At 42.1% G+C, this 57671-nt stretch carries 58 protein-coding genes and 2 pseudogenes (1 of these 60 running past the window's edge); 42 read left to right on the forward strand and 18 right to left on the reverse strand.

Annotated features, from left to right (window positions below):
- Positions 1-149 precede the first annotated feature (149 nt).
- The gene (locus L3V42_RS14880) at positions 150-842 is read right to left on the reverse strand and encodes a Crp/Fnr family transcriptional regulator (RefSeq protein ID WP_238472326.1); all 693 of its coding nucleotides are present in this window, start codon (positions 840-842) and stop codon (positions 150-152) included.
- A 199-nt stretch (positions 843-1041) separates the two neighbouring features.
- Between L3V42_RS14880 and L3V42_RS14885 the strand changes: the two genes are divergently transcribed.
- The 3 genes from L3V42_RS14885 to cyoE all read left to right on the forward strand — a co-directional run bounded on the left by L3V42_RS14885 (position 1042) and on the right by cyoE (position 3756).
- Positions 1042-1284, forward strand: a complete 243-nt coding sequence (locus tag L3V42_RS14885) for a DUF2249 domain-containing protein (RefSeq protein WP_235763466.1) — start codon at positions 1042-1044, stop codon at positions 1282-1284.
- Between the two features lie 294 nt (positions 1285-1578).
- The gene (locus tag L3V42_RS14890) at positions 1579-2853 is read left to right on the forward strand and encodes a molybdopterin molybdotransferase MoeA (protein WP_238472327.1); all 1275 of its coding nucleotides are present in this window, start codon (positions 1579-1581) and stop codon (positions 2851-2853) included.
- A 3-nt stretch (positions 2854-2856) separates the two neighbouring features.
- Positions 2857-3756, forward strand: coding sequence for a heme o synthase (gene cyoE, locus L3V42_RS14895; RefSeq protein ID WP_255771076.1), 900 nt, complete (start codon positions 2857-2859; stop codon positions 3754-3756).
- A gap of 472 nt (positions 3757-4228) precedes the next feature.
- Here cyoE and L3V42_RS14900 read toward each other — a convergent pair whose 3' ends face one another.
- Genes L3V42_RS14900 through L3V42_RS14910 form a run of 3 tightly spaced genes read right to left on the reverse strand, consistent with a single transcriptional unit; the run spans position 4229 to position 5273 of the window.
- Entirely contained in the window at positions 4229-4570 is a 342-nt protein-coding gene (locus L3V42_RS14900; RefSeq protein WP_238472328.1) for a hypothetical protein, read from the reverse strand.
- On the reverse strand, positions 4567-4779 hold the full coding sequence (locus tag L3V42_RS14905) for a hypothetical protein (protein WP_235763462.1): 213 nt from the start codon (positions 4777-4779) through the stop codon (positions 4567-4569). The genes L3V42_RS14900 and L3V42_RS14905 overlap by 4 nt, the downstream gene beginning before the upstream one ends.
- Positions 4779-5273 carry an SCO family protein gene (locus L3V42_RS14910; RefSeq protein WP_238472329.1) on the reverse strand — a complete coding sequence of 165 codons (495 nt, stop codon included), beginning with the start codon at positions 5271-5273 and terminating at the stop codon, positions 4779-4781. Before L3V42_RS14910 ends, L3V42_RS14905 begins: the two co-directional genes overlap by 1 nt.
- 355 nt (positions 5274-5628) lie before the next feature.
- Between L3V42_RS14910 and L3V42_RS14915 the strand changes: the two genes are divergently transcribed.
- The 8 genes and pseudogenes from L3V42_RS14915 (at position 5629) to L3V42_RS14950 (ending at position 11259) form a co-directional block, all read left to right on the forward strand.
- Positions 5629-6180, forward strand: a complete 552-nt coding sequence (locus L3V42_RS14915; protein WP_238472330.1) for a DUF1648 domain-containing protein — start codon at positions 5629-5631, stop codon at positions 6178-6180.
- A gap of 77 nt (positions 6181-6257) precedes the next feature.
- Positions 6258-6683, forward strand: a complete 426-nt coding sequence (locus L3V42_RS14920; RefSeq protein ID WP_235763458.1) for a MarR family winged helix-turn-helix transcriptional regulator — start codon at positions 6258-6260, stop codon at positions 6681-6683.
- On the forward strand, positions 6680-7873 hold the full coding sequence (locus L3V42_RS14925; RefSeq protein WP_238472331.1) for an MFS transporter: 1194 nt from the start codon (positions 6680-6682) through the stop codon (positions 7871-7873). The genes L3V42_RS14920 and L3V42_RS14925 overlap by 4 nt, the downstream gene beginning before the upstream one ends.
- 83 nt (positions 7874-7956) lie before the next feature.
- A complete protein-coding gene (gene htpX / locus L3V42_RS14930) occupies positions 7957-8835 on the forward strand; it encodes a protease HtpX (protein ID WP_235763456.1) in 879 nt (292 codons plus the stop codon).
- Between the two features lie 261 nt (positions 8836-9096).
- Entirely contained in the window at positions 9097-9408 is a 312-nt protein-coding gene (locus tag L3V42_RS14935) for a PadR family transcriptional regulator (protein WP_238472332.1), read from the forward strand.
- Positions 9405-9632, forward strand: coding sequence for a DUF1700 domain-containing protein (locus L3V42_RS14940; protein WP_238472333.1), 228 nt, complete (start codon positions 9405-9407; stop codon positions 9630-9632). The genes L3V42_RS14935 and L3V42_RS14940 overlap by 4 nt, the downstream gene beginning before the upstream one ends.
- A gap of 86 nt (positions 9633-9718) precedes the next feature.
- A pseudogene (locus tag L3V42_RS14945) lies at positions 9719-10510 on the forward strand (ABC transporter ATP-binding protein); the annotation flags it as partial.
- 266 nt (positions 10511-10776) lie between these two features.
- Positions 10777-11259, forward strand: a complete 483-nt coding sequence (locus tag L3V42_RS14950; protein WP_235763455.1) for a competence protein ComK — start codon at positions 10777-10779, stop codon at positions 11257-11259.
- A 94-nt stretch (positions 11260-11353) separates the two neighbouring features.
- Here L3V42_RS14950 and L3V42_RS14955 read toward each other — a convergent pair whose 3' ends face one another.
- Entirely contained in the window at positions 11354-12430 is a 1077-nt protein-coding gene (locus L3V42_RS14955; protein WP_235763454.1) for an NAD(P)H-dependent flavin oxidoreductase, read from the reverse strand.
- 306 nt (positions 12431-12736) lie between these two features.
- Between L3V42_RS14955 and L3V42_RS18365 the strand changes: the two genes are divergently transcribed.
- Positions 12737-12868: a hypothetical protein gene (locus L3V42_RS18365; RefSeq protein WP_255771075.1), complete on the forward strand. Its 132-nt coding sequence runs from the start codon at positions 12737-12739 to the stop codon at positions 12866-12868.
- 63 nt (positions 12869-12931) lie between these two features.
- Complete coding sequence (locus tag L3V42_RS14960) at positions 12932-14425, forward strand: peptide MFS transporter (RefSeq protein ID WP_235763453.1); 1494 nt, start codon at positions 12932-12934, stop codon at positions 14423-14425.
- Positions 14426-14471: 46 nt separating this feature from the next.
- Here the strand turns inward: L3V42_RS14960 and L3V42_RS14965 are convergent, their stop codons facing one another.
- Entirely contained in the window at positions 14472-14822 is a 351-nt protein-coding gene (locus L3V42_RS14965) for a DMT family transporter (RefSeq protein WP_235763472.1), read from the reverse strand.
- 185 nt (positions 14823-15007) lie between these two features.
- On the reverse strand, positions 15008-15319 hold the full coding sequence (locus L3V42_RS14970; RefSeq protein ID WP_235763452.1) for a DMT family transporter: 312 nt from the start codon (positions 15317-15319) through the stop codon (positions 15008-15010).
- A 114-nt stretch (positions 15320-15433) separates the two neighbouring features.
- Between L3V42_RS14970 and L3V42_RS14975 the strand changes: the two genes are divergently transcribed.
- From L3V42_RS14975 to L3V42_RS15000, 6 genes are all read left to right on the forward strand, one after another.
- Positions 15434-16147: an ABC transporter ATP-binding protein gene (locus L3V42_RS14975; RefSeq protein WP_238472335.1), complete on the forward strand. Its 714-nt coding sequence runs from the start codon at positions 15434-15436 to the stop codon at positions 16145-16147.
- A complete protein-coding gene (locus L3V42_RS14980; protein ID WP_235763450.1) occupies positions 16125-17267 on the forward strand; it encodes an ABC transporter permease in 1143 nt (380 codons plus the stop codon). The genes L3V42_RS14975 and L3V42_RS14980 overlap by 23 nt, the downstream gene beginning before the upstream one ends.
- Positions 17268-17281: 14 nt before the next feature.
- The gene (locus tag L3V42_RS14985; protein ID WP_235763449.1) at positions 17282-17428 is read left to right on the forward strand and encodes a hypothetical protein; all 147 of its coding nucleotides are present in this window, start codon (positions 17282-17284) and stop codon (positions 17426-17428) included.
- Between the two features lie 14 nt (positions 17429-17442).
- Entirely contained in the window at positions 17443-18111 is a 669-nt protein-coding gene (locus tag L3V42_RS14990) for a uracil-DNA glycosylase (RefSeq protein WP_238472336.1), read from the forward strand.
- Positions 18112-18248: 137 nt separating this feature from the next.
- Positions 18249-19358, forward strand: coding sequence for a 3-phosphoserine/phosphohydroxythreonine transaminase (serC, locus tag L3V42_RS14995; RefSeq protein WP_238472337.1), 1110 nt, complete (start codon positions 18249-18251; stop codon positions 19356-19358).
- Between the two features lie 2 nt (positions 19359-19360).
- Positions 19361-19966 carry a class I SAM-dependent methyltransferase gene (locus L3V42_RS15000; protein WP_235763446.1) on the forward strand — a complete coding sequence of 202 codons (606 nt, stop codon included), beginning with the start codon at positions 19361-19363 and terminating at the stop codon, positions 19964-19966.
- A gap of 169 nt (positions 19967-20135) precedes the next feature.
- Here L3V42_RS15000 and L3V42_RS15005 read toward each other — a convergent pair whose 3' ends face one another.
- Together L3V42_RS15005 and pulA are read right to left on the reverse strand one after the other, a co-directional pair.
- Positions 20136-21122: a diaminopimelate dehydrogenase gene (locus tag L3V42_RS15005; RefSeq protein ID WP_238472338.1), complete on the reverse strand. Its 987-nt coding sequence runs from the start codon at positions 21120-21122 to the stop codon at positions 20136-20138.
- Between the two features lie 247 nt (positions 21123-21369).
- A complete protein-coding gene (gene pulA / locus L3V42_RS15010) occupies positions 21370-23466 on the reverse strand; it encodes a type I pullulanase (RefSeq protein WP_238472339.1) in 2097 nt (698 codons plus the stop codon).
- Between the two features lie 411 nt (positions 23467-23877).
- Between pulA and glgB the strand changes: the two genes are divergently transcribed.
- The 6 genes from glgB (at position 23878) to brnQ (ending at position 33601) form a co-directional block, all read left to right on the forward strand.
- Positions 23878-25779 carry a 1,4-alpha-glucan branching protein GlgB gene (glgB, locus tag L3V42_RS15015; RefSeq protein WP_235763443.1) on the forward strand — a complete coding sequence of 634 codons (1902 nt, stop codon included), beginning with the start codon at positions 23878-23880 and terminating at the stop codon, positions 25777-25779.
- Complete coding sequence (locus L3V42_RS15020) at positions 25776-26942, forward strand: glucose-1-phosphate adenylyltransferase (protein ID WP_255783479.1); 1167 nt, start codon at positions 25776-25778, stop codon at positions 26940-26942. The genes glgB and L3V42_RS15020 overlap by 4 nt, the downstream gene beginning before the upstream one ends.
- Positions 26942-28045, forward strand: a complete 1104-nt coding sequence (gene glgD, locus L3V42_RS15025; RefSeq protein ID WP_238472340.1) for a glucose-1-phosphate adenylyltransferase subunit GlgD — start codon at positions 26942-26944, stop codon at positions 28043-28045. The genes L3V42_RS15020 and glgD overlap by 1 nt, the downstream gene beginning before the upstream one ends.
- An 81-nt stretch (positions 28046-28126) precedes the next feature.
- The gene (gene glgA, locus L3V42_RS15030; protein WP_238472341.1) at positions 28127-29575 is read left to right on the forward strand and encodes a glycogen synthase GlgA; all 1449 of its coding nucleotides are present in this window, start codon (positions 28127-28129) and stop codon (positions 29573-29575) included.
- Complete coding sequence (locus L3V42_RS15035; RefSeq protein ID WP_439651897.1) at positions 29556-32003, forward strand: glycogen/starch/alpha-glucan phosphorylase; 2448 nt, start codon at positions 29556-29558, stop codon at positions 32001-32003. The genes glgA and L3V42_RS15035 overlap by 20 nt, the downstream gene beginning before the upstream one ends.
- Positions 32004-32239: 236 nt before the next feature.
- The gene (brnQ, locus tag L3V42_RS15040) at positions 32240-33601 is read left to right on the forward strand and encodes a branched-chain amino acid transport system II carrier protein (protein ID WP_238472342.1); all 1362 of its coding nucleotides are present in this window, start codon (positions 32240-32242) and stop codon (positions 33599-33601) included.
- Between the two features lie 102 nt (positions 33602-33703).
- Here brnQ and L3V42_RS15045 read toward each other — a convergent pair whose 3' ends face one another.
- Positions 33704-34366, reverse strand: coding sequence for a GntR family transcriptional regulator (locus tag L3V42_RS15045; protein WP_238472343.1), 663 nt, complete (start codon positions 34364-34366; stop codon positions 33704-33706).
- A gap of 862 nt (positions 34367-35228) precedes the next feature.
- Between L3V42_RS15045 and L3V42_RS15050 the strand changes: the two genes are divergently transcribed.
- The 11 genes from L3V42_RS15050 to L3V42_RS15100 all read left to right on the forward strand — a co-directional run bounded on the left by L3V42_RS15050 (position 35229) and on the right by L3V42_RS15100 (position 45342).
- Positions 35229-35531: an urease subunit gamma gene (locus L3V42_RS15050; RefSeq protein ID WP_235763438.1), complete on the forward strand. Its 303-nt coding sequence runs from the start codon at positions 35229-35231 to the stop codon at positions 35529-35531.
- A 39-nt stretch (positions 35532-35570) separates the two neighbouring features.
- Positions 35571-35894, forward strand: coding sequence for an urease subunit beta (locus L3V42_RS15055; RefSeq protein ID WP_235763437.1), 324 nt, complete (start codon positions 35571-35573; stop codon positions 35892-35894).
- Positions 35891-37609, forward strand: a complete 1719-nt coding sequence (gene ureC, locus L3V42_RS15060; protein ID WP_238472344.1) for an urease subunit alpha — start codon at positions 35891-35893, stop codon at positions 37607-37609. The genes L3V42_RS15055 and ureC overlap by 4 nt, the downstream gene beginning before the upstream one ends.
- A gap of 11 nt (positions 37610-37620) precedes the next feature.
- Positions 37621-38076 (forward strand): urease accessory protein UreE, encoded by a 456-nt coding sequence (gene ureE, locus L3V42_RS15065; RefSeq protein ID WP_235763435.1) that lies wholly within the window; start codon positions 37621-37623, stop codon positions 38074-38076.
- Positions 38069-38755, forward strand: coding sequence for an urease accessory protein UreF (locus L3V42_RS15070; protein ID WP_235763434.1), 687 nt, complete (start codon positions 38069-38071; stop codon positions 38753-38755). Before ureE ends, L3V42_RS15070 begins: the two co-directional genes overlap by 8 nt.
- Before the next feature lie 186 nt (positions 38756-38941).
- Complete coding sequence (ureG, locus tag L3V42_RS15075) at positions 38942-39562, forward strand: urease accessory protein UreG (protein WP_235763433.1); 621 nt, start codon at positions 38942-38944, stop codon at positions 39560-39562.
- On the forward strand, positions 39555-40379 hold the full coding sequence (locus tag L3V42_RS15080) for an urease accessory protein UreD (RefSeq protein ID WP_238472345.1): 825 nt from the start codon (positions 39555-39557) through the stop codon (positions 40377-40379). Before ureG ends, L3V42_RS15080 begins: the two co-directional genes overlap by 8 nt.
- Positions 40380-40441: 62 nt before the next feature.
- The gene (locus L3V42_RS15085; protein WP_238472346.1) at positions 40442-42043 is read left to right on the forward strand and encodes an ABC transporter substrate-binding protein; all 1602 of its coding nucleotides are present in this window, start codon (positions 40442-40444) and stop codon (positions 42041-42043) included.
- 5 nt (positions 42044-42048) lie between these two features.
- Positions 42049-43038 (forward strand): ABC transporter permease, encoded by a 990-nt coding sequence (locus L3V42_RS15090; RefSeq protein WP_238472347.1) that lies wholly within the window; start codon positions 42049-42051, stop codon positions 43036-43038.
- Complete coding sequence (locus tag L3V42_RS15095; RefSeq protein WP_238472348.1) at positions 43039-43896, forward strand: ABC transporter permease; 858 nt, start codon at positions 43039-43041, stop codon at positions 43894-43896.
- A 12-nt stretch (positions 43897-43908) separates the two neighbouring features.
- On the forward strand, positions 43909-45342 hold the full coding sequence (locus L3V42_RS15100) for an ABC transporter ATP-binding protein (protein WP_238472349.1): 1434 nt from the start codon (positions 43909-43911) through the stop codon (positions 45340-45342).
- A 390-nt stretch (positions 45343-45732) separates the two neighbouring features.
- Here the strand turns inward: L3V42_RS15100 and L3V42_RS15105 are convergent, their stop codons facing one another.
- The gene (locus tag L3V42_RS15105) at positions 45733-46101 is read right to left on the reverse strand and encodes a hypothetical protein (protein WP_238472350.1); all 369 of its coding nucleotides are present in this window, start codon (positions 46099-46101) and stop codon (positions 45733-45735) included.
- A 227-nt stretch (positions 46102-46328) separates the two neighbouring features.
- Here L3V42_RS15105 and L3V42_RS15110 point away from each other — a divergent pair, with 227 nt between their 5' ends.
- The 6 genes and pseudogenes from L3V42_RS15110 (at position 46329) to L3V42_RS15135 (ending at position 51651) form a co-directional block, all read left to right on the forward strand.
- Positions 46329-46751 (forward strand): HicA family toxin-antitoxin system, encoded by a 423-nt coding sequence (locus L3V42_RS15110; protein WP_238472351.1) that lies wholly within the window; start codon positions 46329-46331, stop codon positions 46749-46751.
- 724 nt (positions 46752-47475) lie between these two features.
- Positions 47476-48240, forward strand: a complete 765-nt coding sequence (gene aroD, locus L3V42_RS15115; protein WP_238472352.1) for a type I 3-dehydroquinate dehydratase — start codon at positions 47476-47478, stop codon at positions 48238-48240.
- An 83-nt stretch (positions 48241-48323) separates the two neighbouring features.
- Positions 48324-49427, forward strand: a complete 1104-nt coding sequence (locus L3V42_RS15120) for a mechanosensitive ion channel family protein (protein WP_235763424.1) — start codon at positions 48324-48326, stop codon at positions 49425-49427.
- 127 nt (positions 49428-49554) lie between these two features.
- Positions 49555-49791: pseudogene (locus tag L3V42_RS15125) on the forward strand (zinc-binding dehydrogenase); the annotation flags it as partial.
- Positions 49792-50053: 262 nt separating this feature from the next.
- Positions 50054-50647 carry a lysophospholipid acyltransferase family protein gene (locus L3V42_RS15130; protein ID WP_238472353.1) on the forward strand — a complete coding sequence of 198 codons (594 nt, stop codon included), beginning with the start codon at positions 50054-50056 and terminating at the stop codon, positions 50645-50647.
- Between the two features lie 143 nt (positions 50648-50790).
- On the forward strand, positions 50791-51651 hold the full coding sequence (locus L3V42_RS15135) for a VOC family protein (RefSeq protein WP_235763422.1): 861 nt from the start codon (positions 50791-50793) through the stop codon (positions 51649-51651).
- Positions 51652-52403: 752 nt separating this feature from the next.
- Here L3V42_RS15135 and L3V42_RS15140 read toward each other — a convergent pair.
- The 7 genes from L3V42_RS15140 to L3V42_RS15170 form a co-directional block, all read right to left on the reverse strand.
- On the reverse strand, positions 52404-53000 hold the full coding sequence (locus L3V42_RS15140; protein ID WP_238472354.1) for an alpha/beta hydrolase: 597 nt from the start codon (positions 52998-53000) through the stop codon (positions 52404-52406).
- Between the two features lie 18 nt (positions 53001-53018).
- Positions 53019-53627: a flavin reductase family protein gene (locus L3V42_RS15145; RefSeq protein ID WP_235763420.1), complete on the reverse strand. Its 609-nt coding sequence runs from the start codon at positions 53625-53627 to the stop codon at positions 53019-53021.
- A 43-nt stretch (positions 53628-53670) separates the two neighbouring features.
- A complete protein-coding gene (locus L3V42_RS15150) occupies positions 53671-54102 on the reverse strand; it encodes a MarR family winged helix-turn-helix transcriptional regulator (protein ID WP_235763419.1) in 432 nt (143 codons plus the stop codon).
- Between the two features lie 122 nt (positions 54103-54224).
- The gene (locus L3V42_RS15155) at positions 54225-54995 is read right to left on the reverse strand and encodes an ABC transporter permease (RefSeq protein ID WP_238472355.1); all 771 of its coding nucleotides are present in this window, start codon (positions 54993-54995) and stop codon (positions 54225-54227) included.
- Positions 54992-55717, reverse strand: coding sequence for an ABC transporter ATP-binding protein (locus L3V42_RS15160; protein WP_238472356.1), 726 nt, complete (start codon positions 55715-55717; stop codon positions 54992-54994). Before L3V42_RS15160 ends, L3V42_RS15155 begins: the two co-directional genes overlap by 4 nt.
- Before the next feature lie 601 nt (positions 55718-56318).
- A complete protein-coding gene (locus tag L3V42_RS15165) occupies positions 56319-57134 on the reverse strand; it encodes a glycoside hydrolase domain-containing protein (RefSeq protein WP_235763416.1) in 816 nt (271 codons plus the stop codon).
- Between the two features lie 77 nt (positions 57135-57211).
- A protein-coding gene (locus L3V42_RS15170) for a Vga family ABC-F type ribosomal protection protein (protein ID WP_238472357.1) crosses the window boundary here: on the reverse strand, positions 57212-57671 show its 3' portion. 1112 nt of this gene lie beyond the right edge of the window; only the last 460 of its 1572 coding nucleotides appear in the window; its start codon lies beyond the right edge, outside the window — the gene reads right to left on this strand; the stop codon is at positions 57212-57214.

Raw genomic sequence — 57671 nt, forward strand, 5'->3', positions numbered from 1 at the left:
TATGGAATTTTATAATGAAGAACGATACCAAACGAAATTAAACAGCCTAACACCGTTAGAATATCGGTACCAGGCTGCGGCATAGATTTTTATTTTTTTACTGTCCACTTGACAGGGCGCAGTTCACTGACCCCCGTGTCTCACTTCGTTTAAAATAATTCTTCTTCGAGTTTAGTGCGGTTGACGATGATGTTGTTTTTTTTGTTTGTTTCGATTAGGTTGTTCTTTTTGAGTAGTGTTAGTGTTCTGCTGACGGTTTCCCGGCTCGTGCCGATCATATTTGCCAATTCTTTATTCGTGAATTGAGTTGTGATTTTGTATTGTTCTTCACTCAGTTGTTTTCCGTGGCTGTTTGTTAGGTGGATTAACAATAGGATGATTTGTTCATAGGTGTTGTGGAGAATTTGTTCTTCTAAACGGTTCTGCAGGTCCACGATAATATCTCCAAGCACACGAAATACTTTGACACTTACCCGTGGATTGGCAATAAGAAATTCTTCAAACTGATGAATTGGAATATAGACGAGAGTCGCTTCTTCTAATACTTCAGCATGGGCCGGATAATTATCGTTCCGGAAAAATCCTTGATGCGGAAACATTTGGTTTTCACCAAGCACGTTAATGATTTGTTCTTTTCCTTGCAAATCAGTCCGATATATTTTAATTTTTCCATCCAGGATAAAGTAAACATTCGTTAAAGGCTCTCCCTGCATGAAAAGGTGACACCCTTGCCGGTATAAGCGATTCCGCGCAATATCAAGCACTGGTTCCATTTCCGAATCTGTTAAATTTTTAAATAAAGGAAAGCGCTGTAATAATTTTTTTGCGGAATTTAGATTCATGTTATTCCCTCTCTAAAAGTAGATGTATTGTTCTAGTCCATTCTTTTTCACAATCTTTATTCTATCATACCCTTAATTGAATGATGTGAGCAAAATCACAGAAAAATGTGTTTATGATCACTACTTAACAATGAGTATTAATATATGATGAATATAGTAAAACAAGAACATACATTTAAAAATATCGGAGGTATTCAAGATGAATAAAATAAGCTGTAGTGTGAAAGTTCATGCTCCTGATATCCCCCCAAAAAGTCGTCATATTCGTATATTCTGGGCATTTGATAAACTTGAAGCTGGTGAGTGTATGCAACTTACGAATGACCATGATCCGAAACCATTATATTATCAATTTTTGATCGAACGTGAAGGAGAATTCACCTGGAAATACATGGAGGAAGGGCCCGATCTTTGGCGAGTTATCATCGGTAAAAAAGAATAAACGGCAAGAGGCACTCTTTTGAATAAATTGGAACTTCAATCAGTTGGTTTTTTTCTTCATCCCACTGATTGTTAGTTGAACAAACTTTAGGTGGTAGCTCACGTTTCTTCACACCCAAACTTTTCTTGAAGACCCTAAATTTTAGGTGGGAGTTTACGGACGGTTACCCTAGGATATACCGTTCGATGGATGGAGTGCTTTTTGTATGCGTGGATATCGCAGGGTTTTCGCTAGATTAGCTTGGAGGAAGTCTCGTTATGTATGCTATAATTATAGGAAACAGGGGGTGTCGGAATGTTTGAAAGAAAGTCGATCCAATTAGAGGAAGCGATTACACGTTTAATGAAATTTGCGCATCCGGGTGAGATGGAGCACCTTTCCCTGCTTGATGCATTGGGTTTTTATTTGGCGGAGGACTTAGTTGCCGATTATCCAATTCCACCATTTGACCGCTCGCCCTATGATGGGTTTGCCGTATGTTCAATCGATACCGTCAAAGCCACAACACATTCCCCGAGCATATTGAAGGTTGTCGGAGAAATTGCTGCGGGTCAAGTGTTTTCTGGAACCGTCAGGAAAAATGAAGCAGTCCGGATTATGACCGGCGCAGCAATTCCGGAAGGCTGTGACGCCGTTGTTATGATTGAAGCGGTAAAAGAAGTAAGGATAGGTGATGAGCCTCATATCCAGGTTCGGAGACCATTGCGGACGAATCAGAACATTTCCATTAGGGGAGAAGATGTGCGGCAAGGTAAGGTGATTGCCGAAGCGGGGAAATATATTAACCCAGGTTTTATTGCATTGCTTGCAACATTTGGTTACGAACAAGTTCCAGTCAGAAAGAAGCCGGTGGCAGGCATTATTGTTACAGGAAGTGAACTGCTGGATCCGGGCGAACCGCTCGAACAAGGGAAAATCAGAAATAGTAACGGCTACATGATTCATGCCCAAGCACTCCGAGTAGGAGCGGAAGCAGTATATCACGGGAAATTAAGTGATGATCTGGAAGTTAATTTTAAAAGTATTGCAACGAATTTGGAAAAAAGCGATATCCTGATTACGACAGGTGGAGTCTCTGTCGGTGATTATGATCATATGCCAGAGATTTTCAAACGACTTGGTGCGAATGTGCTCTTTAATAAGATCGGCATGCGCCCGGGGAGTGTAACGACAGTGGCGGAAAAGGACGGGAAGCTCATCTTCGCTTTGTCAGGGAATCCATCTGCCTGTTACGTCGGTTTTGAACTTCTTGCACGACCATTCATCCGAGCCATTTCAGGTGCGAGTCACCCATTTTCCCCGCGAGTAACAGCTATTCTTGGTAAGGACTTTTTAAAAAAGAATCCATTTGATCGTTTCGTTCGTGGCAAGCTCGACTGGAAGGATGGTATGCTCTTTGCAACACCACTTGGATTGGATAAATCAGGTGTTGTTTCTTCTCTTGGTGATGCGGATTGTTTGATCGTTTTCTTGAAGGGGAAGAAAGAATCGGAAAAAGGGGAGCAGGTGGAAGTTATTTTGTTAGATTACGAAGAAAGTGTTTCAGTGGGGGAATTTTCAAGCGGGTAGAGGATGTTGGATGTGACAGAAAAACTACAAGCGAATAAAAAACAAACATTCCTCACCGATATCAAATTACTTATTAAATTTAAAGTCATGATTGCGAACGTCTTACCGGTAATCGCCGGCCTTTGGCTCGTAATGCAGTTCGAAGATATTCCGCTATCTGGAAATTGGGGAGTTGTATTACTGACGATAAGCGGCAGTACGTTAGTCATTATCGGGGCATTAGTCATTAATAATTGGTATGACACAGATATTGATACAGTAATGGACCGGACAAAATCAAGGCCAACTGTAACGGGGAATATCCCTCTCACGACTGTATTATTTATCGGTTGGGGAGTATCGACACTCGGCTTTATTCTATTATTTTTCACAAATTGGGAAGTTATGATTTACTCCATTCTCGGTTGGTTTATCTATGTTTTTCCCTATACGATGTGGACGAAGAGGAAATTTACGTGGAATACAATAATTGGCAGTATCTCAGGGGCTGTAACGCCGCTAATCGGATGGACGGTTTTCGCTACAGGCTGGCATATTGTCCCAATCACCTATGCTCTCATTCTATTTTTCTGGCAAATGCCACATACATATGTTATTGCAATTAGGAAGTTTAAGGAATACAAAGCAGCGGGGGTAGCAATGCTTCCAGTGGTGAAGGGAATGCAAGTGACGAAGCGAATGATGCTCATCTATTGCCTCTGTCTTTTGCCGCTTCCATTCATGCTCCACTCCCTAGGTTCGTTCTATGTAGCCGTTGTTACCATCTTAACTATCATCTGGGTCATCTTAATCATTCGCGGTTTTTTTGTGAAAGATGACTTAAAATGGGCCCAACAAAACTTCCTATTCTCCGTTAACTACCTGTTGATTGTTTTTCTGTTAGCGATGATTGTAACGGTATAAAAAATAACACAACTCTCAGGGATAATTGCTTTCATTCAGCGTAATTGTTTGCTCATTAGTTTGAAAGACTCTCTAATCGCCGTTCAGTTGCCCGGTGGACGGATGCGCATCCTTAGGCACTGCTAGAGCTCCTCGGGCTGAGCACTAAGGGGTCTCCAGGCTCGTGCTTTTCCCGCAGGAGTCACCGTCCACCGGGCAACTGAACTGGTAGTGATGATTATTTTAAATACAAATTATTCCTGCATGATAACGATTATACCTTTTCAGTACATTAAATAGTGATCCCAATATGGTCATTCCTGGTAGCAGTCCAGACACTCGAGACTCCTGCGGGAGGATAGGCCTGGCGAGACCCCGCGGCGCGATAGCGCGAGGAGGCTTGCCGGCCGCTCAGCAGGTGCGAGAGGTGTCTGGACTGCGGACTTCCAAGAGAAAGTTTCGGACACTTACGCTGTATGGAAGTGACAAGTGGTTACTCTTCCGTTTCTTTATAAAATATGGTTTGGATGAAGTAGAAGAAGATGCCGCCTGCGAGGAAGACGAATCCCCAGCCAAGTGTTTTTTGTTCTACAATGAGGTAGTTGTTACATAATTGAGTAGGCGCAGCAATATATAGAACAGCCATCGCCGCGAAAATAGCACTAATAATAATATAAACTGCATTTTTCACGCGGACACTAACTTTAACCCAGCTATCCCTTAATGGAACACCAGCTAAAAACGGCAAACTAATAAACTTAAAAATTTCCACCGCTGGGATCGTTAAAGCTTCGTCCATCGTACGGGGAATCATCCAATAGATAGCAATAATCATATTAAGATTCCTGGAATACCATTCCCATTCCATTTCTCAAAAAAGTGAGGAAACTTCTTTTGGAAGAAAGGTGTCATGAGTACACCCGCAATGAGGAAGAAAGGCATTTGCATATGCATATGGATTGCCATAATAGACTCCGCGAGGGTTACAACCGGTGGCAAAATAAGAAAGATGAATAGTGCTAAACCATAAATGGGCTGTCTCATTATAAATCACTCGCTTCCTCTTTTAAAATAGATAATAAATTATCACTCGCTGTACCAATCTCGATATAATCCATCACTTCAATCAGAATTCCATTCGGGTCGACGAGATAGAATGCTGAATTATGTTGGAAATGTCCATATCCGTCGGGAATGACGATGACACCGAAATCATCGAGCAGGGCGTTTAGTTCCATTTCATCGGTAATTCTTGCCATTCGCCACGTTTCCCCGTCGCTGCCAAAGTAGGCACGGTATTTCTCCAATGTGTCAGGATCGAAACTAATGCTCATAAATACGATGTCTTCACCGACGTATTCTTCCGAGATGGAGTTATAAACTTGTGCTAGGTTCATTTCGAGTTCTGGATAGACATCGGTACATGCAGTGTAAATGAAGGTAAGCATTACGTATTTTCCTGCGAATTCAGAAAAAGGATAGACGCGTTCTTTACTGTCCTCGAGTGTCACTTCAGGGAATACAGGTTGTTCTTCCATGACTCTTTAGGAACTCGTGCGCTAACTAGAGTTCATTCTGCATTTTCTTTCGTTCTAGCCAGCTTTTTATTGGTCGCTAAAATGACATGTAGATTATCACTTGGTTTTCATAGAACTTTTGGCGTTACCTGTTATTTCTTATCTCTAGTGTACAGCGAAGATTCTGCTGCCTGTGTGATGTAAATCACTTGTAAGCTGTGACTTCGAACACGAATAAGAGGTCTTTGTGACAAAATGATGACGTCAGAAGAAAAAGTGGTTGAAATAATCGTGTAAGCAGTTCTTCTTGGATGAATCTCATTGAGACTTCATTTCGTAGTATAATAGAAGTTATACATAAGGAAAGGTTGATTCCATGTGGAGAAATATTCAGAAGTACTATCCGCCTGCACTTGATCTGCTAACATTCAGTATGATGTTCGGCATGATTATTTACGTCTTCTTTTCTTTCGGCAAGCTGCCGCCGGAGATTCCAATTCATTTTAATATTGCAGGACAAGCGGATGGTTGGGGGCATAAGGGGGCTTTATTCGGCTTGATATTGCTTAACTTCCATACAGTCTTGCTTTGCTTCGTGTTGAATTATTTTTTAATCATTCGTTCCGAAAATAAGGCAGACAGTCTGCAATTCATGAATATTCCCTTTTTGAAAAAGGAAGAATTAACAGAGGGTGAGATTCATACTGTAAAGCAACATACTGCGAGAATGCTGGCAGTTTCTAATTTAGTTATCAATCTGATGTTTGCAAGTATTTACTACGATATTATTCAAAATGCACTAGGGAAAGAAAATGGACTTGGTTTCGGTGTAGAAATCATGATCATTCTTATCTTCGTTCCTTTTGTCTACTATTTCTGGAAAATTTATCACGATTTAAAAATAGGACCATTTAGGAAGCGCAACTGAATGGTTCGTTCTATTGACAAAAACCAAGTAAACATATGTAGTTAACTAGGTAACTAATTTCAGAAGAGGAGGATTTCGTGAAGGTAAATTTCTTTCATCAGCAGCTTCAGTTCAGCAGGGCATTTAAGAAAGCATTGAATAAGCAACTTTCAGAAGCCGGGCTATTTCATTCGCAATGGCTCGTTTTATATTGCATTAAAAAGCAACAACCAGTGCCCCTTGTTGAAATCAGCAATTATCTCGATGTCGAAAAACCGACTATTAGCCGTACAATCAAAAGGCTGGAAGAACAAAAGTTAGTCGAAGCCGTTCCGGGCGCAGATAAAAGAGAGCGTCGCATTTGTTTAACAGAGACAGGTGAAAACAGCTATGAAAAAGGTCAGGAAATTGTCTTTCAATTTGAGAAGAAACTAGCAGCAGAAATCTCGGAAGCTGATATGGAAACAACGTTAAACACAATTCTATCTTTGAAAAATAAACTTAAAAAGGAGGAGATAAATTGACAAAGCGTGAAAAATTATGGACAAAAGACTTTATTATGGTATCCACAACCAACTTTCTTCTATTTGTTTCCTTCTATATTTTAATGGTGACCCTAGCCATGTACTCCATTGAACAATTTAATGTTTCGGGAAGTATTGCAGGTCTGGCATCAAGTATTTTCGTACTTGGTGCTGTTTTAGTTCGTCCGGTGGCAGGGAACTTGATTGCAACAGTCGGGCGGAAGAAGTTACTAATATTCGGGCTAGCGCTGTTTCTTGTCATGGCACTTGTTTATTTCCCGGTTAATACAATCGCCTGGATGCTCTTAATCCGGTTTGTTCACGGGTTTGCATTCGGTATTACAACAACTGCAACGGGAACAATTGCGGTCGATGTCATTCCGCCGAGCAGACGCGGGGAAGGACTGGGGTACTTTGCGACAAGTAATAACCTTGCGATGGCAATTGGCCCGTTTGTTGGTTTAATAACCTTGCAATATTTAAGTCAGGATATGATTTTTGTTATCACAACTGGGATGTCAATTATCGCACTAGTAACTGCGCTATTTATGAATGTTCCGGAAATCGAAAGTAAATATCTTGAAAAAGAGAAACGGCAGAAAAGATTTAAACTTAGTGATTACTTTGAGGGGAGCGCACTCCCGATTTCTATTTTTATGCTCATCGTTGGGGTCGCCAACTCAAGTATTCTATCCTTTATCAGTACGTATGCGGTAGAAATTAATCTTGTCGACGCGGCAAGCTTTTTCTTTGTCATGTATGCCGTGTTTCTCCTTCTGTCACGCCCTGTGACGGGGAGAATGTATGATGAAAAAGGTGAAAATAGTGTCATGTATCCATCGATTGCTTTGTTTGGGATTGGATTAGTCATTCTTAGTCAGGCGAGTAATGGCATCTTCTTGCTTATCGCTGGAGCAATCATTGGGGTCGGCTTTGGAACTTTACAATCAAGTGCTCAAACGATTGCAGTGAGTACAGTACCACACCAACGGGTTGGACTTGCAACTGCAACCTTCTTCACGTTTTATGACCTTGGAATGGGGATTGGCCCATTCTTACTCGGTTATCTCATTCGAGTCACTGGTTTCCGTGGACTTTATTTAGCGATGAGTGTCATTGCATTCCTAGCTTTACCGATTTATTATTTTTTGCATGGAAGGAAAAAAGCCGAAGTAAAACAAACTGCTTAATCGCGCACGTCCTACTTGTAGCATCATGCTTAACCCTTTATAATTAAGAAAAGAAAATCAGCAAATTATAAAGGGTGTGGATGATGGGAAAGCGAATTTTTTACTTTTTGTTAACAAACGTTCTAGTCCTACTTACGATTAGTATCATCGTTAATTTAATACCAGGGGGATTGAATTATTTAAATGCCCAGGGTGGAATTGACTTCGGTACCTTGCTTATCCTAAGTGCGATCATCGGGTTTACCGGTTCTTTTATATCTCTGTTGATCTCACGCTGGATGGCGAAGCGGATGATGGGGGTTCGGGTTATCAATCCTGACCAGCCAGCTACTGCTTTTGAGCAGGAACTTGTTGAAAGAGTTCACCGTTTATCAAGGGCAGCGGGCTTAACGTATATGCCTGAGGTTGGAGTTTATGATTCACCCGAAGTGAATGCTTTTGCGACCGGTCCATCTAAGAAACGATCGCTTGTCGCTGTTTCAACTGGTTTAATGGAAGAAATGGATGATGATGCGATTGAAGGGGTACTGGCCCATGAGGTCGCCCATATTGCAAACGGTGATATGGTGACAATGACCTTGCTGCAAGGTGTCGTAAACACATTCGTTGTATTTCTTGCACGGATTGCTGCGTTTATCGCATCGCGTTTTGCAAGAGAAGAAATTGCTCCGCTTGTTCATTTCATCGCGATTATTGTTTTTCAACTTGTATTTTCCATTTTAGGAAGCCTTGTTGTCTTCGCCTATTCCCGTCACAGGGAGTTTCATGCAGACCGAGGCGGGGCAGATCTTGCAGGCAGAGATAAGATGAGGCATGCGCTTGAGTCATTGCGCGCTTATAGTGACCGTATTAAAACAGAAGATGACACATCGATTGCCACGCTTAAAATTAATGGCAAGAAAAAATCGAATATCTTCTCGACACATCCGGATTTGGATGAAAGAATAAGACGTTTACAATAATTAGAATGGCATGTTCAGAAAAAGTCTGGATGTGCCATTCTTTTATATTTATTTTATCCAGGTGTAACTATCCGTAAAGCTCCCACTGATTGAAGTTTCACTTTATACGTCTGAAGTTGTAGCTGGAATTCGGGCCCTGGGTCTAGTGACAAGGGAAAGGGAAGGTGCTATACTTTATTTGCTATCATTTGTTGAATGGTAATATTTAATGTATGGTACTATATAATATATAATACCTAAATACACCGAGGAGTGAGCGGGTTGAATGTACAATTTAAAAAAGGTGTGCTCGAGTTATGTGTACTCGTTTTGCTAGATAAGAAGGAACAGTATGGTTATGAGCTCGTACAGCATATTTCGAATCAGATAGAAATATCGGAAGGAGCCGTTTACCCGTTGTTAAGGCGCTTTACAAAGGAAGGATATACGACAACTTATTTACAAGAGTCATCGGAAGGCCCACCTCGGAAATATTATAAACTAACAGTAGAAGGAAATGATTATCTGCAGGAGTTACTGAAGGAATGGCGGATGTTTACAGAAGGCGTTAACCATTTGATAGAAGGACGATGAATCAAGGACAATTTTTAAGCAGGTTGGGGAAAGCAATCCTAACACTCACGCCAGCTGAGCGGGATGATATTTTGTATGATTACGAGGAATATTTTTCAATTGGAATTGCGGATGGCAAAACAGAAGAAGAAATCAGTGCTTCACTCGGCTCTCCTGAACAAATCGGAAAAGAACTAAGAGCAGTCCATTATGTGGACGCTGTTCAGGATACGGTACAACGATAAACTTTTTTTCGCGCCTTTTGGGCAGTCATCTCTTTAAGCTTCTTTAATCTGTTGATTGTTGCGGGTCCGCTTATCGCACTTGCCGCATTGCTATTCTTGAATTGGAAGAGGAAGAGGGGCGGGAAGGTATCACGAACGATATCGCCGATCAATCGGTTTACGTTGATGACGTTACTTTTGGATATGATGAAGGAGAGTCAGTGCTTGTCAACATTACGTTTGAAGCACATCCGGGGGAGATGGTCGCTTTTGCCGGGCCGAGTGGTGGGAAAACAACTTTATTCTGCTTGCTTGAGCGTTTCTATGAACCGGCTTATGGAGAAATTCGAATTGGGGATACACCAATTCGTGAACTATCGCTTGCATCATGGCGCCAACAAATCGGTTATGTGTCCCAGGAAAGCGCGATGATGGCTGGAACAATTCGGGATAATCTTACCTATGGCTTGGATAATGCGAAGAAAATTCCGGATGAACGTCTATGGAAGGTCACGGAGATGGCCTATGCAGATACATTCATTCGGAGTTTTCCAGAAGGTTTAGCAACAGAAGTCGGAGAGCGCGGGGTGAAGCTCTCCGGTGGTCAGAGACAACGAATTAATATTGCGCGTGCTTTCTTAAGAGATCCGAAAATCTTAATGCTCGATGAAGCAACGGCAACTCTTGATAGCCAGTCGGAGCATGCTGTCCAACAAGCCCTTTCCCGTCTAATGAAAGGACGCACGACTTTTGTGATTGCCCATAGACTATCGACCATCGTGGATGCAAATAAAATTATTTTTATTGAAAAAGGGAAGATAACTGGGTCAGGCACTCATGAGGAACTGATTGCAACACACCATTTATACCGGAAATTTGCTGAGCAGCAATTGAATTAATGAATTTCATAATACGTATTTAATGCTTCACGATCACCGTATGTAGTTGAGTTGGTTCGTTCCCAACTACATATGGTGATGGAAAAGCCGACTTTGGTAATTATGAAATTCATTCGAATGATTAGAAATACCAACCAAGAAAAATTATCTTGGTTGGTTATTTTTTTTGACTTGCAAATAATTCCCAATAATCATATAATTGGTATTGAGTATGCATTTAGGACTAGTGAAAATTACTCATTATACATGGAAAGGGAGTCTTACAAATGGAGTCAGTTCTAACAGCTTACACAATTAAAGAAAATGTTAACGCACTTCTTCCTGGTAGGAGCACGGACTATAACACCATTGTTTTAACCCCTAAAGAAAAACTCTACATAAAAATGTCCCCGCTCAAAATCATCAAAGAAAGTTGTTCCAAAAGCTTTTTAACGTACGAAGGGAGTTTAGCGGTGATTAGAAAAAAACTGGGAATTCAATATAAAGTACCGTTACCAATCAATACAGCCCTCGGCATCTATGCATTTCCTACCATGTCATCAACACACCCAGACTGCATTTGGCTATTTGACCATCGCATCAAATGGATTGAAGATATTAGCCAAAAGAGTAAAAAATTTAAATCAAAAGTCCACTTTATTGATGGAACTTCCTTGTCGCTTACGGTATCTACCTACACACTAAACGAGCAAAGGCGCCGAGTAAAACTATGCATAGATAAATTTGAAGCAGAACAAACATTGAGCTGATGAAAATCTGGGCAGCTTGACTTGGTGGCAACCCCTAAAAGTTAGAATAAAAAAACTAACTTTCGGGGGTCGGTGCTCTAAGCTGCCCCTTTATTTATTTGGTTAAGCCGTCTACGAGACTGTTTATTTGGGAAACGATTGATTGAATCAGTTCTTTTGCGTGCTTTTCGGTGCTTGAACGAGGATGTTGACCCGCCCATAGGGAAAGGTATTCTGGTCGATTTTGCTTTGCAGCTTCTTTCCGGATCCCTTTCGTTAATTCATTTTGGATTGGGTAGTCTGGCAGTTGCTGTTCTACTTTGTCAAAATTCTTCATGAACATATTGTGGATTCCTCTCGCCGGTTTTCCACTGAATGCTTTTGTAATGGCAGTTTTATCCTCACTGCTTTCACGGATTGCTTGTTTATAAAGAGGGTGGGCGCCACTTTCTTTCGTAGTAACAAATGCCGTTCCCATTTGGACTGCTTCAGCACCAAGGATGAAGGCAGCCAGCGCTCCCCGTCCATCCATAATTCCGCCTGCCGCGATGATTGGAATGCTCACATAATCCTTTGCTTGTGGTACGAGTGCTATTGTACCGATCATCGACATCTCGAAGTCTCCAAGAAAAGTTCCCCGGTGTCCGCCAGCCTCACTACCCTGCATGACAACCATATCAAGTCCACGTTCTTCATTTGCCAGAGCTTCATCTACTGTTGTTGCTGTACCGATTAACGTAATATCAGCATTTTTAAGTCTTTGTACGATTTCTCTGGAAGGGAGGCCAAAGGTAAAGCTGCAAATCGGCACCCTTTCTTTGATTAGAACTTCTATTTGTCCCTGGAAATTATCGTTATTTATTTCAGGGGATTGTGCTGGTTCCTCCATGTTTAATTCCTGTCGGATTCCTTCAAGCCAATCATTGGCTTGACTGACTTTCTTCTGAGAAAAGTCCGGATTTTCCGGCACGAATAGATTCACAGCGAAAGGTTGGTCTGTACGCTGTTTGATTTTTTGTATAGTATCCCTCATTTTAACCGGTGTTAAATAACCTGCCCCAAGTGTACCGAGTGCGCCTGCTTGAGAGACAGCGGCAACGAGCTCTGGTGTTGTAATGCCCCCAGCCATCCCTGCTTGAATAATTGGATATGTAATACCAAGTCTTTTTGTAATCGGGTTTTCATCAAACATCTTATGCTCTCCTTTCCCTTTATAAGTTTACTTTAGTATAAGCGAACCGAAAGAAAAAAGAAAAGTAAGATAGATAAGAAAGTACTGTGGATTAGTAAAAATTACTTAATTCAATGAATTTCATAATACGTATTTAATGCTTCGCCATCACCATCAGTAGTTGAGTTGGTTCGTTCCCAACAGATGATGATGGTGAAGCTGACTTTGGTGATTATGAAATTCATTCAATTGTAAGTGAAAATAAAAAGTGATAAAATAGGAATGTTATTTTACTGGGACAACCTTATGAAGTGAAAGGTAGGGAAAATGATGAATCCGAAACGGAAAGGAATGTATCGCGGGGGAATATTTATTGGCCTTGCGGTTGCTTTGTTATTGGATTTAAAATATAAGGGCCTCTTTTACCGGATGATTCGGCCGAAAGAAGTCCAATCATAATATAGCTACAGACAGCATTAGGAGTCTTGGAACAAACACAGCTTAGAGGAGGATTTACAGCAAATGGACTCTAAAGAACGGGATGCGATACTGAAGACCGTTCCGCAAAAAGGTTTCTTCGGGCATCCAAAAGGGTTATCGACGTTATTTTTCACAGAGTTTTGGGAACGATTCTCATATTATGGGATGCGTGCGATTTTACTTTATTACATGTATTACGAAGTGACCGAGGGTGGTCTGGGATTGGACCGGACGACAGCCAACTCGATTATGGCAATCTATGGTTCGTTAGTGTATATGACAGGTATTATTGGTGGATGGATTGCTGACCGCTTGTTAGGAATGAACCGGACCGTATTTTACGGTGGAGTTCTGATTATGGTCGGTCATATTATCTTAGCGCTGCCAGGCGGATTTGTAGCATTACTTCTATCCATGCTATTTATCATTATTGGGACAGGCTTATTAAAACCGAACGTTGGCGGAATGGTTGGAAAGTTATACAGTAAATCAGATCCACGACGAGATTCTGGTTTTAGTATCTATTATATGGGAATTAACATGGGTGGATTCATTTCACCATTAATTGTCGGAACTATTGGACAGGAATATAGTTTCCATCTTGGATTTAGCCTAGCTGCTGTAGGGATGTTCGCGGGCTTAGTTGTCTATTTATTCACGCGGAAGAAGAATATGGGGCTTGCGGGAATGCAAGTACCGAACCCGTTATCCGCTATTGAAAAAGGCAGCATTGCACGCAGATTTTTCTTTGGCGCAATTGCCATCGCGGCGTTTTTATGGTTAGGATTTTCCGGTGGTTGGTTAACAGTTGAACGTGTCATATTCTTTATTAGTATTTCAGGTGTTATTATTCCGGCCGTTTACATTTTTGTTATGTACCGCAGTGAGAAAACAACCGATGACGAGCGTTCTCAGTTATTGGCATATATTCCGTTATTTATCGCTGCAATGATGTTCTGGGCGATTCAGGAACAAGGCTCGAACATTCTGGCAACATATGCAAACGAGCGGACGCAGTTAAGTTTCTTAGGCTTTGAACTGAAGTCTTCATGGTTCCAGTCACTTAACCCGTTATTTATCGTAGCACTTGCTCCGGTATTCGCTTGGCTTTGGGTGAAGCTTGGGGATCGTCAGCCGAGTACCCCACAGAAGTTTTCGCTTGCATTAATTTTTGCCGGATTGTCCTTTATTATTATGGTGTTCCCCGCTATCTTCAATGGGACGGCATCCCTTGTCAGCCCCTTGTGGCTCGTAATGAGTTTCTTCCTTGTCGTGATCGGTGAATTGTTATTATCTCCGGTTGGACTGTCGGCATCAACGAAACTTGCGCCAGCTGCGTTTGCGGCTCAGATGATGAGTCTTTGGAACTTATCGAATGCTTCTGCTCAGGCGATTAACGCGCAGGTTGTACGTTTTTATTCGGTGGAGACAGAGGCGATTTACTTCGGGGTCATCGGTGGATTTGCGATTCTTTTAGGAATTTGTTTACTATTCCTTGCACCTAAATTGAAAAAATACATGCGTGGAATTAGTTAAAAATTGGAATGGGGCAATCAAGGTGATAATCTTGATTGCCCCATTTTTAAATCGTTTTTTCATTTGCTTTATGAGGTGCTGAGTCACTTGTATTCAGAGCAAGAATGCCCCCGATGATTAGAACAACGCCAAGCAGCTTGACGAGATGGAATGCTTCATTCCAAAAAAGAAATCCGATTAGTGCAGTTAAAGCCGTTCCTGCCCCTGACCAAATTGCATAAGCGAGGCTGAGTGGGAGGGTGCGCAGACAAAGGGAGAGGAAATAAAAAGAAAGCCCATACCCAAGTAGGACTGCAAGTGACGGATAAAGCACTGTAAAACCACTGGAAAGCTTCAGCATAACCGTACCAAAAATTTCAGCAACAATTGAAACAACAAGAAAACCATAACCCTTCATCATGAACACCAACTTTCATTTTGTTTGAGTGGACAGAGGGTCAGTGCATCCCAGTTGGATAGCTTTGTGATATGGAGGATAGCAGTCCTCTCAGCGCCCGACTAGTACTCTGTTCGCAGCTTAATCAGTCGTTGACCAGGCTCCTCAACACTCGAATCACAGCATCCTCCACCCAAACTTCAATATCAAACATCCAATAAAACAACGCCTGCAATGATGAGCAGGATACCCGTTAATTTTTTTATATTAAAAACCTCTTTATAAACGATTATTCCAACCATAGCTGTTAATGCAGTTCCCATACCAGCCCAAATCGCGTATACCATACCGAGTGGTAATTCGGTTAACGTGAGGGAAAGAGTATAAAAAGAAACTCCATATCCAATTACAACCCCAAGCGTCGGAAGTATCCGTTTAAACCCATCCGTCAGCTTCAATAAGGAGCTGCCAAATACTTCACTTATAATCGCGAAAGTTAATAGTACAAAAGCATTCAATGGAGCGACGTCCTTTCTTTTACAGCTGTATAACCAATTATACATGAAAAGAATGAAACTTTCAGTGGGAAGCAAACGTAATAATCACTAGAAAAGAAAGGAGAGGTTCCATTCATGTTACGGTGCGAAATTAAGGAAGCAGGCTACAGTAAACACGAAGCCGTTTTAAAAAACATTACATTTCAAGTTCAGCCGGGAGAGCTTGTCGGATTAATTGGACCGAACGGGGCGGGGAAAAGTACGACGATTAAATCCTTGCTTGGTGTCATCGATTACGTTCAAGGAGAAATTGAAGTCGAAAATTATACTTACATCCCGGAACGGCCATTTTTCTATCCTGGCTTGACGTTAATGGAGCATTTTCACTTTCTTCTAGCAACGATTGAAGCAGATGAAGTGGATTTCACCCGGAAAATACAAAGGCTGCTAAAAGAATTCGACCTGGAAGATGTCGTACATCACTATCCTGAAAGCTACTCGAAAGGGATGCAGCAAAAAGCGATGATAATGCTCGCTTTCTTAAAAGAGGCAGATATCCACATTATCGACGAACCATTCATGGGGCTTGATCCAAAAGTTGTCCGGAAGCTTCTAGGCATAATCGATAAGGAAAAGCAGCGAGGTGCCGGCATTTTAATGTCGACGCATGTGCTTGATACAGCAGAGAAGATTTGTGACCGCTTTCTGCTTATCTCTAACGGGAAGCTAATTGCGGATGGGACATTGGAACATATTCAGAGCAAGAGCGGACTACAGGGTGGGTCTTTATTCGATTGTTTTCATATTCTGACGGAGCGTGAGGCGGATGACCGGCTGGAAATTATTTAAGTTACGGTTTATGGACGATATCAGATATCAGCGCAAGATTCTTGGAATGGTCATCGACTGGACCATTTGGTTCTATGCATTCATTCCGTTCCTTATATTTGGGGTGCTCTTTTATATCGACATCTGGAAAGATACGGCGTCCTATTGGCCGGAAATATTACCGGGTACGGTGATTATTCGGTTCTTGTTACTCATTGTGACAATCGTCCAATTTCGCATGTTTATGCAGGAAGCAGATCAATTATTTTTGCTTGACCGGCTAAAATTATATCGTGGTTTACGGCGTGCAGCATTTTCGTATTCGATGCTTCAGAAGATAGGGATGTCCGTATTGTTGCTCGCTATTGCTTTGCCGTGGCTCACCCAGCTTATCGGACTTGGTGTGCGACAGAGCTTTTTCATATTTACATTTCTAGTTGCGTATCAGCTGCTCGTAGCAACCATAAAGAAAGTCATTCGTCACCCGGTGAAGCGGTGGATTCTGATTGCTGTACTCTTTATTCTAAGCGGCAATCTCCTCACGTACCTAACGCTGGATATACTCTTCGTAGCAAGTGCCGCTCTCGCCATTATTCTAATCGCCTGGAATTATACGGTAACCGTTCCGGCAAAACGTTATTTTTTTGAAGAGGTGAATGACGAGATCAAGGAGCGGATGCGCTATGCGAAAATGATACTTGGAACGGCAAAGGAAGTTGAAAAACCTCCCATCCGTTTTGGCAAAAGGCCACTAATACTCCGAAATGGCAGACGTATTTTTAAACAACCGAATCCTGAAAGCGGATTGCTGGAGCTGTTGATTAAAGGGCTCCTCCGCCACACGGTTTATCTTAAAAGTTATTTTCAAGTGGTCGGAATAACGCTCTTTGCGATCGCGTTACTGCCAATTGTCTGGTTGAAGTGGCTCGTTTTCCTTTTGTTTATTTTATTCCTGAACTATAATTCTTGGTTAAAAGGTTTATATATGAAAATGCTCGATGAATATTTCTTCCATGTCATTCCGATCGAGAAGCCTGCCCGTGAAGCCGTTTGGTTGCGTTTTAGACGTTTACTCATGATTCCGGCTATTATCCTTGCAGGTCTTGCTGCTGTACTGATGACATTTGTTACGATAAATTAGTTGGAGGGTATATGATGAGTGGGAAGGAATCGAAAAAGAAAAGCAGAAAAGCTGAAGAGCGTATTGAACGGCTTGATTGGTATATGTTTATAGGTGAGATTCTCCTCTATATCCCGCGCGTGCTCTGGCGGATACTTCGGAGGGTTTTTGATTGGAGTTGAAAGGAGGTTAGCTGATGACGATTTTAAAAAATGATTGGGCACCATTGCTTGAAGGAGAATTTGGGAAATCATATTACTTGGAATTACGGGAGTTTTTAAAGGAAGAGTATAGGAATTACACCATTTACCCTGAGATGCATGATATCTTTAATGCGTTACATTATACAAGTTACGAGAATACGAGAGTTGTTCTGATTGGTCAAGATCCGTATCATGGTCCAAATCAGGCCCATGGCTTAAGTTTCTCTGTGCAGAAAGGGGTCAAAGTGCCACCTTCATTAAGAAATATTTATAAAGAGCTTCAGAATGACTTAGGAATCGAACCCCCATCCCACGGTTATTTGAAGAAGTGGGCCGAGGAAGGAGTCCTTTTGCTGAATACGGTACTTACAGTAAGGGAAAAACAACCAGCTTCACACCGCGGAAAAGGTTGGGAACAGTTTACGAATAAAGTGATCGAGCTCGTTAACGAGAAAACAGATCCGGTTATGTTTATTCTCTGGGGAAAACATGCCCAGGAGAAGGAGGCATTCCTGACGAATAAGAGGCACCATATCATCAAATCACCCCATCCGAGTCCGTTTTCAGCGAATCGCGGCTATTTCGGGAGCAGACCGTTTTCTGCAACGAATGATTTTCTGAAAGCGAATGAACGAGAGCCGGTTGACTGGGAAATCCACTGAACGTTTACGTACGTTAAATAAAATATGTGTATTAACGTTCGTTTACGTTCTTGCAACATATAAGGTCATTGATTATAATGAGGGTTAATATTTAGAAATCCGAATGTTAAACATAAAACAGTGAGGGGCGAGAACGAATGGAACGTGTTTATAACTTTTCAGCGGGGCCTTCCATCCTGCCGCAAGAAGTATTGGAAAAGGCACAAAAGGAATTATTAAGCTATGCAGATTCTGGAATGTCTGTGATGGAACTCAGTCACAGATCTAAGCTTTTTACAGAAGTGATTGAGAAAGCAGAACAAGATTTGCGTGAATTAATGGCCATTCCGGATAATTACCAAGTCTTGTTTCTCCAAGGTGGAGCTACGCTGCAATTTTCCATGGTGCCGCTAAATTTAATGCGAAATGGGAAAGCGGGTTTCGTAAATACTGGTTCCTGGTCCAAAAAGGCAATCCAGGAAGCGGAAAAGTTCGGCATGGTGGAAGTTATTGCTTCAAGTGAAGACCGTGGATTCCACTATATCCCTAATCTTGACGAGGTGGAAATCGATTCTGGGTATGATTATATACATATTACAACAAATAACACGATTGAAGGTACTGCTTTTTCGGATATTCCAGACACAGGCGACGTTCCGTTAGTTGCTGATATGTCGTCCAATATTTTATCTGAAGCAATCGACGTGAGTAAGTTCGGTATCATTTATGCCGGTGCTCAGAAAAATATTGGTCCGGCAGGGTTAACGATTGTTATTATTCGAGAAGACCTAATCGGTCATGCGAAAGCAGACTGCCCGATTATGCTTGATTATAAGACACATCATGAAAGCAATTCATTATATAATACCCCGCCTACCTTTGGGATTTACATGGCTTCTCTTGTATTTGAATGGTTAAAGAATCTTGGTGGCATCAAGGAGATGGAAAGAAGGAACCGCGAGAAGGCGCAACTTCTTTATGATTATCTGGACGAGTCTGATTTCTTCACTACACCGGTCGAAAAGGCGAGCCGTTCCTTGATGAATATTCCTTTTGTCACACCATCGAAAGAGCTTGATGCTTCATTCATTGAAGAAGCAAAAGCAGTGGGGCTTGAAACGTTGAAAGGTCACCGTTCGGTTGGCGGTATGCGAGCGAGCATTTATAACGCGATGCCAGTTGAAGGTGTGGAGTTGCTTGTAGACGTGATGCGGAAATTTGCAGAGAAGCATCAGAACTCAGCGGTAGAAGTAGAAAAGGGCAGATAACGTTGAAACAATATAAGTATGATAAATTGCTCGGGATCCGCACGAGAGCCGGCAAGTTTGTTCAGTTCCCTGTTTCCTACCATAATAATCCGTACGAAGCGACAGCCTATGAAACGCTGGAAACATTGCTTGAGCATTATCCAATAACGGAGGATGATTGTTTCGTTGATTTCGGTTGCGGGAAAGGGCGGATCAACTTTTATCTCCATCATTTTACCGATGCTTCGGTGAAAGGTGTGGAGATGGAAGATGATTTGCTGGAAGACGCGCTAGCAAATTTAGCGGGTTATCAGAACAAACACCCGAAACATAGAGAGGGAATCGAGTTTTTTAATTGTCCAGCGGAAGAGTACCCTGTTGCGCCGGAGGATAATCGTTTTTATTTTTTCAACCCTTTTTCAGTCAACATTTTTCAACAAGTAGTTCAGCATATTTTAAAGTCGGTGGAAGAACATCCACGTTCAGTCGATTTATTACTTTATTACCCGCATGTGGAATATATTTATTATCTGGAAAAGAATACGAGCTTTGAATTTATCAAAGAAATACCGATTGATGTTTTTTATAAAAAGGATTCCGATGATCGTGTTTTAATCTATCGAATTTAAAACCCCTAAGTCAGCAATTGTGACTTAGGGGTTTTTCTTCATCTTCCACTGATTGTTAGTTGAACGAACCTTAGGTGTTGGCGCCCGTTATATCCCACCTAAACTTTCACGAAGACCCTAAAGTTTTGGGGGGAGTTTTACGGACGATTACACTGGGATAAAGATTATACTATAGTAAATCTCTTCTTAAATCGCTTGCCGGGCGTGGGGAAAGGAGGCCTGGTGCGATATCGAATACAGTTTTAGCTCCGGTTGCGCCTTCCCGATTCAAACGGTGTGCTGCCCGGGCATAAGCGACAAGCACACTTGAAGTGAATTCTGGGTTACTGTCCAGTTTAAGTGAAAACTCGATCAGCTGATTATTGTCTTCTCCAGTCTGTCCGGAGCGGATCACGAACCCGCCATGAGGAGCTTTCGCGTGTTCTTTAGCCAGTTGCTCTTCCGTAATGAAGTGAACCTCTGTATCAAAATCTGCAAAATAGTTCGGCATCGTTTTAATCGTATGCTCAATTTTTGTCTGATCATAGCCGTCTTCTGGCACGATGTAGCAGATGCGGCGGTGCTTCTCCGCTGTTTCCAATGTCGGATTCTCTCCACTGCGGACGCGGTCCATTGCATCATCCGACGGAATCGTGTACTGAACACCAGCTTTAACTCCTTCTACGCGGCGCACAGCGTCAGAATGTCCCTGACTTAATCCTTTCCCCCAGAACGTATACGTCTCACCGTTTGGAATGATCGACTCGCTTACAAGCCGGTTGATAGAAAATAAACCTGGATCCCAGCCAACGGCAATAATAGAAGTATTGCCGCCCTCTTTAGCAGCAGCGTCAACTGCTTCGAAATATTCCGGAATCTTAGCGTGCGTATCGAAGCTATCAACTGTCGTAAACAGTTTAGAGTATGCCGGTCCTTGTTCTGGTAAGTCTGTTGCTGAACCGCCGCAAAGGATCATGACATCAATCTTATCCTTATAATCTATTACTTCATCAATATGTAATGCGGGAATGGAAGAATCCTCCAACTTCAAGTCAGCTGGATTTCTTCTAGTGAATACTGCAACAATTTCCATGTCGGAGGATTGTTTGACAGCTTTTACTGTACCTCGTCCTAAATTGCCGTATCCTAAAATACCTATTCTAATTGGGTTATCCATGAAGCATCCTCCTCTTTCGTCAAAATAGTTTAGATTCAATCATACAGAAAAAAAAGGTAGAGCTCAAATATTAACTTACCTTGTTATTAACTTTTATTGCCCCCTCGCAGTCTAACCAAACATACAGCATACTACGATAATCGGCCCCGATTGCTCCGAGGCCGATTGGTGTTACTGTATAAACTTAATCATCATTCCAAACAATTACTTCTGCAATCGTCATTCGTATAGCGGAAATCAACTGATCTTAAAATCTCTTTCTTACCAAGACAGCAACTTCATAAGCATTAGTGGGAAATAAGTTGCCTTGCACATCCATCTCTTGTTTTTCGATGTGATTCGTAACGGCAACTTTCCAATTGCCTGGTGCTGGAACTGCCATTTCCCTTGCTTCTGTTGTTGGGTTGATGAAGATTGTAAAATCCTTTCCTTCGCCTAATAACGTATAACCGAATAGGGGAGGTTCTCCAGAGAGTAGGTGGAGGCGCTGTGTAATCTCCTCATGTGTCCGTAAACGAAAGACAGCATGCTTTTTCCGTAACTGAATCAGTTTTTTCACAAATTCAACTGTCTCATGTTCTGTTGCCCGGCGCTTCCAATTCATTGCATTGATAGCATCTCCAGAGATATAACTATTCCCCACTCCATATTTCGTCCGGTAAAATTCCTGCCCAGCATGAAGAAAGGGGATGCCTTGGCTAAGTAATGTGATGGCAGTTGCCAGCTGATGCATTTTCTTCCTTGTAGAAAAATCCTCCTTATTCGTTAGGGCAAGCCGATCCCAAAGGGTGTGATTATCATGGCATTCCACATAATTTACGCTTTGCTGAATATCATGGCTACGGATACCTTCCGTTAATATCGCACCTTTTACAAGGTCACCGAGTCGTTCATGGAAGCGGCCAGCTCCATTAATGAATCCTTTATCCCTATCGTCAAATAGCTTACCTTTCAAGGAATCACGAAAATAATCATTAAAGAAACCAATCCCATTTACTTCACCTGCATGAGCAGTGATTGCTTTCTTTTCCCGATCTAGTGCAGTAGGTAAATCCCAGCCTTCCCCAAGTAGGAGAATCATCCGTTCTTCTTCCAGGCAACGCTCTTTAATTTGCTGCATTGTTTCAAGGTCAATATTTCCCATTAAATCAAAGCGAAACCCATCGACCTTGTATTCTGTGAGCCAATAATCGATTGTATCAAGAATGAACTTTCGTGCCATTTTCTTCTCGGAGGCAAAATCATTCCCGACGCCTGTTCCATTGCTTGGGTTTCCTTGGTCATCATAACGGAAATAATAACCGGGAACTAATTTTTCGAAATCGGATTCTTCCCGAATGAATACATGATTAAATACGACATCAAGAATTACTCCAACTGTTTCTTCATGAAATGCTTGGATCATTTTCTTCAGCTCATTAATCCGGGAGAGTGTCTGATCGGGCAGAATAGAATAGCTTCCTTCTGGTACTTGGAAGTAAAGCGGATCATACCCCCAATTATATCCAGATTCTGGTTCCAGTTCAGGAACGCGGGCATAGTCATTGACAGGGAGAAGCTGGACGTGAGTAATACCTAATTCTTTGATATAGGACAATCCGGTGGAATAGCCGTTTTCCGTTGTCGTATTTTTCTCCGTAAGTCCTAGAAACCGTCCTTTATTTTTCACACCGCTGTCTGGATGAATCGTTGCATCCCTTACATGAAGCTCATAAATGATTGCGTCTGTTGGATAATGGATTGGAAGTTTTGTTTCCTCCAGTTGTAGCGTACGGGAAAGGTCAACTAGAACGGACGTCTTACTATCAATGGTCATTCCTTTTGCATAAGGGTCATTTACTCGCACCCTTTTTCCGTGGATGGCAGCTTCAAAGTGATAATATGACCCGTGCCAATCTCCACTTAAAGCAAGAAACCACACACCTTGGTCCGTGCGATTCATTCGGTATAGCTTTCCGTTGACGTTCACTTCCACTATGGTTGCAATGGGAGTCCAGAGATGGAAAATTGTTTCTTGTTCGGTACAAATCGCTCCCAAGGTCGCCTTAGGTGCACTATATTTCTCATCGAAAGCTGCTGTCCTGACAATCTCTCGTGGATAGACAGGAATTTCCTCGCTTCCCCATAGTAAAGTGAGTTCCTCGCCAATCGGCAATTCATCCTGATGCGTGAACTGTATCGTATATGGATTTGATGCTTGATGAACTTCCGTATGGTAATAGGTTTGTTCTTTCTCCCAAAAGATGATTGGTGGCGTATCAAGCTTGCTTCTTAATGGGTCCAGCTCATCAACTGAAACTGTAATGAGGTGAACATCATCCATCCATGCCGTGTAATTGCTCATGAAACTGTCTCCTTTATCGTCCGTCTTACGAGCATCGTAACCTTTTCTATGAACAGTTAAACAAGTACATGCCTTTTAATATAAACAGTTAATTGTGAACTATTTGTTACGTAATTGTTAAATTTATTTTGTTATTCTAAAAATACAGAAAAGAATCATTCACTTCAACGTATTTGTATTATAGTATTAGATATTAGACGAACGGTGAAGAGATAAGGCTTGGAGATTAAACGACTATCATTTTATCACGCATTAACGGACTGTAATCCCCCCACTAAATGAAGTCTAACTTTATATTTTTTCATGGATTCGATAAAATTCGACAAAATTGTATAAAAAATATTCAAAATCTTCGTTGCAATCATCTTGAATTAGTGATAATCTTCTATGGGATAAAGGCGGTGAATCGAATTGTATGGCATAAATGAAGATGCTATTTACTTATTTCATCAAGGAACAAATTATCAGGTGTATCAGTTGCTTGGCTGTCATTATATTACATGGGATGGCAAAGAAGGCTTTCGATTTACTGTTTGGGCACCTCACGCCAAGCGTGTCGCTATTGCAGCTGATTTCAATAATTGGGAAGGACAAACCCATGAATTGACGCGATTGAATAACGAAGGGCTTTGGGTTGGCTTCTTCAACGACATACCTCCAAACACAGCTTATAAATATCATATAACTACAACAGACAACGAAGCGATTCTAAAAGCAGACCCCTATGCCCGGCAGGCGGAAGTCCGTCCACGAACAGCCTCATTGACGCCTTCTCTAGAAGTCTATGAGTGGAAGGACAATGCCTGGCAGAAAGAGATCCAGACATATAATCCCTACACCTCTCCCATTTCCATTTACGAAGTGCACCTTGGTTCGTGGAAATTGAAGGAGAACGGTGATCATCTAACCTACACAGAACTTGCGAAAATACTTATTCCATATGTAAAAAATCTCGGATTCACTCACATAGAACTTTTACCACTGGCTGAGCATCCCTTCGACCTATCGTGGGGCTACCAGATAACTGGTTATTATGCGGTCACGTCCCGTTACGGCACCCCGGAAGAATTCAAAGCATTTGTTGATGCCTGTCACCAAGCAGGAATCGGCGTTATCATGGACTGGGTTCCTGGACATTTTTGTAAAGATGATTTCGGTTTACGGCAGTTCGACGGGGAAGCCCTCTATGAATACCGTGATTTGAAAAAAGCGGAGAAACATAACTGGGGTACCCTAGCCTTTGATTTCGGACGTCCGGAAGTACAGAGCTTCCTTGTTTCGAATGCCATTTACTGGTTGGAAGAATTTCATATAGATGGAATCCGTGTCGATGCGGTTGCAAGTATGCTTTATCTTAACTTTGACCGGCCCGAGCACGAGGGGAAAATCTTTAATTCTTACGGGGGAGAAGAGAATCTCGAGGCAACTGCCTTTCTTCGTAAAGTGAATAAGACGGTCTTCCAATACCGGCCGAATGCGCTCATGATGGCGGAAGACAGTACAGATTATCCGCTCATCACCGCGCCGACTTATCTTGGTGGCCTTGGCTTTAATTTCAAATGGAATATGGGCTGGATGAACGACATGCTTGAATATATGGAGATGGATCCAATCTACCGCAAGTGGCATCATAATCTCGTTACATTCTCCTTCATGTATACATTCACGGAAAACTTCTTATTGCCATTATCGCATGATGAAGTCGTCCACGGAAAGAAATCTTTATTATCCAAAATGCCTGGTGACCAGTGGCAGCAATTCGCCGGATTACGATTGCTCATCGGTTATATGTTCAGCCACCCGGGGAAAAAGTTATTGTTCATGGGCGCAGAGCTTGCTCTCTATTCAGAATGGAAGGATAAAGAGGAGCTTGATTGGCATCTATTGGAATATCCATTACATAAAGGAATGTTCGATTATATCAAAGCTATACATTGCCTGTTTAAAAGTGAGCCGGCATTGTATGAGCTTGATCATGACCCGGAAGGCTTTGCTTGGATTGACCCGCATCAGATTGATCAAAGCGTAATTGCCTTTAGAAGACGGGCGAAATGTAAGAAGGAAGAGCTCGTTATCGTCTGTAATTTCACACCGAATGTCCATTATGATTATAAAATTGGAGTGCCGGAACCAGGCGTTTATGAAGAGATTTTTAATTCGGACGCAGAGATTTTCGGCGGTTCGGGTCAATATAATGATGAACATTTCAGTTTTTCCAAGAAATGGCATGGCTTAGAGCAGCATATCAAAATAAAAGTTGCACCACTTGCTGTCATGATTTTTAAGAGAAGAGACGAGGAGGATGCGAATTGAAAGAATGTGTTGGAATGTTATTAGCAGGAGGAGAGGGGAAACGTCTCGGCTTACTTACGAATGAGAATGCAAAGCCTGCCGTTCCGTTTGGCGGGAAATACCGGATTATTGATTTTACATTGAGCAATTGTGCAAATTCCTCAATCCAAACACTCGGCGTATTGACACAATACTCGCCAATCAATTTAAATCAGCATATCGGAAACGGAAAACCTTGGGATATGGACCGGAGGAATGGCGGTGTCACAATGCTCTCACCAGCTACAGGAAAGCATGGAGGTGACTGGTATTCTGGAACAGCAGATGCGATTTACCAAAATATCCATTTCATTGACCAGTATCATCCGAAATATGTGCTCATCATTTCCGGGGACCATATTTATCAAATGAACTATCAATCTATACTCGCACAGCATAAAGAGACGAATGCTGATGCCACGATTTCAGTAATTGAGGTGCCGTGGGAAGAAGCTCCTCGCTTCGGTATTTTAAATACAACGGAGACGCTCGAAATCTATGAATTTGAAGAAAAACCAGCTAATCCGCAAAGTAATCTTGCATCGATGGGGATTTATATCTTCACATGGGAGACGCTTCGGGAATTTTTAATAGAAGATGCAAATGATCCGGATTCCAGTCATGATTTCGGTAAAGACATTATCCCGGCGATGCTTGGACAGGATAAACGACTTTACGCCTATCTATTTACTGAATACTGGAAGGATGTTGGAACGATTCAGAGCTATTGGGAGGCAACGATGGATTTGCTTGATGAGCATTCCGGTAGTCCGCTTTCAGTCGCAAGGGAAGACCGAAGTAAACAAATCTATACGAATGAGGCCAATCTCCCGCCGCAATATATTGGTAAGACTGGGCGGGTGACGAATTCATTCATTAACACCGGTTGCTTTATCTACGGGGATGTATCGAACTCCGTTGTGTTCCGGAATGTGCTCGTGGAGCAGAATGCATCCATTCATCAATCGATTCTGCACCCTGGGGTAACGGTCGGAGAAAATGTCGTTTTGGAACGGGTCATTGTCATGGAAAATACGGAAATTCCAGCTGGGACGCAGGTTTATGCGACAAAACATGCAGAGCCGGTAGTCCTTAATCAAGAAAATATATTGGAACATTTTAGTGAAATGGAGGGCATGAACTGATGGATCGGATGATGGGACTAATAAATCTTGATCAGGAATATCATGTATTTAATGAACTCACCTACTTCCGTAATAATGCATCGATTCCTTTTGCGGGGAGATACCGGTTAATCGATTTTGCTTTATCGAATATGACTAGCTCTGGAATGGAGGAAGTGGCGATATTTGTTCGGCATAAATACCGCTCCTTGCTCGACCATCTCGGGTCAGGGGAGAGCTGGGATTTGGACCGGAGACATGGTGGATTATTTATTTTACCCCCGGACTGGAATGATCCGAGTGATCGCTCGCGTGGTGATTTAAGCTTTTTCCATAATAATCGGGATTATTTCAATCGGGGGAAGACAAATCATGTTCTTGTGAGCGGGAGCCAGTTCATTGTCAATACGGACTATAAAGAAGCATTCAATCAACATATTGAAATGGATGCAGATGTGACGGTTGTTTATACGCCGGTTGCAGAGGTCCGACCGGAACATCAAGCATATTTCCGGATTGAGAAGGGGGAAGATAGCAAGGTTTTGAACATAACGAATGATCACCGCAACTTCAACGTATTTACTGGTGTCTATATTATTAAGAAAGATTTATTGATGGATGTCGTCGATTATTGTATTGCTTATCATAATGAAAATCTCTTTGCTGATGGAATCAAAGATCGAATTGGCGAATTGGACGTCCGGGCGTATAAATATGATGGCTATCATGCTTTTATTAATACGATTGAAAGCTATTACCGGGAAAATATGAAACTGTTGACGGAAGAGAATTTTATCAATTTATTTGCCAAACCGTTCATCCGGACGAAAGCATCGAGCAATCCGCCGGTGAAGTACCAATCACAGGCGGTCGTCCATAATTCAATTATTGCAAATGGCTGTAGCGTGAATGGTCAGGTGGAAAACAGTATCCTTTTCCGTGGGGTCGAAGTAAGCGAACATTCCACAATCAAGCATTCTATCATCATGCAACGCTGCACGATTGAAGAAGATGTCTACCTTGAAAATGTAATTCTAGATAAAGATGTCCATGTGAAAAAAGGCCAGCGAATGATTGGCACAACAGACAAACCATATGTCGTAGCTAAAAGACAAATTGTTTAACTGGGACATTGGGGTCAGAGCACTTGTCCCATCGGGACAAATGCTCTGACCCCCTGTCCCAATGATAGGAGGTAAGAGCAAATGGAGAGGATTTTATTTGTTGCTTCAGAGGGTGTGCCGTTTGTTAAAACGGGAGGACTTGCGGATGTGATCGGTTCTTTGCCACAGGCTCTTCAAACTTATGAGGAGCTCGAAGTACGGGTGATGCTCCCTTTTTATGATGAAATCGGCGAGGAATGGCAGGAGAAAATGGAATATCTCACATCATATGACGTCCGGGTCGGCTGGAGAAAGCAGCAGGCAACGCTTTATACGTTAACACATGAAAACTGTGTCTATTATTTTATTGCAAATGACTATTACTTCAGCAGAAAAGGAATATATGGTTATTATGATGACGGAGAACGGTTTGTATTTTTCAGTCATGCGGTGCTCGCAGCGCTTCCTCAGCTGGATTTTAAACCGGATGTTCTGCATGCCCATGACTGGCAAGCTGGTCTTGCCGTCCTGCTAGCGAAAGTCATGCAGCCGTTGCCGGATTTAAAAACAGTCTTCACGATTCACAATTTGAAATATCAAGGATTGATGCCAACAGATGTTTACGAAGACTTTTTCCAAATAGACCGGGAACATTTGGCAGGTATGGAATGGGATGGGATGATCAATAGCTTGAAAGCTGCCCTTTTTCACGCGGATAAAATTACGACGGTAAGTCCGACCTATGCGGAAGAAATCAAGCAGCCTTATTATGGGGACGGCTTAGATACCGTCATACGTGAACGGGAAGCGGATCTCCAAGGAATATTGAATGGGATTGATACAAAGGAATATAATCCACTCACAGATCTGCATCTGCCAATCAATTACCGGACAGCGCGGAGTAAAAAGTTTGAGAATCGTGAACTGCTTCAAGGGGAAATCGGCTTCTCCCATCATCCGGAACGACCGCTTTATGTGATGGTAACAAGGCTTGTTGAACAAAAGGGACTTCACCTCGTCCAGCGGATCATGGAAGAGTTTTTACAGGAAGAAATTCAATTCCTTATTCTTGGTACGGGGGAGGCGGAGTTTGAAGATTATTTTACGTATCTAGAAGGGATGTATCCGGATAAAGTAAAAACATTGCTTACGTTCAGTGAACAGCTTGCCCGAAGGATTTATGCAAGTGCAGACTTTTTATTGATGCCTTCAAAGTTTGAGCCTTGCGGATTATCTCAGTTGATTGCACTTCAATATCGAACGGTCCCGATTGTAAGAGAAACGGGTGGGTTGAAAGATACGGTAACAGCTTTCAATGAGGAGACGGGAGAAGGGAATGGCTTCAGTTTTACCAATTATAATGCCCATGAACTGCTTCATGTGCTCAACTATTCGCTTGAAATCTATCACGATGCAGAGAAATGGAAGCAGCTCATTAAAAATGTAAATAAAGGCGCTTATACATGGAAAGAGTCAGCAAAACAGTATAAACGGCTTTATGAGGAACTAGTAGCATCGACAAATGAGTATGATGAACAGGGAGCGATTTAATTTGAACCGGATAACCGCAGAAGACCTGAAAGCACGTATCACAACCTATATAAATACGACAAATAACCTTGATATAAAAGAAGCGACAGAGGAAGATGTGTTTTATGCTTTAGCGAATATCGTCAATGAACAGGTGAGGCCGCTTTGGTATAAAACAAATGAACGGTACAAATCGAAGCAGGCAAGACAGGTCTATTATCTTTCCATGGAATTTCTAATCGGGAGACTGATCGAAAGTAATTTACTGAATTGCGGAATGCTCGAGGTGGCAAATCAGGCACTTCAAGAACTGGGGTTCCGGGCAGAGGATGTCTACGCGGTGGAGCAAGATGCTGCGCTCGGAAATGGCGGACTCGGCCGCCTTGCTGCATGTTTCCTCGATTCCCTCGCTTCCTTAAGTTATCCAGGGCATGGTTACGGAATCCGGTACCGCTACGGGTTATTTGAGCAGCGAATTATCCATGGGAATCAGGTGGAGCTTCCGGACTACTGGCTCAAGAAACCATATCCATGGGAGGTACGTAAAGAAGAGGAAGCGTGTGTTGTTCAGTTTCAAGGGGAAGTCTGGATGCATCAAAAGAGCGATGGTTCACTTGAGTTCAACTATGAACATACGGACAAAGTGATAGCTGTTCCTTATGATATTCCGGTTATCGGGTATGCGAATGAGACGGTGAACACCTTAAGGTTATGGAGTGCTGAACCAGTATCAGTTGAACCGGATAATTCCAATGATCAAGAAGAATTTTACCATCATCTCGATTTCGAACATTCAATTGAACAGCTCTCAGGCTTTCTTTATCCTGATGATTCCAGTTATGAAGGAAAGGAACTGCGGTTAAAGCAACAATATTTCCTCGTTTCTGCGAGTGTACAGAATATGCTCAAGCAGTTCAAAAAGAATCACCGGCTATCCTTGAAGCATTTACCGGAAAAGATCGTCATTCAAATTAACGATACACATCCAAGCTTAAGTATCCCGGAGTTAATGCGTATTTTAATGGATGAAGAGAATCTTGGCTGGGACGAAGCGTGGGAAATTACGACATGTGTATTTGCCTACACGAATCATACAACTTTAAGTGAAGCATTGGAAACCTGGCCAACCGCGATGATGCGAAAGTTATTGCCGCGAATATATATGATCATCGATGAAATCAATGAACGCTTTTGTCAGGGGATATGGTTTGACCATGAGGAAAAGCGGGATAAGATTCCCGAGCTTGCGATTATTGCAGATGAACAGGTACATATGACACGACTCGCAATTGTTGCAAGCTTCAGTGTGAACGGGGTAGCGAGTATTCATACGGAAATTTTAAAGAAAAAAGAAATGAAAGATTTCCACGGGCTTTTCCCGGAACGGTTTAATAATAAAACAAATGGAATTACCCATAGACGCTGGTTGATGCAAGTGAATCCGAAGCTCAGCTCACTCATACACGACATGATAGGCAATCAATGGATCAAACGGCCGAAACAACTGATCAGCCTGCTCCGTTTCCAACATGATTGTGATGTGCTTGAGCAATTTGCAAAGGTGAAGAATGAAAATAAAATTGCGCTTGCTAATTTTATCCATCAACAAATGGGGATAACGGTAGATGATCAATCGATTTTCGATGTGCAAATTAAACGGCTCCATGAATATAAACGTCAACTGCTCAATGTCTTTCATATCATTTATCTTTATAATGAGTTGAAGGAAAATCCGAATCTTGATATGACACCACGAACATTCATCTTCGGCGCAAAGGCCGCGCCAAGCTACCATTTAGCAAAGGAAGTCATTAAACTCATCAATACGGTCGCATCAATTGTCAATTATGATAAAGAAATTCAAGGCAAGCTGAAAGTGATTTTCCTGGAGAATTACAATGTAAGCTTAGCTGAGAAGATTATTCCGGCCGCAGATATTAGTGAACAGATTTCAACTGCGAGTAAAGAAGCTTCCGGGACGGGGAATATGAAATTCATGATGAATGGTGCGTTGACGATGGGGACAATGGACGGAGCTAATGTGGAAATCCATGATTTAGTCGGCGAAGAGAATATGTTTATCTTCGGGCTCCGGGCAGAGGAAGTGTTGGATTATTATCAGCACGGCGGGTACCATGCCCGAGATATTTATAATCAGGATGACAGGGTGAGGCGAATTCTCGATCAGTTGAACAATGGAGAATTCGGCACCCATGATATTGAATTTAAAGATATCTATTATAATATTCTTTTCCATAATGATCCATATTTTGTTTTAAAGGATTTTGAGCCATATATCGAATCTCATGAATACGCGGAAAGTGTTTACAGGGATAAGTTGAAATGGCAACAGATGAGCCTAATTAACATCGCTCATTCCGGCAAGTTCTCCAGTGACCGAACAATCAAAGAATACGTCAACGACATCTGGAAAATAAAACCAGTCTGACAGCGGGACATTGGGGCGAGAGGCATTGTCCCATTTGGGACAGCGCCTCTCGCCCCAATGTCCCGATTTTCAGTTAGAGGAAAATATCTAATAATTTGCTGTTTGACTATTGTTTTTTACATAGAAAGGTAGTATAGTAGATTTCAACCGATATATTGCATATAGCTCAAATTGAATATAATTGTTTGATAATTCAATCAACCGAGCTAATTAATGATCATCTAGGGGGAAGGAACATGAAAGACAAAGTATCATTGTCCGCGTATACAGCAATAGGTTTTATGTTATTTGCATTATTCTTTGGAGCGGGGAACTTAATTTTCCCGGCACAACTCGGACAATATGCAGGAGAGAATTTATGGCCGGCCATTATTGGATTCCTGATTACCGGAGTCGGACTGCCGCTACTTGGAGTTATTGCGATTGCCATTTCAGGAAGTGCGAACTTGCAAGAACTATCAAGCAGAGTACATCCGGCTTATGGAATATTTTTTACAGCGTTGCTTTATTTAACAATTGGACCATTCTTTGCAGCGCCAAGAACAGGAACAGTTGCTTATGAAGTGGGAATTCTGCCGTTCGTTCCGGAAGGCTTTGAACAGACTGGACTTCTTATTTTTACATTAATATTTTTTGCTATTACACTCGTATTTTCACTATATCCGGCTAAATTAGTAAATAACGTCGGTAAAATTCTAGCGCCAGCTCTCGTGCTATTACTAGCAGTTCTATTAATCGTAGCATTTTTCAATCCGATGAGTGCGATAGGTGAAGCTCAAGAAGGCTATACGAGCGGAGCTTTCGTCACAGGATTCTTGGAAGGTTATAATACGATGGATGCCCTTGCGTCACTAGTGTTTGCTATTATTGTAATTAATGCGATTAAAGCATTGGGCATTAAAGATAAAGGTCAGATTTTATCTGCTGCAACAAAGTCTGGTCTTGTTGCGATTACATTATTAGGTGTCATTTATTTAGGGATTGCATATTTAGGTTCCACGACAGTAGGCACATTGGGGCTATTCGATAACGGAGGTCCTGTTCTAAGTGGTGCAGCATCCCATTATTTTGGAAATGTAGGTTCATTGTTGCTCGCAGTCATGATTATTCTTGCTTGTTTAACGACAGCAATCGGATTAGTTACTGCGAATGCGGAATATTTTAATACGTTATTCCCGAAGATTAGCTATAAAGTACTTGTTGTCTTTTTCTCAACCATTACATTTATCATTGCGAACTTTGGCTTAACGAATATTATTTCATTTTCAATTCCAGTATTAATGTTCTTATACCCGTTAGCGATTGTGTTGATGATCCTGACATTTCTATCACCACTATTCAATCACGCACGTATTGTGTATGTGGCAACAATTGGGGTGACTTTCTTAATCAGTATCTTTGACGGTTTAAAAACACTTACAGGAACATTGGAAATTGCTGACTTTGCATTCATGGTACCAGTACTTGATTTTTACGAGTCCTTTTTACCGCTTTATAATGAAGGGCTTGGTTGGCTAGTCCCGGCACTTGTTGTCATCTTAATCACAGGAATTATTGCAAGAGTGACCGGAAGTCCGGCAGCGACCAATGTCAATTAAGAGAATGATTATTTAAAAAAGACCCTCGTATGAAGCTTCATACGAGGGTCTTTTTTTCACATAGGAAACTGTAAAAAATACTGTGGATACCTAAAATTATTATTAACCACGTCGGTCTCCAGTAAGAATGTCCAATGTTCGCAGCCAATTATTTTGCATAATTTCAGCTGCTTCCTTTGGCTTCTGTTCATTTAAAAGATTGATGATGTTCCGATGATCGGCGATTGACGCGTCTGTAAGAATAATTCCGTTATGAAAAAAATGTCTTCGTACATGTGCTTGGAGTGAACGAAGGAACTGTGTAATATATGGATTATCAGCAGCATCCACGATTACTTGATGAAAGGATTCGTCAATCTTCAATGCAGAATAATAGTTTTCCGATTGGATTGCTGCTTCAAACCGTTCATTAACATCTTCCAATTCTTGAATAATCGATTCATCAACCTTCTCGCTTGCAAGTTCTGTTGCGAGAACCTGTAAAGAAGCGAGGGGTGGAAGTAAATCATGGATAGAATCTCGATTAATTTCCGTAACTTGAGTAGCTTTACCAGGGAACATTTCTACAAATCCTTCTGTTTCAAGAATTTGTAAAGCTTCCCTTATTGGTGTCCGGCTGACTCCAAGGGCTTTCGCGAGCTCCGTATCATTTATTTTCTCTCCGGGTAGGAGGGTACCATCAATAATCCATTGTTGAATTTGATTATACGCATGATCTTTCGCTGTTAACCGGGCGGATGTAGAATGATTTTCAGGGATTGGCATCCTTTTACCTCCTTATTTATCTAATAGATCTAGTATATACGAAAGGGCAGCGAAATGAAATATGCAATATATCACAGTAAAAGGGTATTGTTTGCTTTTTTTCGAGAAAATCTTATAATAGCTTAGAGTAGAGCTATATGAGCTGTACGCATTGTATATACCCAACTCAAATTAAGATGGAACAGCAGTAAGAAACATTCCCTTCTTCTTTCTTACTTGTATACGAGATTCCTCATCTCGAAAGCTTTAATAACCATCGACCCAATTAATTTATGAAAAGATTTAATGTTTGAATGAATTTCATAATCACTAAAGTCGCCTTTCCATCATGTAGTTGGGAACGAACCAACTACATATGATGATAAAGCATTAAATACGTATTATGAAATTCATTAGTTTGTACCTGAAAAATTAAGACCGCTCAACCTTACTAAAGACTTAAATCAATGAAGTATTATTGATATCACTCAGCGTAAGTGTTTACGCATTCACTAGTTATGAGTCCTAATGACCGTTCCGTTGCCCAAAGGACGGATGCTTTCCACGGGCACGGCCTCAGCCTTGACGCACAGGACATGCTAATGCGGGCGTTTCCACAGGACGTGGCGAACTTAGCCTGCCTCGGGAAAAAACGTTTCCTGCTCAGGTCTAGACTGCGAACCTCCGGAAGAATGGTTCGGACACTTACGCTGAATGAAAGCATTTAAAAACTGAATATATCTATACTTGCAATGTTTGTGATTTGGTTAACAAACTATTGTTTTGAAGTCTTTTTTTAAAAGAAAGAAGAAGCGCAAATATGTTTCTTATGTGCTCTGTATGGGTATAACTAGAACAATTGAAAAACTTAGGAGGAAGGTAAATGCAACTATCACCACGTGAAAAAGAAAAACTATGGATTGTTGTTGCTGCTGACTTGGCTAGAAGGCGTAAAGACCGCGGTTTAAAGCTGAATCATCCAGAAGCTGTTGCCCTCATTACGTATGAAGTAGTGGAGGGGGCAAGGGACGGGAAGACAGTGGCAGAATTGATGGAATATGGCGCAACGATTTTAAGCAGGGAAGATGTCATGGATGGAATCCCGGAAATGATTCCTGATATCCAAGTGGAAGCGACATTTCCGGATGGCACAAAGTTAGTGACCGTACATAATCCGATACGATAATCTTTAAGACGCAACTAATTGTAAGAAAGGAGACCACAAATGATTCCAGGAGAATATATTTTAAAAGAAGAAGATATTGTCTGTAATGAAGGTACGGAAAATCTTAACCTATTTGTCGTGAATGAAGGAGACAGGCCGATTCAAGTCGGATCGCACTATCATTTTTATGAAGTGAATAATGCATTAGCGTTTACCCGAGAGAAAGCTTATGGGAAACGGTTGAATATACCAGCAGGGGCTGCGGTCCGCTTTGAACCAGGCGATGAGAAAGAGATCCAGCTTATTGACTTTGCTGGCGAAAGAGAAGTATATGGCTTCCATAATAAAGTGGATGGTCCGCTTGATAAGGGGGATAATCGATGAGTTTTAAGATGTCGCGAGAGCAGTATGCACAAATGTATGGTCCGACAACGGGGGATTCTGTCCGGCTCGGAGATACAGATTTATTTATACAGGTTGAAAAAGATTATGCGAAATACGGAGAAGAAGTCGTATTCGGCGGCGGGAAGGTCATCCGCGATGGAATGGGCCAGCACCCTTACATAACAAGGGAAGAAGATGAACGTGTACCTGACACGGTGATCACGAATGCGCTCATTGTTGATTACACAGGGATCTATAAAGCTGATATCGCGATGCGGGATGGCAAGATTTCCGGTATCGGAAAAGCCGGGAACCCGTTAGTCCAGGATAAAGTCGATATTATCGTTGGGGCAGGAACAGAAGTTATTTCCGGTGAAGGGAAGATCGTCGCTGCTGGTGCGATTGACACCCATGTCCACTTCATTAATCCGGATCAGGTGGCTGTTGCGCTTGCAGCGGGAACAACGACACTGATCGGTGGAGGGGCAGGTCCAGGAGCTGGTTCCAGGGCAACCACAGCGACACCGGGACCATGGCATATCCATTCCATGCTCGGGGCTGTGGAAGGCCTCCCGATTAATGTCGGCTTAACAGGAAAGGGACACGCAGCAGCAAAGGATCCGCTTGCGGAACAGATTATAGCGGGTGCAATCGGCTTGAAAGTTCATGAGGATTGGGGAGCGACCCCTTCCGTACTTGACCATTCACTCACTGTAGCCGATGAATTTGATGTTCAAATTGCACTGCATGCGGACACGTTGAATGAGAGCGGATTTTTTGAAGATACGATGAAGGCAATCAAAGGACGCAGTATCCATATGTATCATACAGAAGGTGCTGGTGGGGGACATGCGCCCGACTTGATCAAATCTGCCGGCTATATGAATGTCTTGCCTGCATCAACGAACCCGACCTTGCCTTATACGATAAACACAATCGATGAACACCTCGATATGGTGATGGTTGCACACAACTTAAATCCATCGGTCCCCGAGGATATTGCGTTTGCGGATTCACGGATCCGTAATGAAACGATCGCAGCGGAAGACATTTTACAGGATATCGGTGTGTTCAGTATTACAAGTTCGGATGCCCAGGCGATGGGGCGAATTGGTGAAGTTGCACTCCGGACATGGCAAACAGCCCATAAAATGAAGAAACAACGCGGCTTTCTTGAAGGTGACGGCAAATATGCGGATAACAACCGGGTGAAGCGTTACGTCGCAAAATATACCATCAACCCTGCAATTGCTCACGGAATTGATGAATACGTCGGATCGGTCGAAGTCGGAAAGATGGCTGACCTCGTTTTATGGGATCCAAAGTTTTTCGGAGCGAAACCGGAAATGATTCTGAAAAGTGGCATGGTTGTTCAAAGTGTAATGGGAGACCCGAATGCTACTATCCCGACACCACAGCCGCTCATTTATCGCCCAATGTTCGCACAATTCGGTAAGGGGCTGTCTCAAAGCTCGATGACCTTTGTTTCCCAGGCTGCTTATGATGACAACATCAAAGAAAAGCTAGGCCTTGAAAAAGTTATTTTGCCAGTGAAAAACATTCGTCAGCTGACGAAGAAGGATATGAAATTGAATGATGCGACTCCTGATATTGATGTCGATCCACAAACGTATGAAGTGAAGATCGATGGAGAACTTATTACATGTGAACCTGTAGATGAAGTGCCACTTGGCCAACGTTATTTCTTATTTTGAGGTGAAGCGAATTGATAGTGGAAAAAGTGATAGCAAATATAAAGGATTTAGACCCTGCGGAGCTTGAGAAACGCCATAAAGAAAAGGTTTATTTAGAGAGTGACCATTTGATGAAACGAATTCAGCGAGTGGAAACAGATCATGGCAGGGAACTTGGAATCCGCTTGAAGGATCCAAAGGATTTGATGGCCGGCGATATTTTATTTATGGATGAAGAAAATATGATTATTATCGATGTGATGAGCGATGATTTAATTGTAATCAGCCCTCGAGATATGCAGGAAATGGGAACAATCGCCCATCAGCTCGGCAATCGTCACTTACCGGCACAATTTGAAATGTCTGACATGCTTGTCCAATACGATTATCTCGTAGAAGAGTTGTTGCGGGAAATGGATATCCCCTTCAAACGAGAAGAACGGAAAGTAAAACAAGCATTTCGTCATATAGGTCATAGCCATGACTAGTCAAGCTCTTTCTTTATTACAGCTTTGCGATTCCAATTTTCCTAACGGGGCATTCAGTCAATCGTTCGGCCTCGAAACGTATATTCAAAAAGATATTGTGAAAGATGCAGCGACATTTACGGATTGGCTGAACGTTTATCTGCATGAACAGCTCACATTTGCAGATGGATTGGCGGCACGCATGGCCTATGAAGCACTGAATGACGATGAATTGAATCGATTGTGGGAATTGGATCGGATACTTACCGTGCAAAATCTTGCAAGGGAATCACGAGACGGAACCCAGCGGATGGGAGACCGGATGTTGGATATCGCTGAATCCATCTATCAAATACCACTCCTTGCTACGTATAAAGAAAAAATAAAAAACAAACAGGCTTTCGGACATTCGGCACTCGCCTTTACAATTGTTGGACATGATTTAAATGTCGAGAAAGAGACGACGATTCTCTATTATTTATATTCGACCGTCGTAAGCTTGGTGCAAAATGCAGTCCGAGCAATTCCGCTCGGTCAAACGACGGGACAGAAAATCATTTATGCCTTTCAAGCGGAATTAAAACAAGCGACGGAAAAGATTATGCAGTTGGAGGAGTCAGAGTTCGGTATCGTGTCCCCAGGGCTTGAATTATCACAAATGCAGCATGAGCGTGTCGGAATCCGTATTTTCAGTTCATAAAGTGAAACTTCATTCCGTGGGGTTTTCCTTACATCCCCACGGAATGTTAGTTGAGCAGAATCAGGGATTTACGGACTGTTTATCCCCCACCTTCATATGTTGGGCTTTCCTCCTATTTAGAGGTGGGGTATTGCTGACCGTTAATACGTGATAAAACAATCAAATGAAGAAAGGATGTATGCTTATATGGAACCTATTAAAATTGGCGTCGGAGGCCCAGTTGGTGCTGGGAAAACGATGTTAGTCGAAAAAATCACCCGCGCATTGAACGGTAAAGTGAGTATGGCGGTTATTACAAATGACATTTATACGAAAGAAGACGCGAAAATCTTAGTCGAAAATGGTGTCCTGCCGGAAGAGCGGATCGTCGGAGTGGAAACTGGAGGCTGCCCGCATACAGCAATCAGGGAAGATGCTTCCATGAACTTTGCGGCAATTGATGAGCTGACGGAGAGACACCCGGATATCGAATTGATGTTCATTGAAAGCGGCGGTGACAACCTTGCTGCTACCTTCAGTCCGGAGCTTGTCGATTTCTCCATCTATATCATCGACGTCGCCCAGGGGGAGAAGATTCCCCGTAAAGGTGGTCAAGGGATGATCAAGTCGGATCTATTCATTATCAATAAAACAGATCTAGCTCCATATGTCGGTGCAAGTCTTGAGGTGATGGAATCCGATACGAAAGTGTTCCGCGGAGATAAACCATTTATCTTCACGAACCTGAAAGATGATGAAGGACTGGATGAAGTAGTCGACTGGATTAATAAACATGCCTTGTTAAAAGGATTGGGTCAAGATGTCTAAATGGACAGGCGTTCTTGAGCTAGACATGGAAAACAGAGAGGGCAGAAGCGTCGCTAAAAAGGTTTACTTCCAGGGTGCATTTAAAGTGATGCGCCCTGTCTATTTTAACAAGGGAGCATTTCCATGTTATTACTTGCTGAATCCTGGCGGCGGCTATTTGGACGGTGACACGTACCGGATGAAAGTGAACCTTGAAGAAGAAGCACAGCTCACGCTCACCACACAGTCCGCGACAAAAGTCTATAAAACACCGAACAAAGAAGTATATCAGGAAACACACTTCCATATGGGGAAGAATAGTTATCTGGAATATTTGCCGGATGCTCTCATAGCTTATAAAGATGCTAGATATCATCAAAAAAATGTCATACATATGGAGCAAGGTGCAACATTGCTTTATTCCGATATTCTAACCCCCGGCTGGTCACCCGACGGAGAGCAGTTCAGCTATAATATGCTACGCCTCAAGACCGAGATATACAAAGAAGGGGAACTGGCAGCTTTCGATCATATCAAGTTGGAGCCGAAAACGCAACAAATGAACGAATTGGGCTTTATGGAAGAGTACACCCATTTAGGATCCTTTATCGTTGTCAGTGAACAGACGAGTGATGAATTGCTCGATCAATTATATGAAACAATTACAGGAATACCAGGTGACTTTTCATTTGGAATATCTAAACTTGCTATTCCTGGTTTTACGGTTCGAATTATGGCAAACTATACTCAGGTCATTGAACGAATCATCACGACAAGCCATCATGTCATCAGTAAAGAATGGTACGGGACGAAGCCAAGTTTTTTAAGAAAATATTAAGAAGATGCCCGACAAGATGGACGATAAGTCGGGTATCTTTCGTTTGAAAAGGAGTTGTGGTTGTGAAAAGACTTAGCATTAGTGTACTGTTACTGCTCATCCTCTTCATCGGAGCGTGTTCTAGCGGAAATTCGACAGGGGGTGGAGAAACAGCGGAGAAAACGGAAGAAAAAGATGAATTGGTACTCGCGATTGGCGGAGAGCCGGATGAAGGCTTTGATCCGACGACTGGTTGGGGAAGTTATGGTTCTCCAATATTCCAAAGTACATTATTGATCTATGATCAGGACTTTGATATCGAATATGACTTGGCGACAGATTATCAGGTGAGTGAAGATGGACTTGAATACATAATACAACTACGTGAGGATGTGTTGTTCTCTGACGGGGAACCCCTCACCGGAGAAGATGTCGTCTTCACGTTTGAAACAGCTAAGACGAGTGGGTCTGTCATTGACTTGAGCAATCTCGAGTGGGTAGAAGCTACAGGCGAGTACGAGGTCACTTTCACATTGAACCAACCGGAATCGACCTTTGTATCGCATCTCACGAGCATCGGGATTGTGCCTGAGCATGCGTATAATGAGACGTACAATGAAAATCCGATTGGTTCGGGACCTTACCAATTCGTGCAGTGGGATAAAGGTCAGCAGCTTATTGTCGAAGCGAATCCGCATTATTATGGGGAGCAGTCTGACTTTTCGAGGTTAACATTTCTTTTCTTGGAAGAAGATGCGGCCTTTGCAGCGGCTCAAGCTGGAGAAGTTGATGTTGTAGCGGTTACTCCAAGTTTTGCCAAACAGGAAGTTCCAGGTATGAAGCTCGTTGAAGTTGAGTCGGTTGACAACCGGGGTATTGTTTTTCCCTACGTAGAAGCAGGAGGAGAAACAGATGACGGTTACCCAATCGGCAATGACGTGACGGCTGACGAAGCGATTCGGAAGGCGATTGATATCGGTGTGGATCGTGAGGCATTGGTAGATGGTATTTTAGACGGCTTTGGAACACCTGCTTATTCTGTTGCCGACCAGCTCCCATGGTGGAATCCGGAGACAGAAATGGAAGATAACCGAGTGGGAGAAGCAAAAGAATTGTTGGAAGATGCCGGATGGCAGGAAACGGAAGATGGCACACGGGAAAAAGATGGGTTGACAGCTTCCTTTACAATATTCTATCCAGCAGGGGATGAAGTAAGGCAATCCCTTTCCATCGCTGTCGCTGACCAGATTAAAGCGCTTGGAATCGAGGTCGACACAGAAGGGAAAAGCTGGAATGAACTCGAACGGCTTATGCATGCTAACCCTGTAATGATGGGCTGGGGAAGCCATGATCCGCTTGAAATGTATAATATCTACAGCAGCAATACGATGGGGGAAGGCTATTATAATGTCAATTATTACTCCAATCCGACTGTAGATGAATATATGGAAGAAGCAATCAACGCGACATCTTTAGAAGAGGCGAATGAATATTGGAAACGAGCTCAATGGGACGGAGAAACTGGCTTTTCATCGAAGGGGGATACCCCTTGGGCATGGCTCATTAATTTAGAGCATCTCTATTTCGTTGATGAAAGCTTGGATATTGGCGAGCAGAAAGTACAGCCGCATGGGCATGGCTGGCCAATTACAGAATTCATAGCGGATTGGCACTGGGAAGATTAGGACAGATGCGGCTCAAATCCATTGTTTTATATACCGTGAAGAAAGCTGTTAAACTGCTTACTCTGCTTGTGGCCGTCAGCATCCTGTCCTTCACGCTCCTGAGTTTATCACCGATTGACCCGGTCCAGTCTTACATCGGAGCTGATATGACAAGAGTAAGTCCGGAACAACGAGAAAATATTGCAGAATACTGGGGGTTAAATGAATCAAAGGTGAACCAGTATCTCAATTGGGGAAAAACCATTTTGCAAGGGGACTTAGGCACATCACTGATTTATCGGAGTGATGTCGCAAGTGTAATCGAGGAGCGGTTTCTCGCTTCCCTCCTCTTGATGATGGTAGCATGGATCCTATCCGGGGGAATCGGATTTTTACTTGGTGTTGTGTCAGGAATGAATGAAGGATCTTGGCTTGACCGTATCATTAAGGGATATTGTTTCATCCTTGCTTCGACGCCAGCTTTCTGGATGGGATTAGTATTCTTAATGGTACTTGCCGTCTGGTTCGGCTGGTTCCCGGTCGGTCTCGGTTCACCTGCCGGAGTGCTTGCAGCCGATGTATCGCTAGCTGACCGGGTGAGACATCTGTTTCTTCCAGCGCTGACGTTAAGTATTGTAGGAGTTGCCAATGTTGCCTTACATACGCGCGAGAAATTGATTGACGTGCTGCAGAGTGAATATGTCCGATTTGCAAAAGCAAGAGGCGAGCGGGGGCTTACTTTACTGAAGCGGCATGGGTTACGGAATATCTCGCTACCAGCAATCTCGCTTCATTTTGCCTCGTTTGGTGAATTGTTCGGAGGTGCTGTATTGGCAGAACAAGTCTTTTCCTATCCGGGTCTTGGACAAGCAATTGTCAATGCCGGACTTGGCGGGGACGTCCCGCTGTTACTCGGAATTGTTTTATTTAGTACGATTTTTGTTTTTACAGGGAATTTACTTGCAGATATTTTATATAAAGTCATTGATCCCAGAATCCGAAGGGAAGGTGGGTAAATGAAAGCACAAAGCATGAGCAGGAAAACTCGTCCTTTCAACTGGAGTGTGCGCAGGCGGACGGTGGCAGGGATTCTGTTTGCTTCCATCCTCCTGCTTGGGATCATCATAAGTGGGCTGCTCATTCAAACCGATAACATTGCTATTAATCTGGAAGGGAAAAATCGGGCGCCTTCCCTCGAGCATTTGTTTGGGACGGATTGGCTAGGTCGGGATATGCTGATGCGTACGCTAAAAGGCCTGATATTTAGTATCGGTGTCGGTATTCTCGCGGCCTGTTCAAGTACAATCATTGCACTGTTGCTAAGTTTGGTGGCTGCATGGAATAAACTTGCGGACCGGATTGTCACGTGGCTGATTGATTTGTTCTTAAGTATGCCTCATATTGTCACATTGATTTTAATTTCATTTGCTGCAGGCGGAGGGTTTAAAGGAGTTGTAATCGGACTTTCCCTTACCCACTGGCCGAGTCTCGCAAGGTTATTACGGTCTGAAGTACTGCAGTTGAAAACAGCGGAATATACAAAGATTTCACGGCAATTAGGTAAGCGAGAGCGCTGGATAGCGAGGAATCACTTTTTACCCCATTTAATCCCACAACTTATCGTCGGGTTTATTTTACTTTTCCCGCATGTGATTTTACACGAAGCGGCGATTACCTTTCTCGGCTTCGGCTTATCAACAGAAACGCCAGCAATCGGAATCATTTTGTCGGAATCGATGCGTTATTTATCAACAGGAGCTTGGTGGCTTGCATTCTTTCCGGGGTTAGCACTGCTCGTCGTTGTTGGCCTCTTTGATCTTTTTGGCAGAAGTGTACGCAAGTTCGTCGACCCATTCCATGGTCAAAGAGGGTAAGGAGGATGCAAATTGGTTTCAAATAATAAGATGAATGGACAGCCACTGCTTGAAGTGAAAGACTTCTCATTAAGATTTCTGCAATATGAAAGAGGTTTGAGGGAAACTTATCTAGAAGTGATCCGCAATTTTTCTTTGTGTATTTATCCCGGAGAAATTGTGGCAGTGGTTGGAGCGAGCGGTTCAGGGAAAAGCCTGCTCGCAGATGCCATACTGGGAATTTTACCGGAAAATGCAAGGACAGACGGTACATTGCAATATAAAGGGGAGGAGCTGACTGAAAAGCGACAGATGAAACTCCGCGGCAACGAAATATCGCTTATCCCGCAGTCTGTTATGGCCCTCGACCCTTTAATGAAAACGGGAAAACAAATTCAGTCAAACAAGAAAAGAGCAAGTCGGTCTGTTTTAGAGCGGGTCGGCTTAAAGGAAAATGTAGTGGACCTCTATCCTTTTGAACTTTCGGGCGGCATGAGCAGAAGGGTCCTTGTAGCAACAGCAATCACGGCATCTCCAACTCTGATCATTGCGGACGAGCCAACTCCAGGAATTGATCCGGAAGCACTTGACGATACAATCAAACAGCTCCGGCAACTCGTGACTGCAGATAAAGGAATGATGTTTATTACGCATGATATTGCGGTTGCAGCCCGACTTGCTGACCGGATAGCTGTATTCAACGAAGGAGAAACGGTGGAGATTGCCCCTGTTGCCCATTTTTCCGGGAAAGGGGAGCGGCTCGAGCACCCGTTTACGAAAGCTTTGTGGAACGCCTTACCGCAAAATGAATTTATTATGACGTCACCACTGGAGGAGAAAAAACAGGGCAACAAGAAACAGCAGGTACTCCATGCCAAAGGGATCAGCTACCGGTATCCGGGCTCCCCGTGGCTTTTTAAAAACTTGCAGCTTTCAATCGAGCCGGGTGAAGTCGTTGGGTTATTCGGTTATAGCGGGGCGGGCAAGTCGACAATGGCGCAAATTCTCGCCGGCTACATGTCCCCGCTAGAAGGAGAAGTACTTCTTGATGTTAAACGGATTAAAGAAGACGTGAATCCTGTGCAAATGGTTTGGCAGCATCCCGAACAAGCGATTAACCCAAGATGGCGGGTGGAGAAGATTTTCCAGGAAGTAGGGACGTGGGATGCAGAACTGCTTGATATCCTCGGAATCCGGAAAGAATGGTTCAAGCGCTGGCCAAGTGAATTGTCAGGCGGCGAACTGCAGCGCTTCTCCGTCGCCCGCGCGTTGATGAGTGAAAATATCCGCTACCTGATTGCCGACGAAATGACAACGATGCTTGATGCCGTGACCCAAGCGCAAATCTGGCTGGCGGTACTTAAGCTTGCTAGGCAGCGCGGGATTGGTGTCCTTGCCGTAAGTCATGATCATCAACTCCTTGAAAAAATATCTGATCGAATCATTGATTTTACGGACATCAGGTGAGGGATGCAATTTAATAAGAAGAATAGGAAAGCAGGTCAGACACGGATTCTGACCTGTTTTTTTTGGAATTAGATTCTATGGAGTTAAAAAATGAGGGGATGTCCGAAAATTAGCTGGATTTCACTAGGCCAACCCAAGCGTTTTCTTATTGCATGGGAAACTAGAAAGCAAAAAAATGCTGTGGATAATTTGAATTCCCAGCAATAGCCACGTCCGCTCTGCGCCCAACAACTGACAAACTTCACACTCCTGCAATCGATAAAGAAGACTTGCCGATTGGCTTCAGCCAGAGGCTTAGTCGCACTTATACCCTTGTGATGAAAGTCAACATCGGCTCTCTACCGTCGCCTGAGTTTCCTTTATCTCCCTTCCGGTAAAAAGGAGGTTCGATTAAGTTCGCCCCTTCCTGGGGCAACATCGAACTACCTCCCATCCTGGGAGGCGCAGTTTGTACGTTGCTAAACGGGAACTTGCGCCTTTGTTCATACGTTGGATATCGACTTTATTTGCCCAGGTATCATTACGTAAAATTTCCTGGTTGATTACGGACGTGTTTACTTCTTCTTTCAAGCCTCCGAATTCTTTAGCGTTTGATATTTTCATACCATCAAGTTCTGCTTTTACATGTTCTTGATCAGCACGGAGCGCAGTTAGTATTTGTCCGTGTTCTTTAAGTTGTGTGCCATGTTTTTCTAAAGTTTGGCTGTGCTCGTCCATGATTTTCCCAAGCATCTCAATGATTTGTTCTTCCTTATTCATCTTGTTCACCTTCCTAATCGGGTTCATTGTAGCATGAAAGGATACGAACAAAATATGACACTTTTCGTAGAACCTTAAAAAAATAGGGAAGGTTGACAAACCTATTCTTACGCTTTATGGTGGAATGGTTCAATTTTATAAAATCAGGCATGGTTCTATAAATTTAAGGGAATATAAGAAGAGAATGATTTTTCAGGGAGGTGTTTCCACTGGTTGATAATTTTGAAGTGGAACCGATTTTTGAAGACAGACCACATGAACGGCATCAATTCAAGCTCGTCATAGATGGGAAGAAATACAAGGGTGATTTTTATGATGGTGAAATTCACTGGCTGCACCCGCACCCAAAACAAGTCGTTCCGGAGCACAAGCTACAGGCAATCGAAAATGAAGTGTACGAGCTTCTTGGAAAGCACGGCATCAGTGATGACACGGATAACATGGAAGTCGAGCCAATGCTTAACAACAGCAATAGCAGAAGAAACCTTCATTTATTTAAATTGAAGATCCAAGGCGAAGAATTCAAGGGTACAATCATTGATGGAGAAGTCGAATGGTTCCATCCAAAACCGAGACGAAAGTTACAGGATGAGCGTGTGGAGAAAATTGAAGAACAAATTCATGAAAAAATGAAAGAACATATGGAATAAGAGAGTATGGCGCATCTTGGTGTGTGAGGGATGCGCTATTTTATTTTCTCAAATGCTTTTATTGATGAGACAGATAAACAACTGAACCATCCGGAATTGAGCTTTTTCAGTTGTGAATAGTATTTAAAAACCTTATACGGCAGCCGATTTGAGTTTTTTATGAATTTAATGAATTTCATAATACGTATTTAATACTTCACCATCACCATATGTAGTTGATTTAGTTCGTTCCCAACTACATATGGTGATGGAAAAGCCGACTTTGGTAATTATGAAATTCATTCATTTGACAAACACCGAAACTTTTTATCACGCATTAACGGTCTGTAGTATCCCCGCCTCTAGACATGAGGGGAAGCCAAAATGTGAAGGTAGGGATATACAGTCCGTAAATCCCGGTTTAGAAATACAAAAAAAGGGAATTAAAAATATTAGCATTCTAAAAGTGGTGGGGAATAGTGAAGAAAATAGGAATATTTATAGTAGGAATTATAGTAGGATTTATACTCATTTGGCTTTTTGGGAATCCTTTTATTTGATGGATTGTTTAAAGTGAGTAAGATGACGAATCATAAAGAATAAGTGGGTAAAGTAATTCTTAATAAATTCCCTCAACTTTTTTTGTGTCGTTTTATTTAAAAGTATTACAACTCACCCAATCATTTGTCACGTTAGCCAGGATAAATTAGAATGATAGTAATACATAAAAAAGGACTGGTAGCAGATGAGTCAGGAATATAAAATTGGTGATATTACATTGGGTGAAGGAATGCCGAAAGTTTGTGCCCCTTTAACAGGAACTACTTTAAAAGCGTTACTGGATGAATGCGGCTTAGTGCGGAATTCAGAAGCAGATCTTGCAGAATGGCGGGTTGATTTCTTTGAGTATGGACGAGATACGGAAAAGGTGCTTGAGGCATTAGCTGAAATAAGAAAAGAACTGGGAAATATGCCGCTTATCTTCAGTTTCCGGACAGCGGAAGAAGGCGGGGAAAAGGATATCACTGTCAGGCAATACATGGAACTGAATAAACAAGCTGCCGAGTCCGGAGCTGTCCAGCTGATTGATATTGAATTATTCCGCGGGGAAGATACCGTTAAGGAACTAGTTGCAATCGCAAAAGGACAGCAAGTTTTAACGATTATTTCAAATCATGATTTCAAACAGACACCTGACGCACCGGAAATTATGAACCGGGTAGAAAAAATGCTTGAACTTGGCGGGGATATTCCGAAAGTTGCTGTCATGCCGGTCAAAGAGGAAGATGTCCTCACGGTAATTCAAGCGAACCTAAAATTGAAAAAGTTATATCCAAACCGCAAAATGATTATGATTGCAATGGGGAGTCGCGGTATCGTGACCCGGATGAGTGGAGAGATTTTCGGATCTGTGCTTACGTTTGCAACGGTGAAGCACGCTTCCGCACCGGGACAGGTGTCTGCAGGCGAGATGAAAAAGATTCTGCAAATCATTCATAATGCCCAGTAGCTAGCAGTTTACAAATGGAAAAATCAACTATAAAATGGCGTACATCACAATGAATTGCAGCTAGATAAGTTGGAGGTTTAACAATGTTCACGTTGGAAAATTGGGAATTTCTTATATCCTATACACACTTGAAAAACTTAGGAATCGCAGTAGGAGTCTTTCTCTTATTCTTGCTGTTCCGCAAATTATTTACAAAATATGTCTTCCGCATCATCATGCGGTTGATCAATAAGACGAAAGTTAATTTTCTATCGAATATTTTCCAATCCTTTCAAAAACCGGTGGAATGGCTATTCATCATCGTAGGGCTTTATGTGGCTTTACGGTTATATCCTTACTTTAATCATCACCAGGATTGGTTTATTACTCTCGTCAAGGTAGCGCTTATCGTGTTAATTACTTGGGGACTGCTTAATTTATCATCATCCTCATCCAATGTGTTTTATAAAATCAATCAGCGGACGAATATTAAAATAGATGATATTCTGATTCCGCTTTTATCGCGAACCTTGCAAGTGATCATCATCGCAATCAGTTTAACGATCATTCTGCAAGAATTCGATTACAGTATCGAAGGGTTTATTGCCGGACTTGGCCTTGGTGGACTTGCTATTTCCCTTGCGGCTAAAGATGCCCTAGCTAATATTCTTGGCGGAGTCGTCATTATATCGGAAAAACCGTTCACGCTAGGAGATTGGATTTTAACACCATCCGTTGAAGGAACGGTAGAAGATATCAGCTTCAGAAGTACGAAGATCCGAACCTTTGAAGACGCACTTGTTACAGTTCCAAATAATACCCTTGCAAATGAAAATATTACAAACTGGAGTAAAATGGGCAAACGTCGAATTAACTTTTCCATTCGACTTATATATGATACACCTAAAGAAAAAGTTAAAAACGTATTGGAAAAAATCAATACGATGCTCAGGGAGCATGATGAAGTCCATCCGGAAACGATTATGGTCTATTTCGAACAATATCAGGAGGATGGCTTTGAGCTCTTGCTTTACTTCTTTACGAAGACAACGGTTTGGGCAGAGCACTTGGCAGTCCGTGAAGATATTAACTTTAGAATTCTCGATATTCTTGAAGAAGAAGGTATTGAAATTGCTGTTCCGACGAGACGGCTTATGGTTGAGTCGGAGGAAGAAGAATCCCAGGGGAGAGACCGGGCAACCGAATAATCTTCACTCGAAGACGGAGGAACTCTACAACGATTGTAGGGTTTTTTCCTGCTTAGAAATCACTCTATTTTTCGCCAGTTATAAATAAACCTTGAATCATTCATCGATTTCAATAATTTCAATTGCAAATGATCGTTTATTGGTTAATGCGTGTGGTTCTTCGATAGGACGGAAATTTGCTCAATTAGCGAAGGGGCTAGGTTTTTAGTTAGTTGCAGTTACACGAAATGATAAACTTACGGAAGATTTACTTGAACTGGGTGCGTCTCATGTTATAAACACTTCAAGCACTTCACTTACTGAAACTGTGATGGAGTTAACAAATGGAAGGGGTGCAGATGCTGCTATTGATTCGATTGGAGGTTGTTGGTGATCACGAAAATCATTAGAATATATTTGAACACGGAATCGCTGTAATGTCGATACCAATCTGCAATTTCTTCAATTGCTTTATCCTGCAAAACGATTTCGCCTCCTTTTTTAAGACTCATAATTAAGACGTTTATTACATTAAAAAGTCACAGGTTTTTATCTGAAAAAAGAACTAACTCCCCCAAGTAAAGGATACCCGTTCCTCCTCCTTTATGATAAAATAAGGGAGATGCACGAGTGTAGGAGGAAAGGCAATGTATAATTTTGCAGCGAACGTAGTAAAAATTATCTTAACTATTTTTGGAAGAATCAAAGTCTATCAGAAAGAAAAATTACCAGATAATGGCGGATACATTATTGCTTGTACACATACAGGTTGGGTTGATATTTTATGGCTTGGGGTATCCTTACTGCCTAAGCAAATTCATTATATGGCAAAGAAGGAATTGTTCCAGACGAAATTCACAAATTGGCTGATGAATGTCTTGAATGCTTTCCCAGTCGACCGGGATAATCCGGGACCGAGCACAATCAAGGTACCCCGTAAGCTACTGAAGGAAGGGAAGATCATTGGAATCTTCCCAAGCGGAACGAGATCAACCGAGGAAGTCCCTTTAAAGCGCGGTGCCGTAACGATTGCAGCTTATGGTAAAGCACCGATTATACCTGCAGCTTACATCGGCCCGAACAACTTTAAAGATTTGCTCAAATTCCAGAAGCCAAAGCTTATTTTCGGTGATCCGATTTACTTGCCCGAAGACCAGCCGCGAAGAGAAGCAATGGATACGATGATGGAAAAATTGAATGTCGAAATGTATAACTTGCAAAGACAACTGAGAGAAAAATGATAACAACGCATAGACCTTATGATAAACAGACAGAATGTTTATCTTAAGGTCTTTCTTTTGTTGACATTCATACATTTATACCCTATACTTACATATAGTAACTTAGTGTAAAATGGTAATATAATTGAAAGGGAAGAATAGATATGGAGAAAAAGTTTTTTCAAAGTCCAACGATTTATGTTGGCGAAGTAAGTATTAATGTAACAGACTTGGAAAGGTCATTAGAATTTTACCGGGATTTCCTCGGGTTTAAAGTATTGGAGCAAACAGCTACGGAAGCTAAGCTGACTGCAGATGGTGAAAAAGCAATCCTCACACTTGTTCAGCCAGAAGGAGTACAACCGAAAGCTCCGCGTACAGCTGGATTGTATCACTATGCAATTTTGCTTCCAAATCGTTCTGATCTTGCCGCATTGCTGCAACATATCGCGGAAAAATCGGGAGGAAATATGCGCTTAGGGGCTTCTGATCACTTTGTAAGTGAAGCTTTATATTTCGACGACCCAGATGGTAATGGGATCGAAATCGCACATGACCGGGATTCCGGAACATGGGAGTGGGAAGGAAGCATGGTATCCATGGGGACAGTTGCACTTGACGCACAAGGGTTACTCGCAGACCGGAAGGCACCATGGGAAGGAATGCCAGAAGATACAATCATGGGACATATTCATTTGCATGTGTCTGATATTGAAGTGGCGCGCGAGTTCTATATTAATGGAATCGGCTATGATGTTGTGACCGAACTGCCTGGAGCTTTATTCACATCGAGTAACGGTTACCATCACCATATCGGCATGAATACCTGGAACGGGGTAGGTGCACCAAGAACACCGGAAAATAGTGTCGGACTGAACTGGTTCAAGCTTGTTTTTCCAGATGAAAGCACAAGACAGACAACTTTAGAAAATGTTCGGAAACTTAATGCACCAATTCGTGAGGCGGATGGCGATTATTTCGTTGAAGACCCATCGGGAAACACGCTTCGTTTTGTGATTGGATGAATAGCGGCGGCGAGATAACAGCGGAAATTGGACAAAATAAGTGCAAAAAGTGGTAGAGTTGTCTAATAGAGAAGCTCTATTGGACAAAATAAGTGCAGAATCGTTAGAACTGTCTAATAGAAGAGCTCTATTGGACAAAGTAAGTGCAAAATCATTAGATCTGTCTAATAGAGAAGCTCTATTGGACAAAATAAGTGCAAAATCATTAGATCTGTCTAATAGAGAAGCTCTATTGGACAAAATAAGTGCAAAATCATTAGATCTGTCTAGTAGAAGAGCTCTATTGGACAAATAAATGCAAAATTGTTAGATCTGTCTAATAGAAGGACCAACTAAAATTTGAAATAGGGGTAAATGATATCCCCACTGAATGAAGTTTTAATCTACTTTTTAATGGACCGTATAATTGCAACTGCAATTATGATAAGGGCGATAAATGGACCGATGAAGCTTGCAATGAGAAAAACAAGTCCGTCCAAAGAAACAACCTCCTTTTCCCGATCTTACCATTTACAATTTAGGAGTAAAATAATTTAAATAGTCGCAGGGTTTACATTGAACATGTGTAAGCCCTGCGACTTCATTTAATTTGCACACTTTTTCATGCATGAACGGTCTGTAATCCCCCACTTCTAAACATGAGGGAAACCGAACATGTGATGTTGAGGGATAAACAGTCCGTAAATCCCTGATTCTGTTCAACTAACATTCAATGGAGAAAGAAAAGCCCCACGAAATGAAGTTTCACTTTATTATTTATACCAAGCAGCAGCGGCTTGCACTTCCGTCATCGTTAATTGGTGCCCGCGATTTTCCCAGTGGAGCTCGACTTCCGCTCCAGCACCTGCAAGTAGCGTATCCAATTCCTCTGATTCCTGTGCTGGACAAATTGGATCATTCGTACCAGCTGCGATAAATACACGCTTTCCAGTTAAGTCAGGCAAATCAATCCCTCTTCTTGGCACCATTGGGTGGTGGAGAACCGCTGTCTTCAGTGCATCCTGATAATGGAACATCAAGCTCGCTGCAATATTTGCACCATTGGAATACCCGACAGCAGTTATATTGTTCCGGTCAAATTCATATTTTTCCGCTGCTTCGTCGAGAAATACATTTAATTCCTGTGTTCGGAAAATTAAATCCTCTTCATCAAAAACTCCTTCTGCCAGTCGCTTAAAAAACCTAGGCATTCCGTTTTCAAGAATATTTCCGCGAACGCTTAGTACGTTTGCAGCTTTATCGATAACCTCTGCAAGGGGGAGCAAGTCATGTTCATTTCCTCCGGTACCGTGCAGTAAGAGCAATGTTGGTCTTGATGGGTCATTTCCTTTTTGGAATACGTGTTTCAATTATTCAATCTTCCTCTCTTATTTTGGTCTTTCGATTGTAAATATCTCTCCAATTTTGGCGTAATCATGTCCGGCCAGTCGGCTTATGGCTTGGAGTTTATCGTAATTGATTTTTCCAGCTTCATAAACTTCTTCTGCGATATGGAATCTCTCGACTTTACCGATGATTAAATCAGAAGTAATTCTCTCGGTTTGTCCAAGTTCTACTGCCTTTTCCAACGTACATTCAAATCGAACTTTTGCTTGCTTAACAGCAGGTACAGCTATATTTGTACTTTCGACCAAGTCCAGCTCTGTTACATCGATTTCACTTTCATCCGGTGAAAGTGATGCGGCTGTTTTATTGATTTCAGCTACATTATACTCATCGACAATATGAATGACGAATTCCTTCGTTTCCATCATATTTTTGGCAGAATCCTTCTGGGCGTCGTCCTTCCGTTGAATCGAAACGGCAAGCATCGGAGGGTCGGTTGCGGCGATATTGAAATAGCTGAAAGGCGCTGCATTTATAATTCCGGCTGAAGATTGAGTTGTAATAAAGGCAATGGGCCGTGGAATGATGGAGCCGATTAACAGCTTATAATTTTCTCTTTCCGTTTGATCCTGTGGATGAATGGAAAGCATGTTGCGGCACCTCTTAACGCTTATATTTTTAAAAAGTCATTGATTAAATTTTCTCTGCTCGTTTACCTACTGTTTTAATCGTTTCGATCACAATCTGTTTATGTTCTTCTGATACACCCTCGAAGACTTCTTCAATTCGCTCTTGATGTTTAGGGAAAATCTTATCCATTACTTCATTTCCCTTATCCGTGATTTCAATATAAATGACACGACGGTCGTCTTTACAATTTGTTCGGCGTAGTAGCTCATTTTTCTCCAGTTTATCGATGACATATGTGATTGAACCAGTATTAATGAGTACCGCTTCAGATATTTGCTTGATTGTTTGTCTGCCTTTATGGTATAGTGCTTCCAGAATGGAAAAGTCGGATAATTTCATTCCGTGGTCAGCAATATCTTTTTTTACCATTTCTTCTAATGTCTTCGATGCTTTCATTAAAACGACAAAGGACTTCAAAGATAAATTTTCACACATAGCTATTAACTCCTTTTCATATATACTGAATTAAGATATATTTAATTAACTAAAATTATAGAGGTTAATGGATAGTCTGTCAAGCGTTCTACTTAGATAAAAAAACCCCGCCTGATACGCGACTAGGCGGGGTTGTTGTTGTCCGGTAATTTAATGAGCTGCATCCGGCTATTAAAAAGAGTCGGATAAGATAGGAAACCGAGCATGATACTCGTTACCGCCGCTGTCGTTAGTAACAGGAATAGAATGAGCAATTGAAATTGGACAGCTTGCATTGGATCGGCTCCCGCAATAATTTGCCCGCTCATCATACCTGGAAGCTGAACGAGTCCGATTGTTTTCTGGCTTTCAATTGTCGGAATCATGCTCGCTTTGATGGCAGTAATGAGCGAATGGTGAATGGCTTGCTTCGGTGTCCCTCCCAAGGAAAGGATAAGTTCTGTTTCATCTTTTCTCGCTTCGATTTCCGCTGTGAACCGGTTTAAAAAAAGAATCGAGAGCACCATCGAGTTTCCGATTAGCATACCACTAATTGGGATAATGTATTGTGTTTCTGGAGGAGTAATCTTAAAGCCAATCAGTATTCCTTGGGTCAGCACTTCGATAAATACGAAGGTCACAATGAGCTTCCAGGTGATTCCTTGAATGGCCGCTCCTTTTTTTCTTGCGTTGTGGGTTGCCGCGGTAATCATGAGAATGACCATTAAAATAATATAGATCAGATTTTCTGTTGCAAATACGAAGGTTAAAATATAACCGACAGCAAGCAATTGGATAATGGAGCGTACTGTCGCGATAACTGTGTCTTTTCCAAGGCCAAGATTCAATGTCTTTGTCAGGATTAAGGGGATGAGGACAAAAACGAGAGCTAGTGAAAGGGTCAGGAAACTCATGCGAAATCCCCCTTTACAAATTGTTTCACTTGCACATTCTTCGGATTGGTCAGCAGACTGCTTGGTCCGGATTCGATTAATTGCCCATTCATCATGACCCATGTGTCATCACTGATCTGAATTGCTTGGTTTAAATTATGGGTAATCCAGATGATCGTCACGTTGTATTCTCTATTGATCTTTTCAATCAAGTTCTCAATATCATGGGTCGAGATACGGTCAAGGGATGATGTGATTTCATCGAGCAGTAAAATTTCCGGACGGTTTACAAGTGTCCGGGCAATGGAAACCTTTTGCTTCTGTCCACCGGAAAGATCACCGACATGTCGCATCAGTAAATCTTTATCCAAGCCTACTGCTGCAAGTAAATCGGCAGCCTCATCCTCCGGCAATGCATCTCCCGCAAGTATTCTGGGAAGTTGTAGATTTTTATAAACGGTCCCTGCAATCATTGTTGCGCTTTGCAGAGCTAGTCCTACATTTCTCCTTAAATCGGTCGGTTCGTATACTTGGATGGGTTTTGCTTGGATAAAAATCCTGCCATGTGTAGGAGAAATGATTCCATTACAAAGTCTGAATAAGGTTGTTTTCCCAGCACCGGACGGGCCGACGAGAGAAGTGATTTTACCCTTCCGGAATGAACCTGTAACATTCTTTATTATTTTTAATGGACCATCAGCGTAAGAGACGTTTTTTAATTCAATTGCTTGTTCGTTATTCATCTGTATTCCTCTTTTCTATCTCGTTCAATTAAAACAGCTTGCCTATGTATCAGTTTACCCTATATTGCCTGAATACATGAAGAAAAGCGGGACATGGGGTCAGAACGAGGCTGCTGAAAAACATATTATGGAAATTATTTTTCCCACTTTGATAACCAAAATCGAGTGAAAACAGGTATTTATTCCCCACTTTCATAGGTTATTTTACATGAAATTTGGGAATCGGTTTCCATTCGCTTGAAATTAGTGTACTTTTTCAGCAGCCTCGGTCAGAACGGCTGTCCCAGTTGCTCTGACGTTGAGGAGGGGGAAGGAAGTATCAATGCCTGGTTTGGGTGGGGTTGTCTAGGATTGGGAGTGGAATGTGCCTGTCCGTGCTGAAAAAACCTATTAAAAGGAAGAGAGCGGTTGTGTCGGTTACCGCTCTCGCTGAAAAATCACGTGACGGAGAGCAGAGTAGCCCTGTCAGCACCCGGTTTCATTGAGAAAGTCCACTCCGGGCAATGAGCAGCTCAATCATAGCCAGTCAGCGGTGATAATGCTTAGCAAAAGGCACTGACGAATACATAAATGTTCTTTCCGGATTCCCTTGCACATCGATTCACCACAAATAGTCCATCATATCCCGAGAAAACAGATTTGTATCAATGGTGCAGCTTTGAGCCTCAATTGCGTATTGCCAGCCGAGAACAGGAGCGGCGGCAGGTCCTTCTGGATTGAATGCTGGAGCATTTTCCTGTGTCGTAATTTCATGTTGCGGATAAGCGGTCCAGACAATTGTATTTTCTTGGATACTTGTATCCAATGCTTCAAACGCAAGCGTTAATTCGCTACCTTCATTGAACACCCCATAAATTCCAGGTGCATATTCTGAATTCGTTAATGTATTATACCAACCATTGATAAAAGCGTAATCAACTGGATAGTCCGGCTCAATATCACCAAAGATTGCAACGCCCTCCGGAACCCCAGCGTTTTCAGCAAACTGTATTGCTTGCTCTGCATGTTCTGTGCCGTTCTCAAATCCGCGCGCATCATTTACATGATTATAGATCACGAGGATTCGAATATCATGTTGATGCAAATAATCAATCTCAGCTGTATCAAGCCCAAAAGAGATTCCTTCCCGGTCTTCGAGATAACGTCCCCAGACCTCTGGCTTGCCAAAGTTCTCCATAACACATTGGAAGAGATTCTCGTCGGTATAACTCGCTGAATCGACTCCCCAATAAAATTGTTGCGTATCCTCACCTTCATTATCATCATCGTTTTTATTCGTATCCTTTTCCTCATCTAAAAAATCATTTGAAAGCCCGGGAAATGTCAATTTTGCGTCAGAAAAGAGAAGCAATAGAAATGGTATCGCAACAATGATAGCGGCAAGTCCGATAAATAATAAAATTTCATTATTTTTCATTCACAATCCCCCTTTCGCAGTATATGAAAGGGGGATTGTGAATGTATGGGTTCTTTATATGAATAAGCCCTTAGAATTTATTTTCCGAGCAGTTTTCGTTTCTCTTTTAACAAAGATTGAAATTCTTTATCCAATGTCTCACTTGGTTCCAAACTTAGCTTACTTAAAACTTCTGATATTTTGGTCTCAATTACGAGCAACTCTTGTTCTTTCGTATCAACTTCCGGTTTCATCTTACGGTTTTTAAATTCTTCATAACCCCCGTGAAAATCGATTATTTCCTTGTTTTCAATCGCCAAAATACGTTCGGCAATTTGACTTGTAAACATCCGGTCATGGGAAACAAAAAGTATTGTTCCTTCATATTCCTCGAGCAGGGACCCGAGTTCTTCCATTGCATAAATATCAAGGAAGTTCGTCGGTTCATCTAGAATAAGAGTATTGCAATCACTTACCATCAACTTTGCAAGTGCGACTTTAACCCGTTCTCCGCCACTTAGCACACCCATTTGCTTATAAACAGTATCACGGAAAAAG

This window comes from Oceanobacillus alkalisoli, assembly GCF_022213125.1.
In the GTDB taxonomy this organism is placed as follows: Bacteria; Bacillota; Bacilli; order Bacillales; family Amphibacillaceae; genus Oceanobacillus; species Oceanobacillus alkalisoli.

Coding starts and splice junctions, on each gene's coding strand:
- L3V42_RS14880 (WP_238472326.1), bottom strand. CDS start 842: ATGAATCTAAATTCCGCAAAAAAATTATTACAGCGCTTTCCTTTATTT.
- L3V42_RS14885 (WP_235763466.1), top strand. CDS start 1,042: ATGAATAAAATAAGCTGTAGTGTGAAAGTTCATGCTCCTGATATCCCC.
- L3V42_RS14890 (WP_238472327.1), top strand. CDS start 1,579: ATGTTTGAAAGAAAGTCGATCCAATTAGAGGAAGCGATTACACGTTTA.
- cyoE (WP_255771076.1), top strand. CDS start 2,857: ATGTTGGATGTGACAGAAAAACTACAAGCGAATAAAAAACAAACATTC.
- L3V42_RS14900 (WP_238472328.1), bottom strand. CDS start 4,570: ATGATTATTGCTATCTATTGGATGATTCCCCGTACGATGGACGAAGCT.
- L3V42_RS14905 (WP_235763462.1), bottom strand. CDS start 4,779: ATGAGACAGCCCATTTATGGTTTAGCACTATTCATCTTTCTTATTTTG.
- L3V42_RS14910 (WP_238472329.1), bottom strand. CDS start 5,273: ATGGAAGAACAACCTGTATTCCCTGAAGTGACACTCGAGGACAGTAAA.
- L3V42_RS14915 (WP_238472330.1), top strand. CDS start 5,629: ATGTGGAGAAATATTCAGAAGTACTATCCGCCTGCACTTGATCTGCTA.
- htpX (WP_235763456.1), top strand. CDS start 7,957: ATGGGAAAGCGAATTTTTTACTTTTTGTTAACAAACGTTCTAGTCCTA.
- L3V42_RS14940 (WP_238472333.1), top strand. CDS start 9,405: ATGAATCAAGGACAATTTTTAAGCAGGTTGGGGAAAGCAATCCTAACA.
- L3V42_RS14950 (WP_235763455.1), top strand. CDS start 10,777: ATGGAGTCAGTTCTAACAGCTTACACAATTAAAGAAAATGTTAACGCA.
- L3V42_RS14955 (WP_235763454.1), bottom strand. CDS start 12,430: ATGTTTGATGAAAACCCGATTACAAAAAGACTTGGTATTACATATCCA.
- L3V42_RS18365 (WP_255771075.1), top strand. CDS start 12,737: ATGATGAATCCGAAACGGAAAGGAATGTATCGCGGGGGAATATTTATT.
- L3V42_RS14960 (WP_235763453.1), top strand. CDS start 12,932: ATGGACTCTAAAGAACGGGATGCGATACTGAAGACCGTTCCGCAAAAA.
- L3V42_RS14965 (WP_235763472.1), bottom strand. CDS start 14,822: ATGAAGGGTTATGGTTTTCTTGTTGTTTCAATTGTTGCTGAAATTTTT.
- L3V42_RS14975 (WP_238472335.1), top strand. CDS start 15,434: ATGTTACGGTGCGAAATTAAGGAAGCAGGCTACAGTAAACACGAAGCC.
- L3V42_RS14980 (WP_235763450.1), top strand. CDS start 16,125: ATGACCGGCTGGAAATTATTTAAGTTACGGTTTATGGACGATATCAGA.
- L3V42_RS14985 (WP_235763449.1), top strand. CDS start 17,282: ATGAGTGGGAAGGAATCGAAAAAGAAAAGCAGAAAAGCTGAAGAGCGT.
- L3V42_RS14990 (WP_238472336.1), top strand. CDS start 17,443: ATGACGATTTTAAAAAATGATTGGGCACCATTGCTTGAAGGAGAATTT.
- serC (WP_238472337.1), top strand. CDS start 18,249: ATGGAACGTGTTTATAACTTTTCAGCGGGGCCTTCCATCCTGCCGCAA.
- L3V42_RS15005 (WP_238472338.1), bottom strand. CDS start 21,122: ATGGATAACCCAATTAGAATAGGTATTTTAGGATACGGCAATTTAGGA.
- pulA (WP_238472339.1), bottom strand. CDS start 23,466: ATGAGCAATTACACGGCATGGATGGATGATGTTCACCTCATTACAGTT.
- glgD (WP_238472340.1), top strand. CDS start 26,942: ATGGATCGGATGATGGGACTAATAAATCTTGATCAGGAATATCATGTA.
- glgA (WP_238472341.1), top strand. CDS start 28,127: ATGGAGAGGATTTTATTTGTTGCTTCAGAGGGTGTGCCGTTTGTTAAA.
- L3V42_RS15035 (WP_439651897.1), top strand. CDS start 29,556: ATGAACAGGGAGCGATTTAATTTGAACCGGATAACCGCAGAAGACCTG.
- brnQ (WP_238472342.1), top strand. CDS start 32,240: ATGAAAGACAAAGTATCATTGTCCGCGTATACAGCAATAGGTTTTATG.
- L3V42_RS15045 (WP_238472343.1), bottom strand. CDS start 34,366: ATGCCAATCCCTGAAAATCATTCTACATCCGCCCGGTTAACAGCGAAA.
- L3V42_RS15050 (WP_235763438.1), top strand. CDS start 35,229: ATGCAACTATCACCACGTGAAAAAGAAAAACTATGGATTGTTGTTGCT.
- L3V42_RS15055 (WP_235763437.1), top strand. CDS start 35,571: ATGATTCCAGGAGAATATATTTTAAAAGAAGAAGATATTGTCTGTAAT.
- ureC (WP_238472344.1), top strand. CDS start 35,891: ATGAGTTTTAAGATGTCGCGAGAGCAGTATGCACAAATGTATGGTCCG.
- L3V42_RS15070 (WP_235763434.1), top strand. CDS start 38,069: ATGACTAGTCAAGCTCTTTCTTTATTACAGCTTTGCGATTCCAATTTT.
- ureG (WP_235763433.1), top strand. CDS start 38,942: ATGGAACCTATTAAAATTGGCGTCGGAGGCCCAGTTGGTGCTGGGAAA.
- L3V42_RS15080 (WP_238472345.1), top strand. CDS start 39,555: ATGTCTAAATGGACAGGCGTTCTTGAGCTAGACATGGAAAACAGAGAG.
- L3V42_RS15090 (WP_238472347.1), top strand. CDS start 42,049: ATGCGGCTCAAATCCATTGTTTTATATACCGTGAAGAAAGCTGTTAAA.
- L3V42_RS15095 (WP_238472348.1), top strand. CDS start 43,039: ATGAAAGCACAAAGCATGAGCAGGAAAACTCGTCCTTTCAACTGGAGT.
- L3V42_RS15105 (WP_238472350.1), bottom strand. CDS start 46,101: ATGAATAAGGAAGAACAAATCATTGAGATGCTTGGGAAAATCATGGAC.
- aroD (WP_238472352.1), top strand. CDS start 47,476: ATGAGTCAGGAATATAAAATTGGTGATATTACATTGGGTGAAGGAATG.
- L3V42_RS15120 (WP_235763424.1), top strand. CDS start 48,324: ATGTTCACGTTGGAAAATTGGGAATTTCTTATATCCTATACACACTTG.
- L3V42_RS15130 (WP_238472353.1), top strand. CDS start 50,054: ATGTATAATTTTGCAGCGAACGTAGTAAAAATTATCTTAACTATTTTT.
- L3V42_RS15135 (WP_235763422.1), top strand. CDS start 50,791: ATGGAGAAAAAGTTTTTTCAAAGTCCAACGATTTATGTTGGCGAAGTA.
- L3V42_RS15145 (WP_235763420.1), bottom strand. CDS start 53,627: ATGCTTTCCATTCATCCACAGGATCAAACGGAAAGAGAAAATTATAAG.
- L3V42_RS15150 (WP_235763419.1), bottom strand. CDS start 54,102: ATGTGTGAAAATTTATCTTTGAAGTCCTTTGTCGTTTTAATGAAAGCA.
- L3V42_RS15155 (WP_238472355.1), bottom strand. CDS start 54,995: ATGAGTTTCCTGACCCTTTCACTAGCTCTCGTTTTTGTCCTCATCCCC.
- L3V42_RS15160 (WP_238472356.1), bottom strand. CDS start 55,717: ATGAATAACGAACAAGCAATTGAATTAAAAAACGTCTCTTACGCTGAT.
- L3V42_RS15165 (WP_235763416.1), bottom strand. CDS start 57,134: ATGAAAAATAATGAAATTTTATTATTTATCGGACTTGCCGCTATCATT.